Raw genomic sequence first — 43,674 nt, 5'->3', positions numbered from 1 at the left:
GCTCGCCGCGGCGCGCCGGGCCGCCGACCTGGCGCCGCGCGAGGCCCGCCCGCACGAGGTACTCGGGGACGCCGCGGCCAGGGCCGGGGACGTCGCGTCGGCCAGGAAGGCGTACCGGGACGCGCTGCGGCTGGACCCGGGCAACGCGCAGGTCCGTGCCCGGCTCGACCGGATCGACTCGCGCGGCCGGCCGGCGCCGGTCACCCGGCCACCGTCCGCCCGGCGACCCGCCGTCCGGCCGGCGCGGTTCGGCCTGGGGCAGCGGACCGCCCTGTGGCTGCTGGTGCGCCGGGTGGCGACGTGGCTGGCCGTCGGGTCGTTCCTGCTGCTGATCGCCGGGCTGCCCAGCCCGAGCCCGCTGCTGGTCTGGGTCGGCCTCGGGCTCGTGCTGTTCGTGCTCGGCCTCGCCGCCCACGGCTGGCTGGGGCTGCCGCCCGGCGCCCGGGCGGGCATCGCGGTGCTGCGGCGGGCCGAGCCGCTGATCGTGACCTGCGCGGTCCTGCTGGCCGTGGCCCTGCTGGCGCTCGCCGGGTGGACCCTCGCGCTGGCCTTCGGATCACGCGACATGCAGCTGCTCAACGTGGGGCTGGCCGGCTCCGGGATTTCGCTCGGGCTGGCGTGGCTGGGGTTGTGGCGGCTGAAGCTGCGGACTCGCTAGGGTGCCTGCGTCCATCCGCCGAAGGGGGAATGACGTGCGCTTCGGGGCATTCTTAGCCGTGATCGGGTTCGGCTCGGCGATCCTGCACTACACCGACATCCAGTTCCGGGTCGTCATGTGGGCCGAGCCGTGGCAGCCGGGGCTGGGCCTCGGCATCGGCGCCGCAGGTGTGGCCATCGCCGCGCTGGTCCTGGCCTGGCGCAAGCGAAAGGAGGGCGCGGCCAGCGAGCCGCCGGCCATGGCCTACGCGCAGCAGCCACCGTCCCAGCCGTACCCATCGCGACCGGCGCCCGGCTACCAGCCGCCGCCACAGCCGTTCGGCCAGCCGTACCAGGTCGCCCAGCAACCGCCGCCGCAGTTCCGCCCGCAGCCGGGCCAGGCGCGCGCGCAGTTCCCGCCGCAGCCCAACTACCCGCCGCCGGCGCGCCCGCCGGGCGGCCACTTCGGACAGCAGGGCCGATGACCGCGTCCTTCGGCAGCTACCAGAACGAGATCTACCTGCAGGGCCTCGTCGACCAGATCCCGGCGTTCACCACGGACGCCGCGGTGCTGGAGGGCGTGGCCCGCGGGCGAATGGAGCCCGGACCGTTCGGCTACGTGTCCGGGGGCGCGGGGTCGGGCGCCACCCTGCGGGCCAACCGGGAGGCGTTCGACCGCTGGCGGATCGTGCCGCGGATGCTGACCGGCGCCACCGAGCGGGACCTGTCGGTGACCGTGCTCGGCACGGCCATGCCCGCGCCGGTGCTGCTCGCGCCGGTCGGGGTGCAGGCGATCATGCATCCGGACGGCGAGCTGGCCACCGCCAGGGCGGCCGGCGCGCTCGGTGTGCCGATGGTCCTGTCCACCGCGGCGTCGCACACGTTCGAGGACGTGGCCGAGGCCAACGGGGACGGTCCGCGGTGGTTCCAGCTGTACTGGCCCAACGACAACGACGTGACGATCAGCCTGCTGCAGCGGGCGAAGGCGGCCGGGTTCACCGCGCTGGTGGTCACCGTGGACACCTGGACGCTGGCCTGGCGACCGGCCGACCTAGACCGGTCGTTCCTGCCGTTCATCCGCGGCATCGGCACCGCGATCCCGTTCTCCGACCCGGCTTTCCTTGCCGGGCTTGAGAAATCCCCGTCGGAGGATCCGCAGGCGGCGGTGCTGCGCTGGATCCCGATGTTCACCGGCACCGACAAGCGCTGGGACCAGCTACCGTTCCTGCGCGAGCACTGGGACGGGCCGATCCTGCTCAAGGGCATCCAGCACGTCGACGACGCCCGGCTGGCGCTCGACGCCGGCATGGACGGGATCGTGGTGTCCAACCACGGCGGCCGGCAGGTCGACGGCGCCATCGGCTCGCTGGACGCCCTGCCGGAGATCGTCGCCGCCGTCGGCGACCGGCTGACCGTGCTGTTCGACTCCGGCATCCGCACCGGCGCGGACATCCTCAAGGCCCTCGCCATCGGCGCCCAGGCCGTGCTGATCGGCCGCCCCTACGCCTACGGCCTCGCCCTCGACGGCGAGGCCGGCGTCCGCCACGCCGTGCGCAGCATCCTCGCCGACTTCGACCTCACCCTCGGCCTCTCCGGCCACCGCACCCCGGCCGAGCTGTCCCCGAACACCCTGCGCCGGGCCTGAGCCGCCCACCTGCCCACCCCCGGAACCCGCACCCGGCCAACGGTGCCTAGCCACCTGGCCAAACCGCGCGCCCCCACCGCGAACTCCCGTACCCGCCAACGGTGCCTAGCCACCTGGCCCAACCCCGCGCCCCCCACCCCGGAACCCGTACTCGCCAACGCCACCCAGCCACCTGACCAAACCCCGCCTCCTCACCCCCCACCCCCGGAACCCACCCCGGGCGCCGCTCACTTCGCGTCGGCGTAGCAGTCCACCGTGGCCGCCTGCAACGGAAACCGCACCGGGGTGTCACCGAACACCAGGCGGCTCGCCTCCGCGGCCGCGCTGTCTACTTCGGACGCGACGGTGGCGGCCCGCTCGGCCGGGCAGTGCACCAGCACCTCGTCGTGCTGGAAGAACACCAGCTGCGCGTCGGGCGCGGTGGCGGCGAGGCGGCGGCGCAGCGACGCCAGCACGGTCAGGGCCCAGTCGGCCGCGCTGGCCTGGACCACGAAGTTGCGGGTGAACCGACCCCAGTTCCTCGCCGCCTGGCGGGACTTGCGCTCGGTGCCCTCGTCCTGCTCGAACGATCCGGTCAGCGCCCGCCAGGCCGCGCTCGGGGGTGGGCTGGTGCGGCCGAGCCGGGACCGCACCAGCTCGCCCGCCTCGCCGGCCCGCGCCGCCTGCTCGACGTAGCCGACCGCGTCCGGGAACCGGTTGCGCAGCACGGCGAGCAGCGGGCCGGCCCCTCCGCTGGTGCCGCCGTACATCGCCGACAGCATGGCGACCTTCGCCTTGGCCCGGTCGCCGTCGAACGAGTCCGCGGCAAGGCTGGCGTACAGATCGACCGATGTGGACACCTCGGCCAGCTTCCGGTCGCCGGACAGCGCGGCCAGCACGCGGGGCTCGAGCTGCGCGGCGTCGGCCACCACCAGCACCCAGCCCGGGTCGGCCCGCACCGCCGTGCGCAGCGCCTTCGGCAGCTGCAGCGCGGCGCCGCCCCTTGTCGCCCACCGGCCGGACACGACGCCGCCGACCACGTACTCCGCGCGGAACCGGCCCTCGTGCACCCAGGTGTCCAACCAGGACCAGCCGTGCGCCACCCAGAGCCGGGCCAGCTCCTTGTACTGTAGCAGGGGCGCGACGGCCGGGTGGTCGACCTCGCGCAGCACCCAGGCCCGGGTGGACGGCACGTCGATGCCGGCCTTCTTGAACGCCCGCACGACGCTCGCCGGCGCGTCGGGGTTGACCTGCGTGCCACCGAACGCGGCCGCGATCTGCTCGGCGAGCTCGGCCAGCCGGACCGGCCGGGCCCCGCCCGCCGGGCGCGGCCCGAGCAGCTCGGTGAGCAGCGCGTCGTGGACGTCGGCCCGCCATGGCAGGCCGTGGTGCGACATCTCGGCCGCGGCCAGCGCCCCGGCCGACTCGGCGGCGACCAGCAGGCGCAGCGGGGCCGGGTCGGCGTCGATGCGGCGCTGCTGGTCGGCGAGCACCGCCTGCGCGGCGTCGAGCGGATCACCGTGGGCCGGCACGGTGGCCCGCTCCGGCTCGAACAGCGCCGGCTGCTCGGCCCGGCTCGGCGGGGGCCGGTCGGCCGGCTCCGGCAGGCCGCGCAGCCGGGCCACGGCCGCGGCCAGGTTCCGCGGCCGCCCCGGCTCTCCGGCGCAGGCCAGCAGGATGCCCTCGGTGAGCGCCAGGTCGTGGAACCGTCCTAACCGGACACCGGAGCGGAGCAGGGCCGGGTACACTTCGTCGGTCGCCGGCAGCACCCACCGCGGCCGGTGCGCCCGCTCGAGCTCGGCCATGGCCGCGGCCAGGTCGGGCACGTGGCGGTCGGGCTCGCCGGGCACGCGCAGCCGCCCCGCCCCTTCCGCCCCCGGCACCGCGATGACCTGCACGCTCGGCATTCTCCGGCACGGCACCGACAGTTGACGTTCCCCGGGACCGTCGGGCACGGTGCAAGAGAGGGGAGATGCGATGTCGACCTACATGTCGCGGGTGCAGGAGCTGGCCACCCGGGTCCCGACCGCCCTGCGCAGCCTCGACGTCATCCGCCGGGCCGGGATGATCCCGTTCACCCGCCCGGATCTGGTGCTGCGCGGGCTCGTCGCCGTCCGGCAGATGGGTCCGATCGCCGGCGCCGTCCACGTCGCGGCCGGCAAGGACCACCGGGCGCTCGGGCTGGTCGACGAGCTCGGACCGCTCACCTTCCACCAGCTCGACCTGCGGGGCAACGCGCTGGCCCGCGCGCTGGCCGGGAAGGGGATCGGCGAGCGCGCCACGATCGGGCTGCTGGCCAGGGACCACCGCGGCGCGGTCGACACGATGATCGCCGCGGGCAAGCTGGGCGCGCGGCTGCTGATGCTCAACACCGGGTTCGCCCGGCGGCAACTCGTCGACGTGGCCGAGCGGGAGGGCGTGTCGGCGTTCGTCTACGACCAGGAGTTCACCGACCTGGTCGGCGCGCTGCCCGCGGGCATGCCGCGGTTCCTGGCCTGGGCGGAGGGGTCGACGCGGGACGTCACCACGCTCGAGGAGCTGATCGCCAGCACCGACGACCGTCCGGTTCCGCAGGCTCGCGAGGCCGGCACGCTGGTGCTGCTGACCAGCGGCACCACCGGCACCCCGAAGGGCGCGCCGCGCCAGGTGCGCAACCCGCTGGCGGCCGCGCAGTTCCTCGACCGCATCCCGCTGCGCGCGGGGGAGTGCACGATGATGGCCGCGCCGCTGTTCCACGGCACCGGGCTGTCCCAGTTCGTCCTGTCGTTCGCGCTGGGATCGACGGTGGTGATGCGCCGCCGGTTCGACGCCGAGGCCACCCTGCGGGCCGTGGCCGACAACCGGGCCACGGCGCTGGTCGTGGTGCCCACCATGCTGCAGCGCATCCTCGACCTGGGGCCCGAGGTGCTCGACCGGTACGACACCTCGTCGTTGCGGATCATCTTCGCGGCCGGCTCGGCGCTGGCGCCGGAGCTGGGCAACCGCGCCATGGCGGCGTTCGGCGACGTGCTCTACAACCTGTACGGCTCCACCGAGGTCGCGGTCGCGACCGTGGCCACGCCGCAGGACTGGCGCGTGGCGCCGGGCACGGTCGGCCGGCCGCCGGTCGGCTGCCGGGTGGTGCTCTACGACGACGCGGGCCGCCCGGTCACCGCGCCCGGCGCCGTCGGGCGCGTGTTCGTCGGAAGTGGACTCAGCTTCGGCGGGTACACCGACGGCCGGCACAAGGAGATCATCGACGGCCTGCTGTCCACAGGGGACGTCGGGCACTTCGACGAGGACGGGCGGCTGTTCATCGACGGCCGGGACGACGACATGATCGTCTCGGGCGGCGAGAACGTGTACCCCGGCGAGATCGAGAACCTGCTCGTCGAGCACGACGGCGTGGTGGAGGCCGCGGTGGTCGGCGTGCCGGACGAGGAGTTCGGCCAGCGCCTGCGGGCCTACGTCGTGCCGCGGCCACGGTCCAGTGTGGACGCCGACGAGCTGAAGGCGTTCGTCAAGGCCAACCTGGCCCGCTTCAAGGTGCCCCGCGAGGTGGTGTTCCTCGACGAGCTGCCGCGCAACGCCACCGGGAAGGTGCTCCGCACCAAGCTGGCCGAGCTGGACTGACCTATCGTTGTTGGCATGGATCTCGCCAAGGCGCGCGACGTGCTCCGCGCGCAGCACCGGGCGGTGCTCACCACCCTGCGCGCGGACGGCCAGCCACAGCTGTCGCCGGTCCTGGTCACCACCGACGACGAGGACCACGCGGTGATCAGCAGCCGGGAGACCGCGTACAAGGTGCGCAACCTGCGCCGCTCGCCCCGCGCCTGGCTGTGCGTGCTGCCCGACGGTTTCTTCGGCCGCTGGATCCAGGTCGAGGGTCCGGTGGAGATCGTCTCGCTGCCCGAGGCGATGGACGGTCTGGTGGCCTACTACCGGTCGATCTCCGGCGAGCACCCGGACTGGGACGAGTATCGCGCGGCCATGCGCACCGACAAGCGCTGCCTGATTCGCATCCGAATCGACCGCGCCGGGCCCGATCGCGAGGGCTGACCGTTACCATCGGCGCGCAATTCGACGCGACCCCTGACAGTTGCGAATCGGCTTTCCAGCGCAATTCTAGGGTGGTCACGGTCGGATCGACTTTGGCGGGTAACGTAAGAGCCGCGTGGTGATGCGGCAGTGGTTGCCGGTCGATCACGGCCCCCGGTTGCATGGATTACGCGGTGCACGCCCGCCGCATTCTATTAGTCAGGGATTTGAAGGGTTTCGCATGCGCACGAAACGAAAGAATCGAGGCTGGTTGGTTGCCGGGGCCTGAGCCTCGGCGGCGGCGCCGACGACGCGCTGGATGCGGCCGTCCGCAACGCGATATCGTCGGGCGTCGTCTTCGCCATCGCCGCCGGCAACTTCGCCGCGGACGCCGGCGGCTTCTCGCCGGCCCGGGTCGCCGAGGCGATCACCGTCGCCGCGTCCGACGAGTTCGACGGCCAGGCGGGCTTCTCCAGCTTCGGCTCCATCGTGGACATCTACGCCCCCGGAGTGCGGATCCTGTCGTCCTGGAACACCGACGGCAACGCCACCAACACGATCAGCGGCACCGCCATGGCCACTCCGCACGTGGCCGGCGCCGCAGCCCTCTACCTCGCCACTCACCCCGACGCCTCCCCGTCCGACGTCGCCGCCCTCACCGCGGCCGCCACCCCGGACAAGATCCAGAACTCCGGCGCCGGCACCCCCGACAAGTTGCTCTTCACCGGCACCTGACCCCCACCCGATCCACGGCGTGGTGGTCGGCCGGCGCCGGCGACCCTTGACAGCCGCGGGCCGGGGGTGGCTACCCTCGTCCGTAGCGCGTTGGGGATCGCGCCGCGACTCGCCGGAAGGCTGGAAGCCACCCCTGAGCTGTCGGTTCGAGCGACGGATACCGAAGCTGGCGTTCCGCCCGTGCGAGTCCGGGCGACCAGCGAGGTGTTCTGACGTGAAGACGCTCCCCGACAACCCCAACCTGGACCACCTGCGGCAGCAGGCCAAGGATCTTCTGGCCGGCCTGCGGGACGTCGACCCCACGACCTCACTTGCCGACGCGCAGGCGTCGCTTGCACAGCAGTACGGCTTCCGCACCTGGACGGACCTCAAGGCCGAGGTGGACCGCATGCGCGGGCGGGCAGACGTGGCGGACCCGGCCCTCGCGCGGGCGATCGCCGACGGCTACGGCTTGGGCGAGGTGACCGCCGAGATGCGGTCGGTGGCCCGGGCCGACGAGATGGGCCGTCGCTGGTCGCTGCGGACCGATCGAGGCCGCTGGTCGGTTCGCACGATGGACACCTGGATCCCCATCGTCGACGCCGAAACCGAAGTCGCACTCCAACAGGCCGCGGCCGCCGCGGGTGTGCTGCTTCCGATGCCGGTCCGGAGCCGGCGGGGCCGCATCATGGAATCCATCGGTGGACACAGCTGGCGGGTCAGCGAATGGTTGCACTCCGGGCCGCCGCTCTCGGCGCCGGCGAGCACGTCGGTCACTCGCGCGGTGGGCGGGATCCTCGCCGCGATCCACGGCCTGGCCCTACCGGTGGACCGGATCAGCCCGTGGCACAGCCTCCGCCTGTCGGGCAGCACCTGGCCGGAGCTGGCGACCTCGGCGCACGCCATGGGCGCCCCGTGGGCGCCCGACCTGGCCACGGCAATGCCCACGTTGCTGGAGCTGGACGCCATCGCCGCGGACACCCCCGCCCCTGAACCGGTGCTGTCACACAACAGTTTGGGCCCGGGTAACGTGCGCCGCGGGAGCAACGGCCGCCTTATCGTGATGGGCTGGGAGCACGCCGGAGGCCAACCTCCCGGTTGGGAACTGTGCGACGCCTTGGTGCACTGGACCATTGATCCCCATCGCGGCGTCAACACCGCAGGCGCCCGGGCATTGATCGACGGCTACCTGGCGACCGCGGGCCGGATCCCGGCCCTGGACCTGACCATGTTCCGCGGCACCGCCACAAGCCTCGTGAACTATGTGGCCGGCCAACTCCACTACGCACTGGACGCCGGCACCAACGAAGATCAACGCTTTGCCGCCCGCAACGTCCGACATCTCCTGTCCCATCTGCCAACGCGGGCCGTTCTCGAGCAACTCCTCGACGTAGCGGCCGCGGTGCGCCCCTGAGTGAATCGCCAATGGTTGGCGCGGTCAGGGTGCCTCCGTGGCGGCGTCGATGACGGCGTGGAGGGATTTGACGAGGAGGTCGACCAGACTGTCGCGATTGGAGGGTCGGGTGCCGGTCCAGGTGAGGGCGAGCTCCTCGGCGAAGGACCACCAGGCGCGGATGACGAGGGTGATGGTGGGGGGTTGGGGGTCGGGGCTGAGGGCGGCAAGGACGCGGTGGGTGAGGGCGTCCTGGGTTTCCTCGTGGATGGAGCGGACCCAGTCGTCGGCGCTGGGACTGCGGAAGAGCGCGATGTACGGCTCGCGGCGGCGTTCCAGGTAGGTGACGTAGTCGGAGACGATGGCGTGGATCTGGGCGGGGGCCGGGGTGTCGTGGTCGGGGGCGATGCGGCGCAGGAGGCGGCGGCTGGCGGCCCGGACCACCGCGACGTAGTAGTCCTGCTTGGTGGGGAAGTAGTGGAACAGCAGGCTGCGCGAGATGCCGGCCGAGGCGGCGACCTCGTCGATGGTGATCTGGTGGATGGGGCGGGTGGCCAGGAGTTGGAGGCCGATGCCGATCAGCTGCCGGCGGCGGTCCTCGGCGTCGAGCCGGGTGCGCCGGGGCGGCGCTGTGCTGTCCGTTACAGCCACGGCACCTCCTGTCACTATTGAGCATTGCTCGATAGGAAGAGTAGCTTGTGGGGCAACCCGGAGTGAGGAGGCTCGACGTGGACTTTGCGCACTCGGCCAGGGCAGCGGATTACATCCAGCGGGTGGGGGACTTCATCCGTGCCGAGATCGAGCCGGTCGAGCCGGAGTACCACCGCACGCTGCACGCGCAGCAGAACCCGTACGTGGTGCTGCCGATCATCGAGGAGCTCAAGGCGAAGGCCCGCGCCCAGGGTCTGTGGAACCTGTTCCTGCCAGACGAGGTGCACGGGGCCGGGCTGACCAACGCGGAGTACGCGCCGCTGGCCGAGCTGATGGGGCGCTCGTTCATCGCGCCGGAGATCTTCAACTGCAACGCGCCGGACACCGGCAACATGGAGGTGCTGCACCTCTACGGGAGCGAGGCGCAAAAGAAGCAGTGGCTGGAACCGTTGCTGCGCGGGGAGATCCGCTCGGTGTTCTGCATGACCGAGCCGGAGGTGGCCTCCTCCGACGCCACGAACATGGCCGCCACCGCGATCGTCAAGGACGACCAGGTCGTCCTCAATGGACACAAGTGGTTCTCGAGCGGGATCGGCCACCCCAACGCCAAGGTGGCGATCTTCATGGGGCTGACCGACCCGGACGCGCCCAAGTACCAGCGGCACTCGATGGTGCTGGTGCCGCTGGACACGCCCGGCGTGGAGGTCAAGCGGATGCTGCCGGTGTTCGGGCGGCACGACGAGCCGTTCGGGCACGGCGAGGTGACCTTCACCGACGTCCGGCTGCCGGTGGACGCGGTGATCGCCGGGCCGGGGCGCGGCTTCGAGATCGCCCAGGGCAGGCTCGGGCCCGGCCGCATCCACCACTGCATGCGGCTGATCGGGTTGGCCGAGAAGGCGCTCGAGCTGGCCTGCCGGCGCGCGACGAGCCGGGTCGCGTTCGGCAAGCCGCTGATCAACCTGGGCGGCAACCGGGAGCGGATCGCCCACGCCCGGATCGCCATCAACCAGGCGCGGCTGCTGGTCATGCACACCGCGTGGCTGCTGGACACCAAGGGGCTCATGGGCGCGCGCAGCGAGGTGTCGCAGATCAAGGTCGCGGTGCCGAACATGGCGCTTGACGTCATCGACATGGCCATCCAGCTGCACGGCGCGGCCGGGGTGACCGACGACTTCCCGCTCGCCGCGGCCTACTCCGGGGCTCGCGCGCTGCGGCTGGCCGACGGCCCGGACGAGGTGCACCTCAACCTGGTGGCCCGGCGCGAGCTGGCCGGGTACGAGCAATGAGGAGCCGGATCCTGATCACCGGTGCGGGTTCGGGTCTCGGCAAGGCCATGGCCACCCGGTTCGCCGGGGCGGGCTGGCGGGTGCTGGTGACCGATGTGGACACCGCGACCGGCGCGGCGGTGGCCAAGGAGCTGGAGACGACCTTCCTGCCGCTGGACGTCACCGACAACGCGGCCTGGCTGGCCGCGCTCGACTGGTGCACAAGGGAGTGGGACGGGCTGGATGTCCTGGTCAACAACGCCGGGGTGGCGTCGGGCGGCCCGTTCGAGCGGATCGACCTGATGGACTGGGACTGGATCTGGAACATCAACCTCAAGGGCGTCGTGCGCGGCTGCCGGATGTTCGTCCCGCTGTTCAAGAAGCAGGGCTCCGGCCACCTGGTCAACGTCGCCTCGCTGGCCGGGATCATGAACCTGCCGGCGATGAGCTCGTACAACGTCACCAAGGCGGGGGTGATCTCGCTGTCGGAGACCCTGCGCCACGAGCTGGCGCCGTACGGGATCGCCACCACGGTCGTGTGCCCGGGGTTCGTCAAGACCAACATCGGCGAGCGGGCCCGCAACGTCGACCCCGCCATCACCAAGCTCAGCGAGAAGCTGATGGAGTCGTCGAAGGTGACCGCGGAGGACGTCGCCGACCAGGTGTTCGACGCGGTGCGGGACAAGCGGTTCCTGGTGCTGACCCACCCGGACGGCCGCAAGTCCGTGCGGCTCAAGCGGTACCTGCCGGCTTTGGTCGACCGCCAGATTGCCCGATACTGGTCCCGGCTCCGGCGCGCGCTGGAGCGGGAGGACGGGTGATCTTGACCGATACGTTGACCGACCAGCCGGGTGAGGTGCGCGAGGAGGACAGCTTCGACACGGCCGCCGTGCACGAGTGGCTGTCGTCGCATGTGGACGGACTGCGCGGGTTGCCGGTGGTGCGCCAGTTTCCCGGCGGCGCGTCGAACCTGACCTACCTGCTGCGGTATCCCGACCGGGACCTGATCCTGCGCCGCCCGCCGGTCGGTCGCAAGGCCGCCTCCGCGCACGACATGAAGCGGGAGTACCGGGTGCAGCGCCAGCTGCGACCGGTGTTCCCGTACGTGCCCAACGTGCTCGCGCTGTGCGAGGACCACGCGGTGCTCGGCTCGGACTTCTACGTCATGGAACGGATTCCCGGCATCATCCTGCGCGGGGACCTGCCGCCGGGGATGACCATCCCGCCGGACCGCGCCCGCGCACTGGCGTTCGACGCGATCGACCGCCTGATCGAGCTGCACCGGGTCGACCCGGCCGCCGCCGGCCTCGGCGACCTCGGCAAGGGCGCCGGCTACGTCGAGCGCCAGGTGCGTGGCTGGTCCGAGCGGTTCCGCGCGGCCCGCACGGACAACGTGCCGGAGTTCACCGAGGTCATGGCCTGGCTGGAGGAAAACCGCCCGCCGGACGTGCGCATCTGCGTCATCCACAACGACTTCCGGTTCGACAACATGGTGCTCGACGGCCCCGAGACGCTCAACGTGGTCGGCATCCTCGACTGGGAGATGGCCACCCTCGGCGACGCCCTGATGGACCTGGCCGGCACCGTCACCTACTGGATCCAGGCCGACGACGACGAGGTGGCGCAGCGCACCCGCAAGCAGCCCACCCACCTGCCCGGGATGCCGACCCGCATGGAGGTCGTGGACTACTACTGCGACCGGATGGGCCTGTCCACCGAGAACTGGACGTTCTATGAGGTGTTCGGCGCGTTCCGGCTGGCGGTGATCATGCAGCAGATCTACTACCGCTACCACCACGGCCAGACGCACAACCCGGCGTTCAAGGACCTCTGGATGTACGCCGGCTACCTCGAGTGGCGCTGCCGCAAGGCGATGGGCGGCTGAATGCCCACCGTCTACCTGATCCGGCACGGGCAGGCCTCGTTCGGCGCGGCCGACTACGACGTGCTGTCCGAGGTGGGAGAGCAGCAGTCCAAGGTGCTGGGGGAGGAGCTGCGCCGCCGGGAGGTCCGGGTGGACCGGGTGTGGTCGGGCACGCTGCGCCGGCACCGTGCCACGGCCGCCGCCTGCCTGCCCGTGGCGGAGGTGGATCTGCCGATCGACGAGGATCCGCGGTGGAACGAGTACGATCACCTCACGCTGGTGCAACGGTCCCTGCCGCCGGAGGAGATACCGTCCGGCGGGGGCGGGAAAGCACAGGACTTTCAGCGGCTGCTGGACGCGGCGCTGCTGGCCTGGATGGGCGAGCCGGAGACCAGCTGGCCGGACTTCCAGGACGGCGCGTGCGCCGCGCTGGACGAGGTGTTCGTGCACCTGGGCAAGGGCGGCGCCGGCCTGGTGTTCACCTCCGGCGGGGTGATCTCCGCGATCTGCGCCCGGCTGCTCGACCTGCGGCCGGACGGGTTCCTCGCGCTCAACCGCACTATGGTGAACGCGAGCCTGACCAAGCTGGTGCACGGCCGGTCCGGCACCTCGCTGATCTCGCTCAACGAGCACGGCCACTTCGAGGGCCCGCACCGGGAGTTGCTGAGCTACCGGTGAAAGGGTAGGGATGGGCTCATGCGTCGACCCAGCATCGAACCGAGGGTGTGGCAGCCGCCGAGACTCGACCCGCGGTCCCGCCCGACCCGGCCCAGCCTGCCGAGGCTGACCGTGCTCAGCGTCAACGGCCACGGCACGGAGGACGTGGTGGTCGACGACAAGGGCCACGTGTTCACCGGGGTGCGCGACGGCCGCATCCTCCGGCTGACCCCGGACGGCCGGCGCCTGGACACCATCGCCGACACCGGTGGCCGGCCGCTGGGCATCGAGCTGCATCCGGACGGCCGGCTGCTGGTCTGCGACGCCAGGAAGGGCCTGCTGCTGGTCGACCGGACCAGCGGCGAGGTCGAGGTGCTCGTCGGCCGCGGTCCGGAGCTGCGGGTGTGCAACAACGCCGCCGTCAAGGCCGACGGCACGATCTACTTCACCGACTCCACCAGCCGGTTCGATCTCGACCACTACAAGGCCGACCTCCTCGAGCACTCCGGCACCGGCCGGCTGCTGCGCCGCGACCCCGGCGGCGCCGTCGAGACCGTGCTGGACGGCCTGCACTTCGCCAACGGCGTCGCGCTGGCGGCCGACGAGTCCTATGTGGTCGTCGCGCAGACCGGCGCGTACCGGCTGGACAAGGTCTGGCTCACCGGTGACAAGCCGGGCGCTTCCGAGACGCTCGCCGACAATCTCCCCGGCTTCCCGGACAACCTGTCGACCGGCTCGGACGGCCTGATCTGGATCGCCCTTGCCACCCCGCGCGACCGGCTGCTCGACGAGTTGCTGCCGAGGCCGCCGGGCATTCGCAAGGCCCTGTGGGCCCTGCCGGAACGGTTGCACCCCAAGGGGAAGCGCACGGTCTGGGTCCGCGCCATGGACGGCGCCACCGGTGCGCTCGTGCACGAGTTCTACGGCACCCACGAGGATTTCCACATGGTCACGGGCGTCCGCGAGCGGGACGGCAAGGTCTACCTCGGCAGCCTCGAGGAACGCTCCATCGCCACATTTGACGTTCCGTAATCCGAGCACCACCCGAACGTGGGACGCGAGATCAGCCCGCGTCGTCTTCAATAGACGAATCGAGAATGGACGACCGCACGTAAGGTCGTGACCGGACCCAACCCTCCACACAGGACACGATTTCGCCATGCGCCGTTGCCTCACCATGCTCGTCGCGCTCGCCGCCGCGCTGACCACCGCCACCCCGGCCGCCGCCGGCCCGGACGTCGTGGGCGGCGAGCGCGCGGCGCCCGGCGAGTTTCCCTGGATGGTCCGCCTGTCCATGGGCTGCGGCGGATCGCTGATCGCACCGGACGTCGTGCTCACCGCCGCGCACTGCGCCGGCCGGACCGGCCAGAACACCTCGATCACCGCGACCATCGGCACGATCGACCTGGCCGACGCCGACGCCGTCAAGGTGCGCTCGACCCACGTCTACCGCCCGCCCGAGTACGTCAACTACGACCAGGGCAGCGACTGGGCGCTGATCCGGCTGGACAAGGCGGTCGAGCAACCGCTGCTGCCGATCACCGACACCCCGCGGCACGACACCGGCACGGTCACGGTGATGGGCTGGGGCGCCGACCGGGAGGGCGGCTACCAGCAGCGCTGGCTGCTCAAGGCGCGGGTGCCGATCGTGGCGGACGACATCTGCGGCACGGCGTACCGGGCCAGCGGAGTCAACTTCGCCGACGACGCGATGATCTGCGCCGGCCTGTTCGAGGCCGGGGGAGTGGACACCTGCCAGGGCGACTCGGGTGGGCCGATGGTGACCACCCTCGAGGACGGCACGCACCTGCAGGTCGGCATCGTGAGCTGGGGCCAGGGGTGCGCCCGGCCGAAGTACCCGGGGATCTACACGCAGCTGTCCAGTTACGCCGCGAAGATCACCGAAGCGCTGGCGGAGCTTCCCCCGGCCGACCCCGGCACGGCAGACTCTGCGGATGGGAAGTTCACACATCCTTGATGGGCGGTTCGCCCGATTGTTCGGTGCCGTGCGCACTGACGCGATTCCGTGGCGCTCATGACCGCGCTCATGGCCTCGGGCCCGAAGCCCCTGCACGGTGCGCAGCGCACGGTCGCCGCTCAGGTCGGCACCTACCTGTTCATCATGGGACCGTTCCTCGCGCTGATCGCGGCGATCCCGCTGACCTGGGGGTGGGGGGTCGGCTGGATCGACCTCGGGCTCGCCGCGGCGTTCTACACCGGCACCAGCCTCGGCATCACGGTGGGCTTCCACCGGTACTTCACCCACCGGGCGTTCAAGGCCCCGCGGAGCATGCGGATCGCCCTGGCCATCGCGGGCAGCATGGCGCTGCAGGGGCCGATCCTGCACTGGGTGGCCGACCACCGGCGCCACCACGCGTTCTCCGACCGCGACGGCGACCCGCATTCGCCGTGGGCGTTCGGCACCTCTCCGCTGGCACTCGCCAGGGGATTCTGGCACGCCCACATGGGATGGATCTTCGACCGCCGGCTCACCAACCAGGAGCGGTTCGCCCCGGACCTGCTCGCCGACAACGACATCCGGCGGGTGCACCGCCAGTTCGGCCTGTGGACGGCGGTCACCATGGCCGCCCCGGCCGTCCTCGGCGGCCTGATCACCTGGTCGGTGTGGGGCGCGATCACCGCGTTCTTCTGGGCCGGCCTGGTCCGCGTATCCTTCCTGCACCACGTGACATGGTCGGTCAACTCCATCTGCCACATGATCGGCAGCCGCCCGTTCGCGGCCCGCGACCACTCGGCCAACTTCTGGCCGCTCGCCATCCTCAGCATGGGCGAGTCCTGGCACAACCTGCACCACGCCGACCCCACCTGCGCCCGGCACGGCGTCAAGCGGGGACAGATCGACATCTCCGCCCGGCTCATCTGGGTGTTCGAGAAGCTCGGCTGGGTCACCGACGTCCGCTGGCCCACCCCCGCCCGCCTAGCCACCCTGGCCGCGCGCCGGGAAGCAACGTGACGCGGCTTCCCCGGCTCACGTGAGGTGTAGCCCCGCCACGTTGATCGCGACGGCAGCCCGGACGCGGGTACGGAGACGGCCGCACGATCTGGTGGAGATGCGGTCCGCATGGCCGCGGTTTTCGCGAGAGGTCGGCGGTGGTGAGGACCGGGTGCAGCACAAGATCGCCGTGGCGGACTACTGCCGCGCCGCGGGCGCTGCGCGGCAGTCGTTTCCGCGCTTTGATCCTGGTGGTTACCAGGCCGTGGAATCTGAGCGGCCGACTCCGTATCTCACGGGCCTGCTCGGCGTGCATGCAGTGCCGCCACGATGATGGCGGCGGCGGCCCAGGCTTGGGGGCGGCAGGCGGAGGGGTAGTGCACGGGCGGGCCGTCGTCGAGGACGCCGTAGAGCTCCGGCGGGCGGGCGTCGAAGTATTGCGCGGCCCGGAGGAGGGCTTCGGACAGGGTGCCGGCCAGGTCGTGGTGGCCCTCGGTGGCCAGGCCCATGATCGCGATGGCGGTGTCGTGCGGCCAGACGCTGCCGCAGTGGTAGCTGATCGGGTTGTAGGCGGCGTGCGTCGTGGTCATCGTGCGCAGGCCGTAGGGCGTGGTCAGGTCGGGGGCGGCGAGCCGCTCGGCGACGGACCGGGCCTGCTCGGTGGACAGCAGGCCGGTGCCGAGCAGATGGCCCATGTTGGAGGTGGCGCCGGAGACCGGCGTCTTGGCCGCGTCCAGGGCGATCGCGGGGTACGGCCCGACCTCGTCGCGCAGCCAGAAGGCGGCGTGGAAGCGGTCGCGTAGCCGCTGCGCCCAGTCCAGCCAGGCCGAGCCCTCGGCCAGGCCGAACGCCCCGGCGAGGCTGGCCGCGCCGGCCGCGGCGGCGTAGGCGTAGCCCTGTACCTCGCACAGCGCGACCGGGGGCTGCGCGAAGCGGCCGTCGAGGTGCCGGATCGCGTCGGCGGAGTCCTTCCAGCCCTGGTTGGCCAGGCCGCCGGAGGTCGAGCCGGCGTACTCGAGCAGGCCGTCGCCGTCCGGGTCGGCGTCCGGGCCGGTGATCCATTCCATGGCCGCCACCAGGTTCGGCAGCAGGGCCGCGACCTCGTCGGTGGGCATCCCGGCGCGCCAGGCGTCGTGCAGCAGGCACACCCACAGCGCGGTGGCGTCGATCGTGCCGTAGTACGTCGCGGGCAGGGTCAGCTCCGGCGTGCGCTGCGGGGCCGGGCGGGCCTCGTGCAGGATCTTGCCCGGCGCCTCCTCGGACTCGGGGTCGTGCCGGACACCCTGCCGGCGGGCCAGGATGCGCAGCGTGCCGGCGGCCAGCTCGGCGCCGCCGACAGCCAGCAGCATCCGGGCGGTCCACAGCGCGTCCCGGCCGAACAGCGTCAGGTACCAGGGCGCTCCGGCGGCGACGAACCGGTCCTGCGGCACATCCGGGTCGGCCAGCAGCAGCGCGTCGAGGTCGGCCAGGTTGGCGTCGACCAGCGCCCGCACCTCGCCGGGGACCAGCGGTACCGTCCATTGTGGAGCCACCGCCGGCGCCGGCAGGAAACCGGTGTGCCGGCGGTCATCGCAGGCCCCCGAGAGGAGCAGCGACCACGCGCTCCTTGGCGGCAGCTCGACCTCCCAGGCCAGCTCGGCGCGGGCGCCGGCCACCGACGCGGTCGACGGCGCGGGCGTGCATCGCAACGAAACGGTGATGTCGTCGGCCTCCCACCGCACGTTGTCCTCGTGCAAGAGTGGAGCGGCCGGCTGGGTGAGCCGCATCGACCTGACCGCGTCGATACCGGCGAGGTCGGTGCTGACGCGCGCTCGCAGCGTCAGGGTTGCCGCGGACGTGCCGAAGTTGGTGAGCTCGACCCGGTCGGTCAGCGCCGACGGCGAAAGGGCACGATGACGGCCGATCGTGACCGACGGGTCGTTCCCGGCGACCGGGGCGATCATCGACTGGACGGTGACCGCCGAGGCTCCGTTGCGCCACATGCCGATCGGCACCACCCGGCCATCGGCCACGGAGATCTCCAGCTGGGCAAGGGCCCGGCGATCGCGGCGGTACCAGCCGTCGGATCCACCGGAGCGGATCTGACCGTCCGATGCGGACAGTACGAGATCGGGAGCGTGCAGAACGGTGATCAGGTCATGCAGCGCGGGCACGGGGCGGCTCCTCGAGTCGCGGGGTTGACACTAGGGCGCGCGTGGGACACCCTAGGCCAGCGTTTGACCGGTCAAACCGGCACGTAGTGTGCCACCCGAGCGATCATGCGCCGACACGGGAGGACAGGGGCAGGGGCCAGAGGAGTCGACGATGACTCAGCGGTCGGTCCGCCATCGGGCGGTGACCCTGCGGCAGGTGGCGGCGCACGCGGCCGTGTCGCGGCAGACCGTATCCAACGCCATCAACGCGCCACACCGGCTCGAGCCGTCGACCCTGGCCAAGGTCATCAAGGCGATCGACGAGCTGCGCTACCGGCCCAACCGCAGCGCCCGCAGCCTGAGCACCGGCAGCGCCGGACTGATCGGCTACTGCATTCCGCAGCGCTCGATCGGTTATGCGAATTCCATGATGGACTCCTTCCTGCACGCGCTGTCCGCCGCGATGGAGACCGTCGGGCGCCACGTGCTGCTGTTCACCGCCCCGCCCGGGAAGTCGGGCATGCCGGTATACGCCGATCTGGTGGCGCAACAGGCCGTGGATGCGTTTGTGCTGTCCGACTCGGAGCGGGATGATCCTCGCCATCGGTGGCTGGCCGAGCGGGACATCCGGTTCGTCTCCTTTGGGCGGACGTGGCCCCGGGATGGCCGGGAACCGTGGTCGTGGGTCGATGTGGACGGTGCGGCGGCATGTGCGGCGCTCGTCGACGGGCTGCACGCCCGCGGGCACCGCAGAATCGGGTTCGTCGGCAGGAGTGGTCGGTTGGGTGCCGCTGAGGACCGTCGGCGGGGATGGCGTGACGCCTGCGCGCGTCTCGGCCTGCCGATCAGCGGGATGTCGGTGTCGTGTGCCGGGGACACGGCCGTGGACGGCGAACGGGCCGCCCACGTCCTGCTCGACCGGGCGAAACCGCCGACGGCGATCATGGCTCTGTCGGACGTGTTCGCGCTCGGTGTGATGCGTGCGGTGACGAACCGGGGCGGCCGGCCGGGAATCGACGTCGCCGTCACCGGTTTCGACGACACACCGCTGGCCTCGGCGGTCTCGCCGGGGCTGACGAGCGTGCGGCAGCCGGTGGCCGAGATCGCGGCCACCGCGTTGCGGCTGCTGGAGGCTCCCGCCGGCGATCCCGAGGGTGTCCTGCTGCCAGCCATGATCGTCAGCAGGGCGAGCGCTGATATAACGCAGGGTTGAAGTAGAAGTTATCGGACAGGAGATGCGGAACATGATGGTTGGAGCAAGGGCCCTGCGTGGCGCGGTCGCGCTGGCCGCGGCGGCCCTGCTTGCGGCGTGCGGAAGCGATTCCGGCAACACCGGAGGCGGGGGCGGCGGCGGAGGTGGTCAGCCGGCCGCGCTGGAGGGTCGCGGCGAGATCACCTTCGTGAGCGGCAAGGACACCTCCGGCAACATGCAGAAGCTCATCGACAAGTGGAACACCGATCACCCGACCGAGAAGGTGCGGATCGTCGAGCTGCCGGAGTCCGCGGACGGACAGCGCCAGCAGATGGTGCAGAACGCCCAGATCAAGTCCGACGCGTACACCGTCCTCAACCTTGACGTGGTGTGGACGGCCGAGTTCGCCGCCAACCGCTGGGTCGTGGAGCTGCCGCAGGACCAGTTCGACCTGGACAACTACCTCAAGCCGGCGGTGGACACCGCGAAGTACCGCGACAAGCTCTACGCGCTGCCGGTCTACGGCGACGGCGGGCTGCTGTACTACCGCAAGGACCTGCTGGACCAGGCGGGCCTGCAGCCGCCGAAGACGTGGACGGAGCTGATCGCCGCGTGCCAGAAGGTGCGCGGGCTGCCGGGCACGGAGAACATGGGCTGCTACGCCGGCCAGTTCGAGAAGTACGAGGGCCTGACCGTCAACTTCGCCGAGGCCGTGCAGTCGGCCGGCGGAACGATCGTCAATGAGGACGGCACCCCCGCGGTGAACAGCTCGCAGGCCAAGACCGGGCTGGACACCCTGGTCCAGGGCTTCAAGACCGGCGCGATCCCGCAGCAGGCCATCACCTTCAAGGAGGAAGAGGGTCGGCGGGCATTCCAGGCCGGTCAGCTCCTGTTCCACCGGCAGTGGCCGTACCAGTGGGCGCTGGCCAACAAGACCGACGGCTCCTCCCAGGTGGTCGGCAAGTTCGACGTCGCGCCGCTGCCCGGCGTGAACGGCCCCGGCTCGTCCAGCCTCGGCGGGCACAACTTCGCGATCTCCGCCTTCGCCAAGAACAAGGCCACCGCGCTGGACTTCATCAAGTACTTCTCCAACGAGGACAACCAGCGGTCCAACCTGCTGGCCACGTCGCAGGCCCCGACCCGCACCAAGCTGTACGAGGACAGCGAGCTGGTGCAGAAGTTCCCGTATCTGCCGACGCTCAAGGCCTCGATCGAGGGCGCGAAGCCGCGGCCGAAGGCCGTCAAGTACGGCGACGTCACCGCGGCGATCCAGGAGAACGCCTACGCCGCGCTGACCGGAACGAAGAGTGCCGATCAGGCGCTTTCCGATCTGCAGAAGAAGCTCGAGGAGCTGACCAAGCAGTAGGTCCACGTTCCCGGCCGGGCGCGGCATTCCCCCGGCGCCCGGCCGGGAATACCCTCATTCGATTCGCCACCACCCGCCCGGAGATCACCGTGACCACGACCGCGCAAGCCCCGCCGGGGGAAGCCAAGCCCCAGAGAAAATCGTCACCGAAGATGAGCCCCCAGGGGTCGGGGAAGCTCGCCGCGCTGCTGCTGTCGCCCACGTTCGTCGTGCTTGCGCTGGTGATCGCCTATCCGCTGATCTCCGCCCTGCGTGAGTCGCTGTACCGCAGAGAGGAGGGGGTCGACGAAAGCGGGTTCGTCGTCGAGGGGGAACGGTTCGTCGGCATCGACAACTACACGGCGATCTTCCAGGGCGAGGTGGCCGACCGGTTCTGGAACGCGTTCGTCAACACCACCATGTTCACCGTAGTCTCGGTGGCGATCGAGATCGTGATCGGGGTGTCGATGGCGCTGGTCATGCACCACGCGCTGCGCGGCCGGGGCCTGGTGCGGGCCAGCATCCTGGTGCCATGGGCGATCCCGACCGCCGTGTCCGCCCTGCTCTGGCAGTGGATCTTCCAGAGCGACGGCGTGGCCAACGCGGTCATCGGCCAGCAGGTGCTCTGGACCGCCGAGGGGCAGCAGGCGTTCTGGGCGGTGGTCATCGCCGACACCTGGAAGACCGCGCCGTTCATCGGGCTGCTCACGCTGGCCGGGCTGCAGATCATCTCGACCGACGTCTACGAGGCCGCCAGGGTCGACGGCGCCAACGCCTGGCTGACGTTCTGGCGGATCACGCTGCCCCTGGTGAAACCGGCGCTGCTGGTCGCGGTGCTGTTCCGGGTGCTGGACGTGCTGCGCATGTTCGACCTGCCCTACGTCATGATCGGCGCGCGGAAGTCGTCGGTCGAGACGCTGTCCATGCTGGCCCAAGACGAGGCGACGAACCTGCGCTACGGGCCGGCGGCCGCCTACGCCACCGTGCTGTTCGTCTACGTCGTGCTGGTCGCGTTCGTGTTCGTCAAGCTGCTCGGCGCCGACATCATCGGCGAAGCGAGAACTCGACGGAAGGAAGTCAAGAAACGGGCACCCGTGCCGGCGCCGTCCACCGCACAGGCAGGAGTTGGGGTATGAGCACCACCGCACCCGGCGCCGGCCGCCGCTGGCTGCTGCACCTCGGCATCGCCGTCATCGTCCTCTACTGCCTCATCCCGTTCTACTGGATGGTGGTCTCGTCCTTCCGGCTGCCGACCGAGCAGAACGAGAAGACGCTGTTCCCGCAACCGTTCTCGATGGAGAACTTCACGGCGGTGTTCGACCCGGCGGTCGGCTTCGGCCGGAACCTGCTCAACAGCATCGTCGTCGCCGGGATCACCACGATCCTGACCCTGATCCTCGGCACGTTCGCGGCGTACACGATCGCGCGCATGGAGTTCCGGGGCAAGGGCCTGGTCGCCGGGATCATCATCGCGATGTCCATGTTCCCGGTGGTCTCGCTGCTGGTGCCGCTGCTCAAGCTGTTCACCGACATCGGGTGGATCAACACCTACCAGGCGATGATCGTGCCCAGCCTGTCGTTCGCGCTGCCGCTGACGGTGTGGGTGCTGGCCACGTTCTTCCGGCAGATGCCCAAGGAGCTCGAGGAGGCCGCGATGGTCGACGGGCTCACCCGCGGCCAGGCGTTCCGTAAGATCATCATCCCGCTGGCCGCACCCGGCATGTTCACCACGGCGATTCTCGCGTTCATCGCGACGTGGAACGAGTTCATCATCGCCCTGACCATGGTGAACGAGAAGAGCATGCAGACCGCGGTCGTGGCCGTCTCCCAGTTCACCGGCACGACCGGGTTCGACTCGCCGTTCGGCACGAAGATGGCCGCCGGCGTGCTCCTCACGGTACCGCTGGTGATCGTGGTGCTGATCTTCCAGCGCCGGATCATCGCGGGCCTCACCGCTGGAGGTGTGAAGTAAGAATGCTGCGCCGCATCACCCTGTATGCGGCGACCACGGCGCTGGCCCTATCGGTCTGCGCCATCCCGGCCGCCGCCGAAGAATCCACTGTGGACGACGTACTCACCGGGCTGGGGGAGGTGTCGGAGACCAGTCGGCTTGCCGACCGGCGCGCGCTGGTCACCGGCGACCGGTTCATCGCGATGGGCGACGAGACCGGGCTCTATCCGGCCAGCGGCTGGCACATCCGCGGTGAGATGGCCGGCTTCTGGACGCCGCCGGTCAAGCTGCTCGACGGGATGTGGTTCGCCGTCGACGGCGCCTGGCTCGGCGACGACCTCGCCACCACCCGCTACACCAACGGGTTCGGCTACCAGCGCTACGCGTACCGGCCCAGCGGCGGCGTTGCGGTGGACCGGGTGGACTTCGTGCCGGACGGCACCAGGGCCGCGGTGATCGGCCTGGTGCTGCGCTCCGACACGCCGAAGACCGTGCGGCTGGCCATGGACGCGCACTCCGAGCTGATGCCGGCGTACCCGTGGGGCTGGACGACGCCCAACGCCGGCGACGTGAACCTGCCGGACACCGGGGCGTTCGCCAACGGCACCCTGGAGTTCCGGGAGAACGGCACCTCGCCGGGCCTCGGCGCGCACGACTACGCGGCCGTGGTCGGCGGATCGCTGAACCCGACCGGGCACGCGCTCGGCGCCGGGCACCGTGGCCCGCAGGAGCCGCCGGTGGTCTGCCCGGCCGACGGGCCGACGCCGTTCCGCTGCGACGACTCGGCCACCGGGCGCGGCACGGGCGGGCGGCTGGACTACCGCGTCCGGCTCACGCCGGGGCGGCCGACGACGGTCTGGTTCGGTGTGGCCGGCTCGGATCGCGGACCCGGCGTGGCCAGGGCCGAGTTCGCGGCCGCCATGCGCGACCCGCTGCGGGCCCTCGTGTCCAAGGTGGACAGCCGGCGGAGGCTGGCCGGCAACACCGTCGTCGACCTGCCGGGCGACCGGCTGCTGCAGCGCAGCGTCGAGTGGAGCAAGCAGAACCTGGCCGACTCCGTGCAGGAGGCGCGGGATCTGAACCTGCGCGACGTGGACGAGGGCCGGGCATATCCGGCGGCGGCGGGTAGCCTGCGGGCGGCGCGCTGGTTCGGCGCCGGGTTCCCCGACTACCCGTGGCTGTTCGCCACCGACGGCGAGTACACCGCGTTCGCCGCGGTGGCCGCCGGCCAGTTCGAGCCGCTCAAGGCGCACCTGCTGGCGTTGCGCGACGTCAGCGAGGTGGTCAACGACCGCAGCGGCAAGCTCGTGCACGAGGTAGTGTCCACAGGGGACGTCTACTTCGGAGCAAACGACGACGCCGGCAACACCGACGAGACCGTGAAGTTCCCAAGCGCGGTGGCGCTGGTGTGGCGGTGGACCGGAGACGACCGGTTCCGCGACGAGCTGTACGACTTCGCCGTGCGCAACCTGCGCTACGTCGAGCGCACGCTCGACGCCGACGGCGACGGCTGGCTCGAGGGCCTCGGCAACGTCGAGCGGTCCGGCATGGGCGTTGAGAAGCTGGACAGCACCGTGTACTTCATCCGCGGCCTGCTCGACCTCGCGGATCTGGCCACCAGCAAGGGTGATCGGGCCACCGCGCAGTGGGCGACCCAGCGGGCGACCGCGCTACGCGGCCAGTTCGAGCAGCAGTGGTGGACCGGCGGGGACGCCAACAACTACGCCGAGTCGATCGACGATCCGGCCAACCCGGCCAACGACAACACGAGGATCTTCCAGCGGCACTGGACCGGGGTCACGCCGATGGAAGCCGAGCTGCCCGGTGGTCCACTCGCCTCCGTCGAGCACGGCAACACCGCGCTCACCCAGCGGGAGCGGGACTGCTTCACCGGCCAGTACGGCCTTTTCCACACCGGCAGCGGCCCGACCTCGGCGCCGGAGGGCAACCCCGGCCCGTCGTGCGACAGCGTGGTGTCCACTGTGCGCAGTGAGCGGTCGATCTTCTCGCTGAACACCGCGGTGATGGCGGTGGCCGAGGGCAACTACGGCCGGCTGGGCGCCGGGCAGCAGGGCCGGTACACCACCGGCAACGCCCGGATCCAGCTCGACCCCACCGTCTGGGAGACCCCAGGCCACATGCCGGAGATCGCCCCGTCCCCGGACTTCGTGGCCAACATCGACCGCGCGTTCACCGACCGGTCGATGTCGCTGCAGGCCTGGGGCGCCTACGGAACGCTGTGGCCGGTGGTGCACCAGCAGCTCGGCGTCGCCCCCGATCTCGGTTTCGGCCGGCTGTCCGTGGTGCCGCAGATTCCCGCGGGGCAGCAGCAGATCGGTGGCCGCAACATCCGGCTGGGCAAGGGCTCCGTGGACGTCTCGGCGTCGGCCGGCGACCGCCAGCTCCGCACGACCGTCCACATGCAACGGTTGCGCGCGGCGCTGACGATCGGCGCGGTGCTGCCCGCCGGAAAGTCGGTCGGCGGCGTGACGCTCAACGGCCGCCCGGTGGCCTACGACGTCGTGCGCACGGCCCGCGGCGACGAGGTCCGGGTGCGCGGCGGCGACGGCACTCTGGTGGTGAGCCTGAAGTAGGGCCAGGATGGGGCCCATGCTCAAGCGACGCCAGGTACTCACCGGAGCCGCCGCGGCGGCCGGGGCCATGCTGGTCGGGACGAACGCGGTGTCCGCGACGCCCGTTGCGGACACCGCCGACCCGTTCCCGCTCGGCGTGGCCAGCGGGGATCCGTTGCCGGACGGCGTGGTGCTGTGGACCCGGCTGCTGCGGGAAGCGGGCGCGATGCCGCGCCGGGTGATCCCGGTTGGCTGGCAGATCGCCGAGGACGAGCGGTTCCGGCGGGTGGCGCGGGCCGGGGTGGCGCTGGCTCGCGCGGAGCTGGCCCATTCGGTGCACGTCGACGCGCGCGGGCTGCGGCCGGGGCGGGAGTACTTCTACCGCTTCCGGGCCGGACGGCACCTGAGCCCGGTGGGGCGCACCCGGACCGCGCCGGGCCGCCACGCCGACCCGGAGCGGCTGCGCATCGCCGTGGCCAGCTGCCAGGACTTCCAGAACGGTTACTGGCCGGCGTACCTCGGCATGGCCGACGAGGACGTCGATCTGGTGCTGCACCTCGGCGACTACATCTACGAGTCCGACCCGAACAGCCGGTTCCCGGACCGCGTCCACACCACGCCGGCCACGCCGGGGCTGGGCCAGCTGCGCACCCTTGACGACTACCGCGCCCGGCACGCGCTGTACAAGAGCGACCCGGCTCTGCGCGCGGCGCACGCGGCGTTCCCCTGGGTGTCCACTTGGGACGATCACGAGGTGGAGAACAACTACGCCGACCTGATCGACGAGATCGACGACACCGGTCCGCGGCGGCAGACCCCGGAGGAGTTCGCCGTCCAGCGGGCCGCCGGATACCAGGCCTACTACGAGCACATGCCGATCCGGGCCACGCCGCGGCCCGGCTCGCCCGCGCTGCGCATCTTCCGCCGGTTCGACTTCGGCCGGCTGGCCCGGCTCAACGTGCTCGACACCCGGCAGTACCGCACCGACCAGCCCGGCGGGTTCCCCGACGACCTCGGGCCGGAGCCGCCCGGCGCCGGCAACGTCGACGGCACGCTCACCGGCGCCGAGCAGGAGCGCTGGCTGGCCGACGGGCTGACCGGCTCGGCCGCGCGCTGGAACGTGGTGGCCCAGCAGGTCATGATGAGCCGCACCAGGTTCCCGAATCCCACGCAGGTGCCGCCGACGATCGTCAACCTCGACCAGTGGGACGGCTACCAGCCGCAGCGCACCCGGCTGCTGCGGCTGCTGGCCGACGCGCGGGTGGCCAACCCGGTGTTCCTGGCCGGCGACATCCATTCCACCTGGGTCAGCGAGCTCAAGCCGAACTTCGACGATCCGGCGTCGCCCAATGTGGCCGTCGAGTTCGTCGGCACCTCGATCAGCTCGGATTTCCCGGTGGCATTCGACGCGCCCATCAAGCAGTTCAACCCGATCCTCAACCCGCACGTCCGCTACTTCGACGGGCTCAACCGGGGTTACCTGCGCTGCGAGATCGGTCGGGACATCTGGCGCACCGACGTTCGCGTGGTCGACACCATCGAGGTCCGCCAGGCGCCGACCAGAACCGCCGCGTCGTTCTTGGTCGAGTCCGGCCGATCGGCGATCATCCCGGCATAGCCCGGATTACGCGCATTTGGCGGGTATCCCTGATTGTCGCACCCGGAGTAGCGTCCCACGCCGGGGTCCGCACCGCCAGAAGCGATCACCGTCGATCACAAGGGACGTGGCATGAGAAGGCGGATTTGGACGGCCGCGGCCGTCATTACGCTAACCGGAGCAATTCTCACCGTGGCCAACGCGCCGTCACAAGCGGAGGCCAAGGGCAGGTTCGGATTCGACGCCAAGCCGGGACGGCCGCAGCTGTCCGGTGTGGCCGACCCGGACATCCTCAACGGGACCGGGGTGACCGCTGCTCGGGGGGTTGCGACCGCCGTCGGAGCGGCCTCGGATGACATCCAGGCCAACGGCGACAACAAGGCCAACCCGAGCGCGCAGTTCGGCAGCGGATCGGGCTGGCCGGCCAACGAGACGTCCATCGCCATCAACCCGACCAACCCCGCCAACGTGATCGCCAGCGCCAACGACTACGAGCCGGGCGTCGACTCGATCATGGGTCTGTACGTGTCGTTCGACGGCGGCAAGACCTGGCCGTACAGCCGGCACACCCGCCAGGTCATCACGCCGGACCGGGCCATGTACGGCACCGGGGACCCGGTGGTCACCTTCGACCGCGACGGCGTGGCCTACGCGTCGTTCATCGCCTTCGGCCGCACCAACTGCGACTCCTACATCGGGGTGATCCGCTCCGAGGACGGCGGGGTCACCTGGTCGACGGTGGTCGACGGGCCCGCGCCCGCCGGCACCCTGATCTCCGAGGGCGACGGCATGACCGTGCACAACGGGGGACCGGAGGACTGCCAGATCTTCCACGACAAGGAGTGGATGACGGCCGGGCCGCGGCCGGCGGGCGCAACCCTGGTGCCGGGCACCGATCCGCTTCGGGTCAGCGTCGACCGGCTGTACGTCACCTGGACCGTGTTCGACAGCGGCCCGTCGGGCACCGAGAGCGTCGACTCGGCGATCCACGTCGCGTACTCCGACGACCAGGGCCGCAACTGGTCGGAGCCGCAGGAGATCTCCGGCAGCGCGCCGTTCTGCGAGTTCCAGACCGGCGACCAGGACGCCCCCGCGTGCGACGAGGACCAGTTCTCCGTGCCGGTGGTGGATCCGCGCAACGGCCACGTGTACGTGGCGTTCGAGAACTTCAACGTCAACAGCGTCGAGCGCAACCAGTACCTCGTGGTGAAGTCGGTCGACGGCGGCGCCACGTGGGATCCGCCGGTCAAGGTGGCCGACGTGTTCGACGGCGCCGCCAAGTACCCGGTGTGCGCCGGGCGGCAGACGCTCGACCTGATGTGCGCCCGCACCAACGCCGCCGGCAACATCGACATCGACGACCGGAACGGGCGGCTGTACCTCACGTTCGCCGACAACCGCAACGGCACCGCGGAGAACACCAACACCGACGTGTTCGTCGTCTCGTCGTCCGACGCCGGACGGACCTGGAGCCAGCCGCTCAACATCACCGGCGCCTCCGTCGACGACCAGTGGTTCCCGTGGCTGTCGGTGACCCCGGACGGAGTGGTCGCGGTGGCCTACTTCGACCGGCGCTACAGCGGCCCGCAACTGATCGACACCTCGCTGTCGGTGTCGACCAACAACGGCCGCGGCTTCAACACCCGCCGGGTGTCGGAGCGCTCCTGGAACGCCGACCTCGCCTTCCGGCAGGGCACCTTCATCGGTGACTACAACGGCCTCGCCACCAGCCGCGGCGTCGCCATTCCATGCTGGACCGACGCCCGGTTCGCCGAGCCGAACGTCGAGGGCAACAACCCGCCGAACCAGCAGTCCGATGTCATGGTCGACCCGGAGACGATTCCGACCAGACGCTGAGCGAATGCCATGAAGGGACCCTTTGGGACGGTCGACGCCCCGAAGGGTCCCTTCACTGCACGGTGTGTCGCTCCCGGGAGACCGGGCCGCGCCCTGGCACCATGGCCGCATGCCCGAGCTTGGGATGTCCGTGCTTCCCGGAAGCGTCGTCGCGTCACATCTCGAGGCGAGCGCGGCGGGGCTCGCCGACGGCACCACCGCGCCGCGGGTGGGGGCGTGCGTGGGCACGGCGGGGGAGCTGGCCGCCATCGTCGAGCACCTTGTCGCCGGCCAGCGACACATCGCGGCGGCGCTTGGCCAGCTGGCCGACTACGTGCGGGGCCGCCGGGTCGACGGCGCCCTGTCCGAGGTGCTGTCCGCGGCCGCGGAGGCCTCCGGGCACTCCGCGGAAGCCCTTACCGAGGCCCGTCCGCTGCTCGACGTGGTGCTGGACATGATCGGCGCGGAGACCCGCCTGTCATAGCGGAGCGGCCGATCTCGACCAAGGTCGGTGCGGCCGACCCGGCCATTTCGAAATTCCACGCCGTTGCGACCGGTGAGCGCGGCGACCGGCCAGAACAGCGCCGGGCCGGCCCATGCCGAGCCGGAGCCGTCGTCCCGCGCGGGGCAGGGGAAGCATGGTCGTTTGTCGGTGTCAGACCCTACCGATACCGTGGGTTGAGCGAGGTTCTGCGGAGGTCGCCAATGCGCAGCATGTGGAAGGGCACAATCGGCTACGGAAAGGCCGCTATCCCGGTCAAGGCGTATACCGCCACCGAGGAGCACGACATTGAGCTGCATCAACTGCACGCCAATGACGGCGGCCGCATCCGGCAGAAACGCGTGTGCGAGGTCGACGGGGCGGAGGTGCCGTTCTCCGAGATCGTCCGCGGCTACGAGATGCCGGCCGGGGACGTGGTCATGCTCACCGACGAGGATCTCGCCACGTTGCCCCTGGCCACCACCCGGCTGATCGACGTGCGGGCGTTCGTGCCGCTCGAGCAGATCGACCCGATCTCGTTGTCCAAGAGCTATTACCTGGAGCCGGAGCCGGCCGGGATCAAGCCGTACGTGCTGCTCAGCGAGGCGCTGCAGCAGGCGGGCCGGGCCGCGGTGGTCAAGGTGGCGCTGCGCGCGCGGGAGAGCCTCGGCGTGCTCCGGGTGCGCGACCAGGTCATCGTGCTGACCACGATGCTGTGGCCGGACGAGATCCGCACCCCCGAGTTCCCGTTTCTGCACGAGGATGTCGAGCTGATCGGTCCCGAGGTGCAGGCCGCGGTGGAGGCCATCGAGCAGCTGTCCGGAACGTTCGTGCCGGCCCAGTACACCGACCGCTACCGCGAGGCGCTCGAGGACCTCATCGAGGCCAAGATCGAGGGCCGCGAGGTGGTCCGCCCGTCCGCCCCCGAGGAGGACGCCACCGTCGACGACCTGATCACGGCCCTGCAGCAGAGCGTCGAGGCCGCCGTCAAGGCACACGCCGCGGGCAACGGCAAGGACCACGTGGGCAAGGCGAGGTCCGCGGCCGGGAAGGCCAAGGCCGCCGCCGGAAAGGCCAAGGCCGCCGCGGACAAGGCGGACACGAGGGCGCGGACGAGGACTTCTCGATGACCGCGGAACCCGGGGCGTCGGCTCGTATGCGGGGCACCACCCGGTTGGGGCGCGGCTGGTGATCTATCGTGTGTGGGGAGTGCGGCCGGCGTAAGCAGGGCGCCGTGCCGCACGGTTGACGACGACCAACTCATGGGAGCAAGGCATGGGCCTGATCCACATCGAGCTGTTCGCAACCCTCGACCTCGTCGGGCAGTCGCCCGGCGGCCCCGACGAGGACCCGGTGGGGTTCCCGTTCGGCGGCTGGCAGGCACCCCTGGTGGACGAGGTCGCCGGGGCGCAGATCGGCGCCGCGTACGAGGGTACGGACGCCCTGCTGCTCGGGCGGCGGACGTATGAGATCTTCGCCGCCTACTGGCCGCACCAGCAGGGCGGCGAGGACAACGAGATCGCCACGCTGTTCAACGGCGTCCCGAAGTACGTGGCCTCCCGCGGCCGGCCCGACCTGTCGTGGGCCGGGTCCACGCAGCTCGGCCCGGATCTGGCCGGCGCGGTGCGCGAGATCCGTGACCGGCACGAGCACGTGAAGGTCGTCGGGAGCCTGAACCTGGTGCAGACCCTCCTGCGCGAGAGGCTCTTCGACCGTCTCGACCTCTGGGTGCACCCGATCGTGCTCGGCGTCGGGAAGAAGGTGTTCGACGGTGGCGCGGTGCCCACGAACGTCACACTCCTCGAACCGCCGGTAGCCAGCCCGAAGGGCACCGTGTACCTGCGCTATGGGCTCGCCGATGGCACCCCGGGAACCGGGGACATGAGCGCACCCGATCGCGGTGTCGGGCGCGACGACTGAAACCGCCCCGCGCCAGGTGCTCGAGCGGGTAGATCGGGCCGAGCCGCACACCGATCCGGTCCGGGCCGAGCTGATCGTCGGCGCGAATGCGCACGTTGCACAATCGGGTGACGTCCCGTCAAGCCCGCCCTGCCGCGGGATCGGCTCGGCTACGCTGCGGCGGTCGAACTGGGGAGGAGCCGATGACGTATCCCGATCAATACGGGCAGCGGCCGAACCCTTACCGCCAGCGGCCGCCGTCTCCGCCGCGACGCACCGCCCTCGGGGTGGCGCTGGCCTTTCTCGCGGTGGCCATGATCGCCTTCGGGGTCACGGCGTTCGCCTGGCCCGGCTTCCTGGTCGCGGGCGGTGACTCGGCCTCCGGCTGCGCCCGGCCGAGCGGCGACGACCCGCGGCCGTACGCCGAGGCGATCGCCGACTGCCTCGAGGCCGGGAACTCAGCCGTGCTAACCGCGCTCACCTGTGGCGGCAACGCCGAGACCCGCGACCTGATCGGCACCGCCGACCGGATCGGCGGCGCGGAGCTGACCGCGCTGTCGGTGTCCGGCTCCGAGGCGAGGGCGGTCATCGAGGTGGAGCGCGACGACGACCGCGCCACGATCCAGGCCGTGCTGGCCAAGGACGGCAACCGCTGGTGCTGGAAGCGCATCGACGCCGCCGACGCCGGCGGTGTCCCCGCGTCCCCCACCAACCCCGAGTCGAGCGTGGGAGCGCCGCCCGACGACGCGACCGGTGTGCTCGACCGGTTCCTGGACGCCGTCAACGCCCGCGATCCCGATGGGGCCATGGAGTTGGTGTGCCCCACGGACTCCAGGCTGCGGCTGCGGGTCACCGAGGTGACCAACCTGGGCGCGGAGCTCGAGCTGGATCCGGCCGACGCGTCGGGCGGCGAGGGCTTCGTCAACGTCGACGTGCGGGGCACCGTCGGGGGCAAGCGCGCCAGCGGCGGGGTCAGCGCCCGCCAGGCGGACGGGCGGTGGTGCGTCTCGGGGTTCACGCCCACCTGGATCTGAGCGCGTCACTCTGGCCCGGCCGCCGCCTCCGCCGGCCGGCCGCGGGTGGCGAACCAGGCCGGCAGCAGCGTGGCGGCCACGGTCAGCACGGTGGCCACGCCGACCACGGCGCCGTATATCCACAGTGGACCGGACGGCCACACCGAGTCGGTCGCCGCCAGGCTGAACGGGACCAGGGTCGTGGTCGACACCAGCGTGCCGAGCAGGATGCCGACCGCGGCCACCAGGATGGCCTCGAGGGTCATCATGCGCAGCACCTGGCCGCGGGTGGATCCGGTGAGCCGCTGCAGCCCGAGCTCCCGGCGCCGCCGGCTCGTCGCCATCACCAGGGTGTTGACCACAGAGATCGCCGTGTACATCATGATCAGCCCGACCAGCAGGTAGTTCACCGACGCGCCGACCTGCAGCTCGCGGACGTACGCCGCGGTCATCGCGTCCCGGTCGGCGACGGCGACGCCCGGCCGGTCCGCGGTCAGCTCGCGCAGCGCCGCGCGCAAGGCCGCGGGATCCACGCCGGCGCCGGCCCTGACCATGATCTGCGCCGGCAATCCGTTGGTGGTGTGGGAAACCAGCAGCTCCGCGGGGAGCAGGATCCGGGGATAGCCCGGGTCGCCGGCGAACAGCGCGACCACCCGCAGCGGCACCGACGCCCCGTCGCCGAGCCGGATCCGCATCGAGTCGCCCACCGACACGCCGAGCTCGGCCGGCACGGCGACACCGTCACCGCGCAGGTCGGCCAGGGTGCCGCCGGTGAGCCGGATCGACGTGGTCTGCTCGGCGCCGTCCGCGCTGACCCCCTGCAGCGGCACGCTCTCCGTGTCGCCGTCGACGAAACCGGTGCTGGTGACGAACTCCGAGGCGCCGGCGACGCCGGGCACCCGCCGGACCTGGTCGACCAGGTCGGTGGGCAGACCGCCGGTGGTCGAGGCGAGCACGACGTCCGCGCGCAGGTTGCGGGTGTACGCCTCGCGCTCGGCGTCCGCAAGGGTGGTCTGCAGGTAGATCATGGCCGTGGCGATGCCGACGCTGAACATGATCGGGGTGACCGCGGCGGCCAGCCGGACGGTCCGCGCCTTGGCGTTGAGCATGGCCAGGTAGCCGGCGTTCCCGCCGACCCCGCGCAGGACCGGGCGCAGCAGCGCGCCGACGACCTTGGTGAGGCCGGGAGCGATCATGGCAAGGGCCACCGCCCACACCATCACGGTGGGGCCGGCCGTGCTCGCCGCGATCGAGCCGTCGAACACGGTGACCGTGACGATCGCCAGCGCGAGCCCGCCTGCGAAGCCCAGCACGGCGAACAGCAGCCGCATGGGACCCAGCCAGCGGCGCTGGGTCGCCGCGTCGGACAGCGCCTCGACCGGCCGGGTCCGCCCGGCCCGGCGCGCCGCCATCAGCCCGGCGACCAGCGAGGTCAGCAGCCCGACCCCGGTCCCGACGATCATCGGAAGCCAGCCTTGGTGGAACACGACGAGCGCCGGCACGGCCCCGAGCCCGGCGAGCCGGTCCAGAATCCAGCCGCCCAGCAGCACTCCGGGCACGCAGGCGAGCGCGGTGGCCAGGACCGCGACGGTGAACGCCTCGGTGAGCACCATCCGGCGCAGCTGCCGGGGCGTGGTGCCGATCGCGCGCAGCAGCGCCAGCTCGCGGTGCCGGTGCTGGATCGACAGGCCCAGCGTGCCGGCCACCACGAAGATCGCCACCAGGATCGCGAAGCCGCCGATCACCCCGGCCAGCGCGATCAGGCCCTCGCTGCCGCGCGGCGCCTCGGGGAACTCGGCGGTGCCGCGGTCGTTTCCCGTGGAGATCGTCACGGGCTGGCCGCGCAGCGCCGCGCCGATCCGCTCGGCGAGCTGACCGGCGTCCACGCCGGGCGCGGCGAGCACGCCGACCGCGTCCACCGATCCGGGCCGGGCGGCCAGCCGGTCGGCGTCGGCGCCGGCGAAGAACACCGCGGGCGTGCCGGTGACCGCCGCGGGCGGCTCGGCGATGCCGCTCACCCGGAAGGTCCCGGTTGTGCCGCGGGCCAGCAGGTCCACCCGGTCACCGACGGCTATGGCGTTGGCGCCGGCCATGGTCCGGTCGAGCACGACCTCGCCGGGCCCGGGCTGCGCGCCGGCGCCGAGGGTGTACGGGGCGAGCCGGCCGGACGCCCAGGAATGGCCGAGCGGAGCGGAATCCACGACCCGCCCGGCGCGCACCAGGCCGACCGGGAAGGACACGTCGCCTTCGGCGAGGGCCACCCCGGGCACGCCGCGGATCGTGCCGACCACCGACGCGTCGAGCCGGACCCGCTCGGGCAGCGGCTCGGACTCGGCGTCGTCCTCCGGATCGGTCGGCGGCGGCGCGTAGGTCTGGTCGCCGGTGACCACGACGTCGGTCGCGGCGTACCGCTGCGGCGCGACGTCGGTGCGCACGCCGGTCTCCAGCAGGCCGCCGCAGGCCATCACCAGGGCGGCGCCGAAGAACAGGGCGATGAACGTGGCCGCGAAGCCACCCTTGCGGAAGCGCATGGTGCGCAAGGCGATCCGCAGCATGCCGGCTACGCCCCCAGCGCCCGGACGGGCGTGTGGTCGGCCCAGGCGCCCAGGTGGGTCATCCGCTCGGCGACCGCGTCCGGGGCCGGGTTCCGCAGCTCGCCCACGAGTTGCCCGTCGGCAAGGAACACCACCCGGTCGGCGTATGACGCGGCCACCGGATCGTGGGTCACCATCACCACGGTCTGGCCGTGCACCCGCACCGCGGAGCGCAGCAGGTCGAGAACGTCCCGCGCGGTCCGGGTGTCCAGCGCGCCGGTCGGCTCGTCGGCGAAGATCACCGCGGGCCGGGTGACCAGCGCCCTGGCGATCGCCACGCGCTGCTGCTGCCCGCCGGACAGCTCGGCCGGCAGATGCTTGCGCCGGTCGGCCAGGCCCACCCGGCTGATCACATCGGCGACCAGCGCCCGGTCCGCGCGCTTGCCGGCCAGCCGCAACGGCAGCGTAATGTTCTGCTGCACCGTCAACGCCGGCAACAGGTTGAACGACTGGAACACGAACCCGACCCGCTCGCGCCGCAGCTTCGTCAGCGCCGTCTCGCCCAGCCCGGTCAGCTCGCGCTCGGCCAGCCGGACCGAGCCCGACGTCGGCCGGTCCAGGCCCGCGGCACAGTGCAGGAACGTGCTCTTGCCCGAGCCGGACGGACCCATCACCGCGGTAAAACTCCCCCGCGGAAGGCCGATCGTCACCCCCCGCAACGCCTCGACCCGATGACGTTTGTCCCCATAGGTCTTGTGCACCGACTCCAGCCGAACGACATCCTCTGTCTGCATACCCACGACGCTACGAAGATCCCGACCCCACCACGATGGTGCAGCCCGGCGACTACGGGGTGGGGCTAGCCCTACCCCGCTTTCCCATCGTGGTGGCGTCCAATGGGGATGATCAATGGTGTTCCGCTCACCGGGTCCGGGGTCACCTGGCAGCGCACGTCGAAAACCTCCTCGACCAGACCTCCGGTGATCACCTCGCCGGGGGCACCCTTGGCCACGATCTTTCCGGACTTCATGACGATCACGTGGTCGGCGTAGCGGCATGCCTGGTTGAGGTCGTGCAGCACCATGACGATTGTCCGGCCCTGCCGGCGGTTCAGATCGAGGATCAGGTCGAGCACGTCGATCTGGTGCGCCAGGTCGAGGAACGTGGTCGGCTCGTCGAGCAGCAGGATCGGCGTGCCCTGGGCGATGGCCATGGCGATCCACGCCCGCTGCCGCTGGCCGCCGGACAGCTCGTCGACCGGCCGCTCGGCCAGGTCGACGAGATCGGTGGCGCGCAACGCTTCGAGCACAGCCGAATCATCTACAGTGGACCATTGACGCCACAGCGAACGGTGCGGCGCGCGGCCCCGCCCGACGAGGTCGATCACGGTCAGGCCCTCCGGCGCGACCGGGGCCTGGGGCAGGATGCCGAGCTCCCGGGCCACCTGCCGGGTGGGGATCGCGTGGATCGACCGGCCGTCCAGGTGCACGACGCCCGCCCGCGGGGCCAGCAGCCGGGCCAGCGCCCGCAGCAAAGTGGACTTTCCGCACGCGTTCGCGCCGACGATCACGCTGATCCGTCCGGTTGGGACGGTCAGGTCGAGGTCGTCGACGACCACGAGATCGTGGTAGGCCAACCGAAGCCCGGTCGCGGACAGCTCAGGCATCACGATTCCTTCTGGCCAGCAGCCACATGAACACCGGCGCCCCGAGCGCGCCGGTCACCACGCCGACCGGGAGCTGCGCCGCCGGCGTGATCTCCCGGGCGGCCAGGTCACTGGTCAGCACGACCACCGCGCCGGTGAGCCCGGAGGCGATCAGCGGCGGCCGGACCAGCCCGGCGAGCCGCTGGGCGATCTGCGGCGCGATCAGCGCGACGAACAGGATCGGGCCGGCGGCCGCGGTCGCGAATCCCACCAGCCCCACGCTGGTCAACAGCAGCGCCAGGCGGGCCCGCTGCACCGGCGTGCCGAGACCCGTCGCCACCTCGTCGCCCAGCTGCAGGGTACGCAGCCACGCGCTCATCGCCAGCGCCGCCGGCACGAGCACGACCGTGGCCAGCGCCAGCGGGCGGACGTGCTCCCAGCCGCGGCCGCCCAGGTTTCCCACCAGCCAGCCGAGTGCCTGCTGCGCCTGGAAGATCTGCGCCTTGGTGAGCAGGTAGTCGGTCGTGCTCGTGCACACCGCGGCGACCCCGATGCCCACCAGCACGATCCGGTACCCGGTGGTCCCGCGCTTCCAGGCCAACGCGTAGATGACCAGCGCTGTGGTCAGCCCGCCGGCCAGCCCCAGCACCTGGGTGCCGACGCCGGGGCCGAAACCGAGCACGATCCCGGCGACCACGGCGGTCGCCGCCCCCGCGTTGATCCCGATCATGTCGGGGCTCGCCAGCGGGTTGCGCGTGACCGTCTGCAGCACCGCACCGGACACGCCGAACGCGACCCCGGCCAGCAGCCCCACCAACGCCCGCGGCAGCCGCAACTCCCGCACCACCAACAGATCCGCCGCGTCACCCGACCCGAGCAGCGCCGACACCACCCCCGGCAGCCCGATCGGGTAGTCGCCCACCGCCATGCCGGCGCAGAAGACGAGAAAGCCCGCCGCCGCCAACACTGCGCACACGCCAAGCACCCGGCGTGTTGGCGCGTCACGTCGCCGTGTCGGCGCCTGGCGTTCCGTCATCTCACAGCTCCGCGAGCCGGCGCCGGCGGACCAGCGCGATGAAGAACGGGGCGCCGACGAAGGCGACGATCACGCCGGCCTGGATCTCGCCGGGCCGAGCCAAGATCCGCCCGGCGATGTCGGCGGCCAGCACCACCGACGGCGCGAGCACCATCGCGTAGGGCAGCACCCACCGGTGGTCCGGGCCGGTGATCATCCGGGCGATGTGCGGGATCACCAGTCCGATGAAGACGATCGGCCCGGCGACCGCGACCGCCGCGCCGGTGAGCAGCGTGACGGCCAGCACCCCCCGCAGCCGCACCAATCCCACGCGGCGCCCGAGCGACGCGGCGACGTCGTCCCCGAGTGCCAGGCTGTTGAGCGCCGGCGCGCCGGCAAGGGCGAGCGCGACGCCGGTGAGCAGAAACGGCAGGACCCCGACGAGCGCATCGGTGTCCTGCCCGGCCAGCGAGCCTGCGGTCCAGAACCGGTACCGGTTGAGCGCCGCCGGATCGGACAGGGCAATGGCGCTGGTGAACGAGTAGAGCAGTGCGGTGACGGCGACCCCGGCGAGGGCCAGCTTCACCGGGCTGGCGCCGGCCCAGCCGCGGCTGCCCAGCAGGTACACCAGCACGCTGGCGGCCAGCGCGCCAGCGAACGCGAACCAGATGTAGCCGTACAGCGATGTCACTCCCAGCACCGCGACCGCGATCACCAGCGCGAACGCCGCGCCCGCGGTCACGCCGAGCAGGCCGGGGTCGGCAAGCGGGTTGCGGGTCAGCGCCTGCATGAGCGTGCCGGCGACCCCGAGCCCGACGCCGACGAGCAGCCCGAGCAGCGTGCGCGGGATCCGTACGCTGTGGATGATCACCGCGTCGGCCGACCCGTCGTTGTGGACGAGCACCCGCCAGACCGACGTGATCGGGATCTCCTTGGCGCCCAACCAGACGCTGAGCAGGCAGAGGGCGCCCAGCACCGCGACCGCCGCCAGCAGGCCGAGAGATTTCCTCTGCATTTAGGTGAGGCTACCCTAAGCTCCCTTCTGTTAGGGTGCCCTAAGTCCACTGCGAGGGAGGCGGGTCGAGCGTGCTACCAACCGATCACCACCGCCCGGTCCCACCCGATCAACTGGCCACGCTGCCCGAGCTGTTCGCCGCGCAGGTCCGCCGGCATCCGTCCGCGGTAGCGGTGGTGTTCGAGGAAGAGTCGCTGTCCTATGCGGAGTTGGATGCGTGGGCGAATCGGTTGGCGCATGCGTTGGTGGAGCGGGGCGCCGGTTCGGAGCGGGTGGTGGCGCTGGCGGTACCACGATCGGTGGAGATGATCGTGGCGCAGCTGGCGGTGCTCAAGGCGGGGGCTGCGTATCTGCCGATCGACCCGGATCTGCCGCGTAGCCGGGTCGAGTTCATGGTGCGGGACGCGGATCCGGTGCTGATCGTCGATCGGTTGTGGGGTGTCGACGGCTATCCGTCCGTCGCGCCGGAGGTGGCGCTGCGGCCGGAGAACGCGGCGTATGTGATCTACACGTCGGGGTCGACCGGACGGCCCAAGGGAGTGACGGTCACCCATACCGGGGTGGCCAAGCTGGTGGCCACCCAGGTGGAGCGGTTCGGGGTGGGGCGGCACAGCCGGGTGTTGCAGTTCGCGTCGCCGAGTTTCGACGTGGCGTTCTGGGATCTGTGCCTGGGGTTGCTGTCCGGTGGCTGCCTGGTCGTGGTGCCGGCCGAGCGCCGGGTGCCCGGTCCGGCGTTGACGGAGTACGCGTGCGCGCACGACGTGAACTTCATGATCCTGCCACCGGCGCTGTTGGCTGCGCTGCCCGCGGAGTGCGTGCTGCCGCAGGATTCGGTGCTGCTGGCGGGGACGGAGCGGGTGTCGCCGGAGTTGGTGCGGCGGTGGGCTCCGGGGCGGCGGATGTTCAACGCCTATGGTCCGACCGAGGCGACGGTGAACTCGACGCTCGGCGAATGTGACCCCGCTGAATCCCTTGTGCCGATTGGGTTTCCGGATCCTGGGACCAGTGCGTACGTGCTGGACGCGGGACTGAAGCCGGTGCCGCCGGGGGTGGTGGGGGAGTTGTACCTGGGTGGGTCTGGCCTGGCGCGCGGGTATCTGGGCCGGCCGGCTTTGACGGCGGAGCGGTTCGTCGCCAACCCTTTCGGTCGTGGCAGCCGGTTGTATCGCACGGGGGATCTGGTGCGGTGGTTGCCGGACGGGCGTTTGGTGTTCGTGGGTCGGGCCGATGATCAGGTCAAGATCCGCGGGTATCGGATCGAACCGGGGGAGATCGAGTCCGTGCTCGCTGAGCATTCGGCCGTCGGCCAATCGGTCGTCCTCGCGCGTGAGGACCGGTTGGTGGCCTACGTCGTCCCGGCGGGGGGTCGGGACGAGCGGGCCGAGGCCGAGCAGGTGGGGCAGTGGCGGGAGCTGCACGACGCGGTGTTCGCCGGCGCCGGGGCGGATCGCTTCGTGGGGTGGAACTCCAGCTACGACGGCGAGCCGATTCCGCTATCCGAGCTGCGCGAATGGCACACGTCCACCGTGGAGCGCATCCTGGCGCTCAACCCGCAGCGCATGTTGGAGATCGGCGTCGGCAGCGGCCTGATCCTGTCCGAGGTGGCTCCTCGTTGCGATTCCTACCACGGCATCGACCTGTCCGAACGGGCGATTGCCAACCTCCGCCGAAAGGTTGGCGCGAACGTACGCCTGGAAGCCCGGCCGGCGCACGATCTGCCGGACGGGGAGTTCGACACGATCATCCTCAACTCGGTCGTGCAGTACTTCCCCAGCGTCGACTACCTGGTGGACGTGGTCCGCTCGGCGTTCGACCGGCTCCTCCCGGGCGGTGCGCTGTTCCTCGGCGACATCCGTAACCTGCGGCTGCTGGACCACTTCCGAACGGCCACCGGCCGAACCGGACCCGAGCCGGAGCTGCTGCTGGACCCCGGCTTCTGGGCCGCGCTCGGCTTGGGCGAGGTGGATCTGTGGGTCAAGCGCGGAGTGCACCACAATGAGCTGACCCGTTACCGCTACGACGTCGTGCTGCGCAAGGCACCTCCGCGGCCACCGATCGATGAGGAAGTCGTCGGGTTCGATGGGCTCGCCGAGGCCTTGGAGCGGCGGACGGACCGGCTGCGGATCACCGGGGTCCCGAACGGGCGGCTGACCGACGGACCGGACCCAGAAGATCTCCACCGGCTTGGTGCCGAGCATGGTTATCGGGTGGCGGTGACCTGGGCGGCGCGGGGAACCGACGGCGCGCTGGACGTGGTGTTCCAGGCAGACGGCGAACCCCGGCAGGTGTATCGAGGTGCGCCTGCTCGGGTGCCGTTGGCCTCCTTGGGCAACCATCCCGCTCGGCGGTTCGACGTTGCCGCGCTGCGGACGCAGCTGCGGGACCGGTTGCCGCGGTACATGGTGCCATCGGCGTTCGTGGTGCTGGACCGGTTGCCGGTGCTGCCCTCCGGCAAGGTCGACCGCAAGGCCCTGCCCGACCCCGAGCGGCCGGCGTCCACATCGGACGCCGAGCCCCGGACGCCGACCGAGCGGATGCTGTGCGAGATGTTCGCCGCGGTGCTCGGGCTGGCCCGGGTGGGGCCCGAGGACGACTTCTTCGCCCTCGGCGGGCATTCGCTGCTGGCCACCCGGCTGGTCCTGTGGGTCCGGGACGCCCTGGGCGCCGAGCTGTCCGTGCGCTCGGTGTTCGATGTGTCGACACCGGCCGGCCTGGCGGAGCTGGTGGCGAGCGGGCGGCCGGACACGCCGCGACCCGCGCTGGTGCCACGCGAGCGGCCCGAGCCGGTCCCGTTGTCGTTCGCGCAGCAGCGGCTGTGGTTCCTGCACCGGCTCGACGGCGGCTCGGCCACCTACAACGTGCCGCTGGTGCTGCGGCTGACCGGCGACCTCGACGTGGCGGCGCTGCGTGCGGCCCTGTCCGATGTGGTCGGCCGGCACGAGGCGCTGCGCACGGTGTTCCCGGAGCGCGACGGTGTTCCGTACCAACATGTCCTCGACGAGTACGAGGTGCCGCTGCCCGTATCCGACACCCCGGTCGCGGACACGGTGCGTCGGGTGTTCGACCTCGAGACGGACGTCCCGATCCGGGCCGAGCTGGTCCGGCGCGGGGACCGTGAGCACGTGCTCGTCCTCGTGGTGCACCACATCGCCGCGGACGGCGCCTCGATGGGTCCACTGTGGCGCGACCTGGCCACCGCCTACACCGCCAGGCGCGCCGGGCAAGCTCCGGACTGGACGCCGCTGCCGGTCCAGTACGCCGACTTCACGGTGTGGCAGCACGACATCGACACCGCGGGTCAGCTCGACTACTGGCGGGAGAGGCTGCACGATCTTCCGGAGCGGATCGAGCTGCCCACCGACCGCCCGCACCCGGCAGTCGCCTCGCACTCCGGTGAGCTGTTCAGCTTCGCCTGGGACGCCGACCTCCACGCCGGGATCGCGGAGCTGGCCCGTGCCTGCGGGGCGAGCGTGTTCATGGTGGTGCACGCAGCATTGGCCGCCCTGCTGACCCGGCTCGGGGCCGGCACAGACATCCCGATCGGGACCCCGGCGGCCGGCCGCACCGACCGGGCGCTCGACGACCTGGTGGGGTTCTTCGTCAACACCCTGGTGCTGCGGGTGGACACGACCGGCGACCCGGCCTTCCGCGAGCTGCTCGGCCGGGTGCGGGAACGCAACCTCGACGCCTACGCACATCAGGACGTGCCGTTCGAGCGGTTGGTGGAGGAGCTCAACCCGGCCCGCTCGCTGTCCCATCATCCGCTGTTCCAGACCATGCTGGCCTGGCAGAACACGCCAACGACCGGCGTGGAGCTGCCCGGGCTGACCGTCGACGAGCTGCCGACCGGCACCGGCACGGCCAAGTTCGACCTGTGGTTCTCGCTGACCGAGCGGCAGACCGGCATCGACGGCCAGGCCGAGTACAACACCGACGTCTTCAACCGGTCCACAGTGGAGTCGATGCTCACCCGGCTCGAGCTCCTGCTGCGCGCCGCGGTGGCCGACCCGGACCGGCCGATCGGCGACATCGACCTGCTCATCCCCGACGAATCTCGCGGGCTGCGCGCCGAGTGGGCGTCGACGGCCCGTGAGCTGCCCGCGACGACCGTGCCCGATCTGCTTGCCGCGCAGGCCCGTCGATCCCCGGATCACCCCGCGCTGATCTTCGAGGGCGAGCTGCTCAGCTATGCCGAGCTGGACGCGGCGTCGAACCGGTTGGCCCGGCGGCTGATCGACCGCGGTGCCGGCCCCGAGCGGGTCGTGGCGATCGTGCTGCCCCGGTCCGTGCACCTGGTCACCGCCATCCTCGCCGTGCTCAAGACCGGCGCCGCCTACCTGCCGATCGATCCGGACTACCCGGCCGAGCGCATCGCGGTCATGCTCGCCGACGCCGAACCGGCCGTCGTGCTCGACGGGCCGGTATCCGCCGACGGGTACCCGGACGCGCCGGTGACCGTCGCGGTCGACCCCCGCCACCCGGCATACGTGATCTACACGTCCGGCTCGACCGGCCGGCCGAAGGGTGTCGTGGTGCCGCACGAGGGCATCGTCAACCGTCTGCTGTGGATGCAGGCCGAGTACGGGCTGGGCCCGGACGACCGCGTCCTGCAGAAGACCCCGGCCAGCTTCGACGTGTCGGTCTGGGAGTTCCTCTGGCCGCTGATCGTCGGAGCGACGGAGGTGGTGGCGCGGCCGGACGGGCACAGGGATCCGGCCTATCTCGCCCGGCTGATCCGCGACCACGGCGTCACGACCGTCCACTTCGTACCGCCGATGCTCCGGGCCTTCCTGAGCGAACCGACCGCGGCCGGCTGCACGAGCCTGCGCCGGGTGCTGTGCAGCGGCGAGGCGCTGCCGCCGGACGTCGCGGCCGGGTTCGGCCGCGTCCTGGACGCGGAGCTGCACAACCTCTACGGGCCGACGGAGGCGTCGGTCGACGTGACGTCGTGGACCTACGACCCGTCCGACCCGACCGTGCCGATCGGACGTCCGGTGTGGAACACCCGGGTCTACGTGCTCGACGCCCGCCTGCGCCCGGTTCCGCCCGGCACGCCGGGGGAGCTGTACCTGGCCGGCGTGCAGCTCGCCCGCGGCTACCTCCACCGGCCGGGTCTCACCGCGGAGCGGTTCACCGCCGACCCGTTCGGCTCACCCGGAGCGCGCATGTACCGGACCGGCGACCTGGCCCGCCGCCGGGCCGACGGCATGCTGGAGTTCCTCGGCCGGGCCGACGAGCAGATCAAGATCCGCGGGTTCCGGGTGGAGCCCGGCGAGATCGCCGCGACCATGACCGCGCATCCTGGCGTGGCGCACGCGGTGGTCGTCGCCCGCGAGGACCGGCCCGGTGACGTGCGCCTGGTCGGCTATGTCGTGCCGGCCGGGAGCGCGGCCGGGCTCGCCGAGTCGGTGCGGACACTGGCGGCCCGGCGGCTGCCGGAGCACATGGTGCCGTCGGCCGTGGTCGTGCTCGACGCGTTGCCGGTCACCGCGAACGGGAAGCTGGACCGCCGGGCCCTGCCCGCGCCGGAGCTGCCCGCCTCCGGGTCGGCAAGGTTGCCGCGTACCCCGCGCGAGCACCTGCTGTGCGAGATGTTCGCGGACGTGCTCGGCCGCCCGACGGTCGGCCCGGACGACGGCTTCTTCGACCTCGGCGGCCACTCGCTGCTGGCC

General features: G+C 71.5%; 31 protein-coding genes and 4 pseudogenes (1 of these 35 cut by a window edge). 27 read left to right on the top strand and 8 right to left on the bottom strand.

What is annotated here, in order from left to right:
* The 3 genes and pseudogenes from VGX25_RS23810 to VGX25_RS23800 form a co-directional block, all read left to right on the top strand.
* Positions 1 to 658: pseudogene (locus VGX25_RS23810) on the top strand (hypothetical protein); the annotation flags it as partial.
* A gap of 34 nt (positions 659 to 692) precedes the next feature.
* The gene (locus VGX25_RS23805) at positions 693 to 1,121 is read left to right on the top strand and encodes a hypothetical protein (RefSeq protein WP_326920105.1); all 429 of its coding nucleotides are present in this window, start codon (positions 693 to 695) and stop codon (positions 1,119 to 1,121) included.
* Positions 1,118 to 2,281, top strand: coding sequence for a lactate 2-monooxygenase (locus tag VGX25_RS23800; protein WP_326920104.1), 1,164 nt, complete (start codon positions 1,118 to 1,120; stop codon positions 2,279 to 2,281). Before VGX25_RS23805 ends, VGX25_RS23800 begins: the two co-directional genes overlap by 4 nt.
* Before the next feature lie 227 nt (positions 2,282 to 2,508).
* On the opposite strand, the gene VGX25_RS23795 is transcribed toward VGX25_RS23800, so the two are convergent.
* A complete protein-coding gene (locus VGX25_RS23795) occupies positions 2,509 to 4,167 on the bottom strand; it encodes a bifunctional 3'-5' exonuclease/DNA polymerase (RefSeq protein WP_326920103.1) in 1,659 nt (552 codons plus the stop codon).
* Positions 4,168 to 4,237: 70 nt separating this feature from the next.
* On the opposite strand from VGX25_RS23795, the gene VGX25_RS23790 reads away from it, so the two are divergent.
* The 4 genes and pseudogenes from VGX25_RS23790 to VGX25_RS23775 all read left to right on the top strand — a co-directional run bounded on the left by VGX25_RS23790 (position 4,238) and on the right by VGX25_RS23775 (position 8,405).
* Complete coding sequence (locus VGX25_RS23790) at positions 4,238 to 5,872, top strand: acyl-CoA synthetase (protein WP_326920102.1); 1,635 nt, start codon at positions 4,238 to 4,240, stop codon at positions 5,870 to 5,872.
* A gap of 15 nt (positions 5,873 to 5,887) precedes the next feature.
* Positions 5,888 to 6,298, top strand: coding sequence for a PPOX class F420-dependent oxidoreductase (locus VGX25_RS23785; protein ID WP_326920101.1), 411 nt, complete (start codon positions 5,888 to 5,890; stop codon positions 6,296 to 6,298).
* Between the two features lie 264 nt (positions 6,299 to 6,562).
* A pseudogene (locus VGX25_RS23780) lies at positions 6,563 to 7,012 on the top strand (S8 family serine peptidase); the annotation flags it as partial.
* A 214-nt stretch (positions 7,013 to 7,226) separates the two neighbouring features.
* The gene (locus VGX25_RS23775; RefSeq protein ID WP_326920100.1) at positions 7,227 to 8,405 is read left to right on the top strand and encodes a phosphotransferase; all 1,179 of its coding nucleotides are present in this window, start codon (positions 7,227 to 7,229) and stop codon (positions 8,403 to 8,405) included.
* Positions 8,406 to 8,429: 24 nt separating this feature from the next.
* Here the strand turns inward: VGX25_RS23775 and VGX25_RS23770 are convergent, their stop codons facing one another.
* Complete coding sequence (locus VGX25_RS23770; protein WP_326920099.1) at positions 8,430 to 9,035, bottom strand: TetR/AcrR family transcriptional regulator; 606 nt, start codon at positions 9,033 to 9,035, stop codon at positions 8,430 to 8,432.
* 77 nt (positions 9,036 to 9,112) lie between these two features.
* Between VGX25_RS23770 and VGX25_RS23765 the strand changes: the two genes are divergently transcribed.
* From VGX25_RS23765 to VGX25_RS23735, 7 genes are all read left to right on the top strand, one after another.
* Positions 9,113 to 10,321 (top strand): acyl-CoA dehydrogenase family protein, encoded by a 1,209-nt coding sequence (locus VGX25_RS23765; RefSeq protein WP_326920098.1) that lies wholly within the window; start codon positions 9,113 to 9,115, stop codon positions 10,319 to 10,321.
* On the top strand, positions 10,318 to 11,121 hold the full coding sequence (locus VGX25_RS23760; protein WP_326920097.1) for an SDR family oxidoreductase: 804 nt from the start codon (positions 10,318 to 10,320) through the stop codon (positions 11,119 to 11,121). Before VGX25_RS23765 ends, VGX25_RS23760 begins: the two co-directional genes overlap by 4 nt.
* Before the next feature lie 2 nt (positions 11,122 to 11,123).
* Positions 11,124 to 12,185 carry a phosphotransferase family protein gene (locus VGX25_RS23755; RefSeq protein WP_414635933.1) on the top strand — a complete coding sequence of 354 codons (1,062 nt, stop codon included), beginning with the start codon at positions 11,124 to 11,126 and terminating at the stop codon, positions 12,183 to 12,185.
* On the top strand, positions 12,186 to 12,842 hold the full coding sequence (locus VGX25_RS23750; protein ID WP_326920095.1) for a histidine phosphatase family protein: 657 nt from the start codon (positions 12,186 to 12,188) through the stop codon (positions 12,840 to 12,842).
* An 18-nt stretch (positions 12,843 to 12,860) separates the two neighbouring features.
* Entirely contained in the window at positions 12,861 to 13,853 is a 993-nt protein-coding gene (locus VGX25_RS23745; protein WP_326920094.1) for an SMP-30/gluconolactonase/LRE family protein, read from the top strand.
* Between the two features lie 127 nt (positions 13,854 to 13,980).
* A complete protein-coding gene (locus VGX25_RS23740) occupies positions 13,981 to 14,799 on the top strand; it encodes a serine protease (protein ID WP_326920093.1) in 819 nt (272 codons plus the stop codon).
* A 57-nt stretch (positions 14,800 to 14,856) separates the two neighbouring features.
* Positions 14,857 to 15,795: an acyl-CoA desaturase gene (locus tag VGX25_RS23735; RefSeq protein WP_326920092.1), complete on the top strand. Its 939-nt coding sequence runs from the start codon at positions 14,857 to 14,859 to the stop codon at positions 15,793 to 15,795.
* A gap of 272 nt (positions 15,796 to 16,067) precedes the next feature.
* Here VGX25_RS23735 and VGX25_RS23730 read toward each other — a convergent pair whose 3' ends face one another.
* Positions 16,068 to 17,927 (bottom strand): glycogen debranching N-terminal domain-containing protein, encoded by a 1,860-nt coding sequence (locus VGX25_RS23730; protein ID WP_326920091.1) that lies wholly within the window; start codon positions 17,925 to 17,927, stop codon positions 16,068 to 16,070.
* A gap of 151 nt (positions 17,928 to 18,078) precedes the next feature.
* Between VGX25_RS23730 and VGX25_RS35750 the strand changes: the two are divergent.
* The 12 genes and pseudogenes from VGX25_RS35750 to VGX25_RS23675 all read left to right on the top strand — a co-directional run.
* Positions 18,079 to 18,237: pseudogene (locus tag VGX25_RS35750) on the top strand (LacI family DNA-binding transcriptional regulator); the annotation flags it as partial.
* Positions 18,238 to 18,333: 96 nt separating this feature from the next.
* Positions 18,334 to 19,119 carry a substrate-binding domain-containing protein gene (locus VGX25_RS23725; RefSeq protein WP_414635932.1) on the top strand — a complete coding sequence of 262 codons (786 nt, stop codon included), beginning with the start codon at positions 18,334 to 18,336 and terminating at the stop codon, positions 19,117 to 19,119.
* Between the two features lie 31 nt (positions 19,120 to 19,150).
* Positions 19,151 to 20,464: an ABC transporter substrate-binding protein gene (locus VGX25_RS23720; RefSeq protein WP_326920089.1), complete on the top strand. Its 1,314-nt coding sequence runs from the start codon at positions 19,151 to 19,153 to the stop codon at positions 20,462 to 20,464.
* A gap of 152 nt (positions 20,465 to 20,616) precedes the next feature.
* Positions 20,617 to 21,579, top strand: a complete 963-nt coding sequence (locus VGX25_RS23715; protein WP_326920088.1) for a sugar ABC transporter permease — start codon at positions 20,617 to 20,619, stop codon at positions 21,577 to 21,579.
* Positions 21,576 to 22,415, top strand: a complete 840-nt coding sequence (locus VGX25_RS23710; protein ID WP_326920087.1) for a carbohydrate ABC transporter permease — start codon at positions 21,576 to 21,578, stop codon at positions 22,413 to 22,415. The genes VGX25_RS23715 and VGX25_RS23710 overlap by 4 nt, the downstream gene beginning before the upstream one ends.
* 2 nt (positions 22,416 to 22,417) lie before the next feature.
* Positions 22,418 to 24,988: a hypothetical protein gene (locus tag VGX25_RS23705; RefSeq protein WP_326920086.1), complete on the top strand. Its 2,571-nt coding sequence runs from the start codon at positions 22,418 to 22,420 to the stop codon at positions 24,986 to 24,988.
* A gap of 16 nt (positions 24,989 to 25,004) precedes the next feature.
* Positions 25,005 to 26,585 carry an alkaline phosphatase D family protein gene (locus VGX25_RS23700; protein WP_326920085.1) on the top strand — a complete coding sequence of 527 codons (1,581 nt, stop codon included), beginning with the start codon at positions 25,005 to 25,007 and terminating at the stop codon, positions 26,583 to 26,585.
* Positions 26,586 to 26,696: 111 nt separating this feature from the next.
* Positions 26,697 to 28,421, top strand: a complete 1,725-nt coding sequence (locus tag VGX25_RS23695) for a sialidase family protein (protein WP_326920084.1) — start codon at positions 26,697 to 26,699, stop codon at positions 28,419 to 28,421.
* Between the two features lie 109 nt (positions 28,422 to 28,530).
* Positions 28,531 to 28,884, top strand: coding sequence for a hypothetical protein (locus VGX25_RS23690; RefSeq protein ID WP_326920083.1), 354 nt, complete (start codon positions 28,531 to 28,533; stop codon positions 28,882 to 28,884).
* A 221-nt stretch (positions 28,885 to 29,105) separates the two neighbouring features.
* On the top strand, positions 29,106 to 30,011 hold the full coding sequence (locus VGX25_RS23685; RefSeq protein WP_326920082.1) for a Ku protein: 906 nt from the start codon (positions 29,106 to 29,108) through the stop codon (positions 30,009 to 30,011).
* Positions 30,012 to 30,156: 145 nt separating this feature from the next.
* Complete coding sequence (locus VGX25_RS23680) at positions 30,157 to 30,801, top strand: dihydrofolate reductase family protein (protein ID WP_326920081.1); 645 nt, start codon at positions 30,157 to 30,159, stop codon at positions 30,799 to 30,801.
* A gap of 182 nt (positions 30,802 to 30,983) precedes the next feature.
* Entirely contained in the window at positions 30,984 to 31,814 is an 831-nt protein-coding gene (locus tag VGX25_RS23675; RefSeq protein ID WP_326920080.1) for a hypothetical protein, read from the top strand.
* 5 nt (positions 31,815 to 31,819) lie between these two features.
* Here VGX25_RS23675 and VGX25_RS23670 read toward each other — a convergent pair whose 3' ends face one another.
* From VGX25_RS23670 to VGX25_RS23650, 5 genes are all read right to left on the bottom strand, one after another.
* Complete coding sequence (locus VGX25_RS23670) at positions 31,820 to 34,348, bottom strand: FtsX-like permease family protein (RefSeq protein ID WP_326920079.1); 2,529 nt, start codon at positions 34,346 to 34,348, stop codon at positions 31,820 to 31,822.
* 5 nt (positions 34,349 to 34,353) lie between these two features.
* Positions 34,354 to 35,121: an ABC transporter ATP-binding protein gene (locus VGX25_RS23665; RefSeq protein WP_326920078.1), complete on the bottom strand. Its 768-nt coding sequence runs from the start codon at positions 35,119 to 35,121 to the stop codon at positions 34,354 to 34,356.
* A 71-nt stretch (positions 35,122 to 35,192) separates the two neighbouring features.
* Positions 35,193 to 35,993, bottom strand: a complete 801-nt coding sequence (locus tag VGX25_RS23660; protein ID WP_326920077.1) for an ABC transporter ATP-binding protein — start codon at positions 35,991 to 35,993, stop codon at positions 35,193 to 35,195.
* Entirely contained in the window at positions 35,986 to 36,948 is a 963-nt protein-coding gene (locus VGX25_RS23655) for a FecCD family ABC transporter permease (RefSeq protein ID WP_326920076.1), read from the bottom strand. Before VGX25_RS23655 ends, VGX25_RS23660 begins: the two co-directional genes overlap by 8 nt.
* Before the next feature lie 61 nt (positions 36,949 to 37,009).
* Positions 37,010 to 38,002: a FecCD family ABC transporter permease gene (locus tag VGX25_RS23650; protein ID WP_326920075.1), complete on the bottom strand. Its 993-nt coding sequence runs from the start codon at positions 38,000 to 38,002 to the stop codon at positions 37,010 to 37,012.
* A gap of 104 nt (positions 38,003 to 38,106) precedes the next feature.
* Here VGX25_RS23650 and VGX25_RS23645 point away from each other — a divergent pair.
* Positions 38,107 to 43,674, top strand: a pseudogene (locus VGX25_RS23645) (amino acid adenylation domain-containing protein); its annotated part runs 10,089 nt beyond the window's last position; the annotation flags it as partial.

Source organism: Actinophytocola sp., assembly GCF_035942955.1.
Taxonomy (GTDB): Bacteria; Actinomycetota; Actinomycetes; order Mycobacteriales; family Pseudonocardiaceae; genus DASYTH01.
Note: the sequence above shows the minus strand (reverse complement) of the source record. Positions and strands in the feature narration are given on the sequence as shown.

Excerpts from the sequence above, each read along its gene's own strand:
- VGX25_RS23710 (WP_326920087.1), top strand. The coding sequence starts at position 21,576 with ATGAGCACCACCGCACCCGGCGCCGGCCGCCGCTGGCTGCTGCACCTC.
- VGX25_RS23790 (WP_326920102.1), top strand. The coding sequence starts at position 4,238 with ATGTCGACCTACATGTCGCGGGTGCAGGAGCTGGCCACCCGGGTCCCG.
- VGX25_RS23705 (WP_326920086.1), top strand. The coding sequence starts at position 22,418 with ATGCTGCGCCGCATCACCCTGTATGCGGCGACCACGGCGCTGGCCCTA.
- VGX25_RS23800 (WP_326920104.1), top strand. The coding sequence starts at position 1,118 with ATGACCGCGTCCTTCGGCAGCTACCAGAACGAGATCTACCTGCAGGGC.
- VGX25_RS23715 (WP_326920088.1), top strand. The coding sequence starts at position 20,617 with ATGAGCCCCCAGGGGTCGGGGAAGCTCGCCGCGCTGCTGCTGTCGCCC.
- VGX25_RS23795 (WP_326920103.1), bottom strand. The coding sequence starts at position 4,167 with ATGCCGAGCGTGCAGGTCATCGCGGTGCCGGGGGCGGAAGGGGCGGGG.
- VGX25_RS23745 (WP_326920094.1), top strand. The coding sequence starts at position 12,861 with ATGCGTCGACCCAGCATCGAACCGAGGGTGTGGCAGCCGCCGAGACTC.
- VGX25_RS23685 (WP_326920082.1), top strand. The coding sequence starts at position 29,106 with ATGCGCAGCATGTGGAAGGGCACAATCGGCTACGGAAAGGCCGCTATC.
- VGX25_RS23725 (WP_414635932.1), top strand. The coding sequence starts at position 18,334 with ATGATGGACTCCTTCCTGCACGCGCTGTCCGCCGCGATGGAGACCGTC.
- VGX25_RS23675 (WP_326920080.1), top strand. The coding sequence starts at position 30,984 with ATGACGTATCCCGATCAATACGGGCAGCGGCCGAACCCTTACCGCCAG.
- VGX25_RS23695 (WP_326920084.1), top strand. The coding sequence starts at position 26,697 with ATGAGAAGGCGGATTTGGACGGCCGCGGCCGTCATTACGCTAACCGGA.
- VGX25_RS23700 (WP_326920085.1), top strand. The coding sequence starts at position 25,005 with ATGCTCAAGCGACGCCAGGTACTCACCGGAGCCGCCGCGGCGGCCGGG.
- VGX25_RS23785 (WP_326920101.1), top strand. The coding sequence starts at position 5,888 with ATGGATCTCGCCAAGGCGCGCGACGTGCTCCGCGCGCAGCACCGGGCG.
- VGX25_RS23690 (WP_326920083.1), top strand. The coding sequence starts at position 28,531 with ATGCCCGAGCTTGGGATGTCCGTGCTTCCCGGAAGCGTCGTCGCGTCA.
- VGX25_RS23740 (WP_326920093.1), top strand. The coding sequence starts at position 13,981 with ATGCGCCGTTGCCTCACCATGCTCGTCGCGCTCGCCGCCGCGCTGACC.
- VGX25_RS23750 (WP_326920095.1), top strand. The coding sequence starts at position 12,186 with ATGCCCACCGTCTACCTGATCCGGCACGGGCAGGCCTCGTTCGGCGCG.
- VGX25_RS23665 (WP_326920078.1), bottom strand. The coding sequence starts at position 35,121 with ATGCAGACAGAGGATGTCGTTCGGCTGGAGTCGGTGCACAAGACCTAT.
- VGX25_RS23660 (WP_326920077.1), bottom strand. The coding sequence starts at position 35,993 with ATGCCTGAGCTGTCCGCGACCGGGCTTCGGTTGGCCTACCACGATCTC.
- VGX25_RS23670 (WP_326920079.1), bottom strand. The coding sequence starts at position 34,348 with ATGCTGCGGATCGCCTTGCGCACCATGCGCTTCCGCAAGGGTGGCTTC.
- VGX25_RS23650 (WP_326920075.1), bottom strand. The coding sequence starts at position 38,002 with ATGCAGAGGAAATCTCTCGGCCTGCTGGCGGCGGTCGCGGTGCTGGGC.
- VGX25_RS23760 (WP_326920097.1), top strand. The coding sequence starts at position 10,318 with ATGAGGAGCCGGATCCTGATCACCGGTGCGGGTTCGGGTCTCGGCAAG.
- VGX25_RS23735 (WP_326920092.1), top strand. The coding sequence starts at position 14,857 with ATGACCGCGCTCATGGCCTCGGGCCCGAAGCCCCTGCACGGTGCGCAG.
- VGX25_RS23720 (WP_326920089.1), top strand. The coding sequence starts at position 19,151 with ATGATGGTTGGAGCAAGGGCCCTGCGTGGCGCGGTCGCGCTGGCCGCG.
- VGX25_RS23680 (WP_326920081.1), top strand. The coding sequence starts at position 30,157 with ATGGGCCTGATCCACATCGAGCTGTTCGCAACCCTCGACCTCGTCGGG.